This window comes from Burkholderia alba, assembly GCF_034721475.1.
GTDB classification, from domain to species: Bacteria; Pseudomonadota; Gammaproteobacteria; order Burkholderiales; family Burkholderiaceae; genus Burkholderia; species Burkholderia alba.
Genome location: NZ_JAWJWL010000001.1, coordinates 1 through 42,098 on the forward strand (window position 1 = coordinate 1; position 42,098 = coordinate 42,098).

General features: G+C 67.0%; 39 protein-coding genes and 1 pseudogene. 25 read left to right on the plus strand and 15 right to left on the minus strand.

The annotated features are described in order from the left end of the window. Nucleotides 1–21 precede the first annotated feature (21 nt). The 12 genes from RZR99_RS00005 to RZR99_RS00060 form a co-directional block, all read right to left on the minus strand. The gene (locus tag RZR99_RS00005; protein ID WP_323117683.1) at nucleotides 22–1,215 is read right to left on the minus strand and encodes a hypothetical protein; all 1,194 of its coding nucleotides are present in this window, start codon (nucleotides 1,213–1,215) and stop codon (nucleotides 22–24) included. 1,508 nt (nucleotides 1,216–2,723) lie between these two features. Beyond that, nucleotides 2,724–2,873 (minus strand): hypothetical protein, encoded by a 150-nt coding sequence (locus RZR99_RS00010; RefSeq protein WP_323117684.1) that lies wholly within the window; start codon nucleotides 2,871–2,873, stop codon nucleotides 2,724–2,726. An 881-nt stretch (nucleotides 2,874–3,754) separates the two neighbouring features. Then, a complete protein-coding gene (locus RZR99_RS00020) occupies nucleotides 3,755–3,940 on the minus strand; it encodes a hypothetical protein (protein ID WP_323117685.1) in 186 nt (61 codons plus the stop codon). A 1,027-nt stretch (nucleotides 3,941–4,967) separates the two neighbouring features. Beyond that, nucleotides 4,968–5,456, minus strand: a complete 489-nt coding sequence (locus RZR99_RS00025) for a hypothetical protein (protein WP_323117686.1) — start codon at nucleotides 5,454–5,456, stop codon at nucleotides 4,968–4,970. Further along, complete coding sequence (locus tag RZR99_RS00030; protein ID WP_323118004.1) at nucleotides 5,420–6,244, minus strand: winged helix-turn-helix domain-containing protein; 825 nt, start codon at nucleotides 6,242–6,244, stop codon at nucleotides 5,420–5,422. The genes RZR99_RS00025 and RZR99_RS00030 overlap by 37 nt, the downstream gene beginning before the upstream one ends. A 624-nt stretch (nucleotides 6,245–6,868) precedes the next feature. Continuing rightward, complete coding sequence (locus RZR99_RS33255) at nucleotides 6,869–7,072, minus strand: hypothetical protein (RefSeq protein WP_407655377.1); 204 nt, start codon at nucleotides 7,070–7,072, stop codon at nucleotides 6,869–6,871. Then, nucleotides 7,032–7,793: a type III secretion system stator protein SctL gene (gene sctL / locus RZR99_RS00035; RefSeq protein WP_323117687.1), complete on the minus strand. Its 762-nt coding sequence runs from the start codon at nucleotides 7,791–7,793 to the stop codon at nucleotides 7,032–7,034. The genes RZR99_RS33255 and sctL overlap by 41 nt, the downstream gene beginning before the upstream one ends. Further along, on the minus strand, nucleotides 7,762–8,346 hold the full coding sequence (locus RZR99_RS00040) for a type III secretion apparatus protein OrgA/MxiK (protein ID WP_323117688.1): 585 nt from the start codon (nucleotides 8,344–8,346) through the stop codon (nucleotides 7,762–7,764). Before RZR99_RS00040 ends, sctL begins: the two co-directional genes overlap by 32 nt. Then, nucleotides 8,343–9,206, minus strand: a complete 864-nt coding sequence (gene sctJ, locus RZR99_RS00045; RefSeq protein WP_323117689.1) for a type III secretion system inner membrane ring lipoprotein SctJ — start codon at nucleotides 9,204–9,206, stop codon at nucleotides 8,343–8,345. The genes RZR99_RS00040 and sctJ overlap by 4 nt, the downstream gene beginning before the upstream one ends. 4 nt (nucleotides 9,207–9,210) lie before the next feature. Then, entirely contained in the window at nucleotides 9,211–9,513 is a 303-nt protein-coding gene (sctI, locus tag RZR99_RS00050; RefSeq protein WP_323117690.1) for a type III secretion system inner rod subunit SctI, read from the minus strand. A 59-nt stretch (nucleotides 9,514–9,572) separates the two neighbouring features. Further along, nucleotides 9,573–9,842 carry a type III secretion system needle filament protein BsaL gene (bsaL, locus tag RZR99_RS00055; RefSeq protein ID WP_323117691.1) on the minus strand — a complete coding sequence of 90 codons (270 nt, stop codon included), beginning with the start codon at nucleotides 9,840–9,842 and terminating at the stop codon, nucleotides 9,573–9,575. Beyond that, nucleotides 9,839–11,128: a PrgH/EprH family type III secretion apparatus protein gene (locus RZR99_RS00060; protein ID WP_323117692.1), complete on the minus strand. Its 1,290-nt coding sequence runs from the start codon at nucleotides 11,126–11,128 to the stop codon at nucleotides 9,839–9,841. Before RZR99_RS00060 ends, bsaL begins: the two co-directional genes overlap by 4 nt. 388 nt (nucleotides 11,129–11,516) lie before the next feature. Here RZR99_RS00060 and RZR99_RS00065 point away from each other — a divergent pair, with 388 nt between their 5' ends. From RZR99_RS00065 to RZR99_RS00165, 21 genes are all read left to right on the plus strand, one after another. Further along, nucleotides 11,517–12,293, plus strand: a complete 777-nt coding sequence (locus RZR99_RS00065; protein WP_323118005.1) for a helix-turn-helix domain-containing protein — start codon at nucleotides 11,517–11,519, stop codon at nucleotides 12,291–12,293. Continuing rightward, entirely contained in the window at nucleotides 12,290–14,116 is a 1,827-nt protein-coding gene (sctC, locus tag RZR99_RS00070; protein WP_323117693.1) for a type III secretion system outer membrane ring subunit SctC, read from the plus strand. The genes RZR99_RS00065 and sctC overlap by 4 nt, the downstream gene beginning before the upstream one ends. Further along, nucleotides 14,113–15,240: a type III secretion system gatekeeper subunit SctW gene (gene sctW, locus RZR99_RS00075; RefSeq protein WP_323117694.1), complete on the plus strand. Its 1,128-nt coding sequence runs from the start codon at nucleotides 14,113–14,115 to the stop codon at nucleotides 15,238–15,240. The genes sctC and sctW overlap by 4 nt, the downstream gene beginning before the upstream one ends. Nucleotides 15,241–15,276: 36 nt before the next feature. Next, complete coding sequence (locus RZR99_RS00080) at nucleotides 15,277–17,334, plus strand: EscV/YscV/HrcV family type III secretion system export apparatus protein (RefSeq protein WP_323117695.1); 2,058 nt, start codon at nucleotides 15,277–15,279, stop codon at nucleotides 17,332–17,334. Between the two features lie 12 nt (nucleotides 17,335–17,346). Next, nucleotides 17,347–17,754, plus strand: coding sequence for an InvB/SpaK family type III secretion system chaperone (locus tag RZR99_RS00085; protein ID WP_323117696.1), 408 nt, complete (start codon nucleotides 17,347–17,349; stop codon nucleotides 17,752–17,754). Further along, nucleotides 17,751–19,061, plus strand: a complete 1,311-nt coding sequence (sctN, locus tag RZR99_RS00090) for a type III secretion system ATPase SctN (protein ID WP_323117697.1) — start codon at nucleotides 17,751–17,753, stop codon at nucleotides 19,059–19,061. Before RZR99_RS00085 ends, sctN begins: the two co-directional genes overlap by 4 nt. Then, nucleotides 19,058–19,522, plus strand: coding sequence for a BsaT protein (locus RZR99_RS00095; RefSeq protein WP_323117698.1), 465 nt, complete (start codon nucleotides 19,058–19,060; stop codon nucleotides 19,520–19,522). Before sctN ends, RZR99_RS00095 begins: the two co-directional genes overlap by 4 nt. After that, nucleotides 19,500–20,684, plus strand: coding sequence for a SpaN/EivJ family type III secretion system needle length determinant (locus RZR99_RS00100; RefSeq protein ID WP_323117699.1), 1,185 nt, complete (start codon nucleotides 19,500–19,502; stop codon nucleotides 20,682–20,684). Before RZR99_RS00095 ends, RZR99_RS00100 begins: the two co-directional genes overlap by 23 nt. After that, the gene (gene sctQ, locus RZR99_RS00105) at nucleotides 20,681–21,640 is read left to right on the plus strand and encodes a type III secretion system cytoplasmic ring protein SctQ (protein ID WP_323117700.1); all 960 of its coding nucleotides are present in this window, start codon (nucleotides 20,681–20,683) and stop codon (nucleotides 21,638–21,640) included. The genes RZR99_RS00100 and sctQ overlap by 4 nt, the downstream gene beginning before the upstream one ends. Then, a complete protein-coding gene (locus tag RZR99_RS00110) occupies nucleotides 21,630–22,310 on the plus strand; it encodes an EscR/YscR/HrcR family type III secretion system export apparatus protein (protein ID WP_323117701.1) in 681 nt (226 codons plus the stop codon). Before sctQ ends, RZR99_RS00110 begins: the two co-directional genes overlap by 11 nt. Before the next feature lie 31 nt (nucleotides 22,311–22,341). Beyond that, nucleotides 22,342–22,596 carry a SctS family type III secretion system export apparatus subunit BsaX gene (gene bsaX / locus RZR99_RS00115; RefSeq protein WP_323117702.1) on the plus strand — a complete coding sequence of 85 codons (255 nt, stop codon included), beginning with the start codon at nucleotides 22,342–22,344 and terminating at the stop codon, nucleotides 22,594–22,596. Nucleotides 22,597–22,626: 30 nt separating this feature from the next. Beyond that, entirely contained in the window at nucleotides 22,627–23,382 is a 756-nt protein-coding gene (gene sctT, locus RZR99_RS00120) for a type III secretion system export apparatus subunit SctT (RefSeq protein WP_323117703.1), read from the plus strand. Between the two features lie 3 nt (nucleotides 23,383–23,385). Beyond that, on the plus strand, nucleotides 23,386–24,522 hold the full coding sequence (locus RZR99_RS00125) for an EscU/YscU/HrcU family type III secretion system export apparatus switch protein (RefSeq protein WP_323117704.1): 1,137 nt from the start codon (nucleotides 23,386–23,388) through the stop codon (nucleotides 24,520–24,522). Nucleotides 24,523–24,648: 126 nt separating this feature from the next. Then, nucleotides 24,649–25,170, plus strand: a complete 522-nt coding sequence (gene sicA, locus RZR99_RS00130) for a type III secretion system translocator chaperone SicA (protein ID WP_323117705.1) — start codon at nucleotides 24,649–24,651, stop codon at nucleotides 25,168–25,170. A gap of 18 nt (nucleotides 25,171–25,188) precedes the next feature. After that, nucleotides 25,189–27,069, plus strand: coding sequence for a type III secretion system translocon subunit SctE (sctE, locus tag RZR99_RS00135; protein ID WP_323117706.1), 1,881 nt, complete (start codon nucleotides 25,189–25,191; stop codon nucleotides 27,067–27,069). Between the two features lie 41 nt (nucleotides 27,070–27,110). Next, on the plus strand, nucleotides 27,111–28,370 hold the full coding sequence (locus RZR99_RS00140) for an IpaC/SipC family type III secretion system effector (RefSeq protein WP_323117707.1): 1,260 nt from the start codon (nucleotides 27,111–27,113) through the stop codon (nucleotides 28,368–28,370). A 78-nt stretch (nucleotides 28,371–28,448) separates the two neighbouring features. Next, the gene (locus tag RZR99_RS00145; protein WP_323117708.1) at nucleotides 28,449–28,739 is read left to right on the plus strand and encodes an H-NS histone family protein; all 291 of its coding nucleotides are present in this window, start codon (nucleotides 28,449–28,451) and stop codon (nucleotides 28,737–28,739) included. A 59-nt stretch (nucleotides 28,740–28,798) separates the two neighbouring features. Beyond that, entirely contained in the window at nucleotides 28,799–29,740 is a 942-nt protein-coding gene (gene sctA / locus RZR99_RS00150; RefSeq protein WP_323118006.1) for a type III secretion system needle tip protein SctA, read from the plus strand. Between the two features lie 83 nt (nucleotides 29,741–29,823). Continuing rightward, nucleotides 29,824–31,887, plus strand: a complete 2,064-nt coding sequence (locus tag RZR99_RS00155; RefSeq protein ID WP_323117709.1) for a hypothetical protein — start codon at nucleotides 29,824–29,826, stop codon at nucleotides 31,885–31,887. Beyond that, on the plus strand, nucleotides 31,884–32,165 hold the full coding sequence (locus RZR99_RS00160) for an acyl carrier protein (RefSeq protein ID WP_323117710.1): 282 nt from the start codon (nucleotides 31,884–31,886) through the stop codon (nucleotides 32,163–32,165). Before RZR99_RS00155 ends, RZR99_RS00160 begins: the two co-directional genes overlap by 4 nt. Continuing rightward, nucleotides 32,162–32,695, plus strand: a complete 534-nt coding sequence (locus tag RZR99_RS00165; protein ID WP_407655378.1) for a lytic transglycosylase domain-containing protein — start codon at nucleotides 32,162–32,164, stop codon at nucleotides 32,693–32,695. Before RZR99_RS00160 ends, RZR99_RS00165 begins: the two co-directional genes overlap by 4 nt. 163 nt (nucleotides 32,696–32,858) lie before the next feature. Here RZR99_RS00165 and RZR99_RS00170 read toward each other — a convergent pair whose 3' ends face one another. Further along, nucleotides 32,859–33,632: a type III secretion protein BopE gene (locus tag RZR99_RS00170; RefSeq protein ID WP_323117711.1), complete on the minus strand. Its 774-nt coding sequence runs from the start codon at nucleotides 33,630–33,632 to the stop codon at nucleotides 32,859–32,861. A 364-nt stretch (nucleotides 33,633–33,996) separates the two neighbouring features. Here RZR99_RS00170 and RZR99_RS00175 point away from each other — a divergent pair, with 364 nt between their 5' ends. From RZR99_RS00175 to RZR99_RS00190, 4 genes are all read left to right on the plus strand, one after another. Next, entirely contained in the window at nucleotides 33,997–35,529 is a 1,533-nt protein-coding gene (locus RZR99_RS00175; RefSeq protein WP_323117712.1) for a type III secretion system effector BopA family protein, read from the plus strand. A gap of 47 nt (nucleotides 35,530–35,576) precedes the next feature. After that, nucleotides 35,577–36,041 (plus strand): chaperone SicP, encoded by a 465-nt coding sequence (sicP, locus tag RZR99_RS00180; protein WP_323117713.1) that lies wholly within the window; start codon nucleotides 35,577–35,579, stop codon nucleotides 36,039–36,041. A 256-nt stretch (nucleotides 36,042–36,297) separates the two neighbouring features. Beyond that, on the plus strand, nucleotides 36,298–36,942 hold the full coding sequence (locus RZR99_RS00185; RefSeq protein WP_323118008.1) for a response regulator transcription factor: 645 nt from the start codon (nucleotides 36,298–36,300) through the stop codon (nucleotides 36,940–36,942). Between the two features lie 43 nt (nucleotides 36,943–36,985). Next, nucleotides 36,986–38,026, plus strand: a complete 1,041-nt coding sequence (locus tag RZR99_RS00190) for an AraC family transcriptional regulator (protein WP_323117714.1) — start codon at nucleotides 36,986–36,988, stop codon at nucleotides 38,024–38,026. 206 nt (nucleotides 38,027–38,232) lie between these two features. Here the strand turns inward: RZR99_RS00190 and RZR99_RS00195 are convergent, their stop codons facing one another. Both RZR99_RS00195 and RZR99_RS00200 read right to left on the minus strand, forming a co-directional pair. Further along, the gene (locus tag RZR99_RS00195) at nucleotides 38,233–39,435 is read right to left on the minus strand and encodes a cytochrome P450 (protein ID WP_323118009.1); all 1,203 of its coding nucleotides are present in this window, start codon (nucleotides 39,433–39,435) and stop codon (nucleotides 38,233–38,235) included. Nucleotides 39,436–39,814: 379 nt separating this feature from the next. Beyond that, nucleotides 39,815–42,098: pseudogene (locus RZR99_RS00200) on the minus strand (type VI secretion system protein ImpL); the annotation flags it as partial.

Below are 42,098 nucleotides of genomic sequence, written 5' to 3' on the forward strand. Positions count from 1 at the left end.
AGTCAATCGCGTTGACACAGATCAATCCGATTCAGTGAACTGGATCGAGGGTGACGTCGTGCTCGTTCCAGCGGATGCGGTGCATGTCTTCGAGAGCGTCAGATTGTTGGATTCGCCGGTCGCGCCGTTCGCTGCGGTGATGGAGGGGCCGCCGCATTTCGGCGCAGCCGTACTTCCATCATTCACGGCGATCTTCAGCGTGATGGAAACCCCTTTATTAAAGGTTGCGACCGAGCCGCCGCCGTTACCAACCAGATTGAATTCCGCAGAATTCCACCATGCGCCAAGATCGGTCGTGTTGCCGGGCTGGCTGGCGGAATAAGCTTCCGTGCCATCCGTGAAGGTGACCGTATCGTTGCCGTTGACGGAGGCGGATCCCGACAACTTCAGGCTGGCCAACTGGCTCGCCGCGACAGCGGGGACGGTAGTCGCCGAGCTGTTGGTATAGCAAGCTGCCCCATTACTGTCAGTGGCGTCCCCCCATCCCGACGGGCAGCCCAAATTGCTGTAGTCATTCGCGGACGGATAGACCCAGTTCTGAATGAAAACCTGGGGTTCGGCGGGGGAACCACTGGCATTGGGGGCCGACGGATCATAGTTGTTGTTGGTCGAGTAGACAAATTGCTCCCATACCGTGCAGCTTGCGTATCCGAAATTCGAGCAGGCTGCCGCCGAGGTGCTTTGATTGCTGTTCAACTGCAACGTATATTGATTGCTCCCGGTGATGCCGACATCCGGCGCGTATTCGGGGTTATTGACGCCCTTCTCCGAGGTAATCCCGGTCGCTGACGGGAAACTTCCCACCGCCGAAATGATCGCGGAGGTTGTTTTGATGATGTAGTCGTTGCCGTTGCCCGCCGTATCAGGAATCGACGCCGAAAGCCCGTCTTCCGCGCGCACGATCTTCCTGCGCGGCGCGGGTCGCGCGGATCGATTGGTCGGCTCCGGGCCGCAGACGACTCTCGCCCAGGTCATGCTGGGGTAGGAGGCATGAAAACAGCCCGTCGTGGGGGGCGCGACTTGCTTGATGTTCTCGCGCCAGGTTGCCTGCGCTCCGGCCTGCGCCTGAGCCTGGGTTTGAGCCTGACCGCCAAAGCTGTTGGCAAGCTGTCCCGCATGCGCGGACAACGGGATCGCGCTCGTCAGGAGCCCCGCCCCCGCGATAGCGGCAGCAGAGGTGAGTTGACATGTCGCCAGCCATAGTTTCAATCGCATCGCTTTCTCCAGTGGGCATAACGTCGTATGGCCTTCGTCCCCGGACTATCCAGGGCCCCGACCGCCGTACAGCAAACCGTCGCAAATTCGTATGGGGTACCGCGAATCTCAATATTTGGAATTGTGTGGCAATCCTAAATGTCATGTGGCCGGAAAAGCCGCTATTGCTTAACCGGTATGGTCATCTGGATTGCAAAACGGGTGATTCCTGGAACAACTGCTTCGAGCCGATGATGCCGTCATGCTTCGCGCCGGTACGAACAATGCGACTGGCGGTTCCGCTTGGCCTTCGCCGCATGCGTTGCTGCGCCGGCTTCACGCGGGTCAAGCCCGTTCAGGCTATGCGACGATCCGCGTGCACCGCTGATGTGCGTCCATGACGGCACTGTTCGATTTGACGAACTCGGACCGACAAGACTGCCCGACAACCCTGATCCGGACGCATCTTCAGACAACGCGAGCGCGCGGCTTGAACATGCATCGACAATCTCTCGATCCGTTTTGCTTCTGGTGTGCTGCCGACGGGGCCTGCTGAATCCCTCGGGACGCTCGCGTATCTTGTCCCGGGATGGCATCCACCCGCCGTTGAGCGGATCGACGTCTCATGACACCGGGAATGAATCGCAAGCGAAAAGGATAGGGAAAATTCGACCTCGGAGACACCCTCTGGATGTAAGTATTATTAAATAATAATGTTAGCAATTTGTTTGAATTTATTAAGCCATACTAACTGCTATTGCCATTTGCATGAAAGAATGCAACGACAAATCCTGTTCGTCAAACTTTTTTTGATGAACACAGTGCACACATCACGCATCGTTCGCTAGGCCGCCCCCAACGTCGCAAGCGGCAACGCCCGCCCGCCGCTCGCGCAGCGCCACTTTCTCTACGACGTGGCGCAAGTCCGCGCCAACCTGNGCAAATCGCATTCGTCAAACTTTTTTTGATGAGCGTCGAGACGGGAGTGGGCGAGCGTAGGACGGGCCACCGGGCGCCAATGTCTCAGCGGGACGAAATAGGGCCGGACGCGGCCCTATCGCAAGGGCAGTCCGATCAGCAGGGGGAGAAAGCGGAAGGAATTTGAGCGAAGCGCTCCCGAACCAGAACGAGCCCCGGTCGGACATGGAGATTTCTTGGGTCAGGGCGCTGACCCGGCTGCATCCGGGCGTATGGCTTCTTCCATCGATGGAGGGTCCGTTCCGACATGCCGACTTGCCGGATCAGCGCGGCCCCGGTATTCCCGGCGCTGCTTGCTTCAGCATTGCCACAATCTGTTGAGTCGAGAAGCGCTCCCGTTTCTTGGCAAACTTCCTCCTGGTCCAGGATCAAGTTTGCCAAAAAGCTCGCTCTCGGATCGGTCCTGTCATCCTAAAGCGGATCACGAGGCCGTTCTCCCAGATTGAAATGACCCGAAGAAATCGGGCAGGTCAAAGCGGCGTCGGTCGCACACCGTCCCGCGCGCCGCACTGGAGCCCGGCGGGTGGACGGTGTCAACCAGATGCCGGCCGTCAAAGATCCATGTTGGCCGTACAGCAGGTTTGATTGAGATTGTCCCAACCGTTTTGGTTGGAGACATTGGTTGTCGGATCGCCACCAGGTACATCATCAACGATGCCACCGGCGACCTGATCGATTTCGCTTTGCTCTAGCACCTTCATCTTTCTCTCTCCTTGACGTGAAAAACAGGGAGCTCCTGCCAGCATCAACCATCATGAACGTAAGTTCGTCTAACGATCGATTCCATTTTTATCGCTTTCGAAAAGAGTAGGGCAACCGTCACGAGACGGGGTAACTGTGCGTCCATTTTTGATCGCGGTCGTTCACGCGTGGATCGCTGCTCGATGGGCTTGTGTCCGACGTGCGGAGGAATGGACGACGGCGCGGGTTGTCGGGGTACTGTACGTCGGTCGCGAAAGCGATCTCTATCTTGGTGGCCGGCGCTACCGTTGCGCCGGAAAATTGCGCGTGCGTTGAAGCCGCGACCGATCTTGCAGCCTGAATACGTTGCGCGGTCACGTCGCGATGCGGATCTCGACGTCGCCGTCGAAGTGGGTGCATGGAGGCGCCGTCTGCTGAAATCCCGGCGACGGGGGCGTGTTCCCCTGAACAGGGCAGCCTGACGGAGAGGTGCACGGCAGCGAGTCGCTGTGCGGCACCGACGAGCATGCGAATCCAAATGGCGGTGTAGCTTCGGTTCGCTTAATTTTTCCCCCGCAATCACAGATTGCCGAGACTCGCCGCGAGCTTGAGCTGGGCGATGCGTCATATCGATACGGCCAGCACACGCTGCGTCTGCGCATCGGTCAGCGCCGTCCGGGCGTTCAGCCGTCCGATGAAGGTGCCGACTCCCGCCTTGTAGCGCCCGCGTGCGATCGAGCACGCGGGCGGCAGGTCGTCTGAGCCTGTCGCTGATCGTTCGGCGTTCCCGCTTCGGCGCAGTGTTTTGCGCTAGCCTCAGCGAGGCGCTTCTTCGCGATGTTTTCCGACTGCCGTGGCCAGGTGCGGAGAACTGGGCGCTTACGATCAACCCATACCCCCTTCAGTCGATGCACGGAATCGATTGCCCTGTCAGAACATAGTAAAAAGTGTACTGCGGCTCCGAACAGCCCCCGCCCGCAAGCGCCTCTCCATTGAGACCGGTTTCTCCCACAAACGGAACAATCAAGCCATTGGGGGTCGACGCCCCCGCCACTTTCTGAATCTCACTTGCACGCAGCTCAATCATCTTGGACTCCTTATTGAATTGACGGAATTCTCGCGAACATCGGCACGCCGCTACGCATATGTGCTCAATCATTGTGTAAGACGTCGATGCGTGTTGGGAACTTCCGTCCATATTTGAAGATTCGCTGAATCGAAACTTCAATTTCACGGTAGGTGGGGTTGCGCTGTCATGTCAATACATCGAAAGACGCGCGGCGCAGATTTGGATGGAGGGGCACGAAATTTGGACGGATTTACACCTTTGGGCTGGGCTGCCCAGAGCACATCAACACGCGTGGGCGCTATGTCTTCTCGCTGCCGTAGTCTGTCGCGGGTGGCGCGTTGCGCCCCTTGCTCAGGGGGAATAGGCAATGATACATAGTATCGTTTTGTGCGTTTGCCTAGCAGCAGACAGAATGAATTCGATCAGTTTTCCTATCCGTGAAAGAAGGAGAAGGTTCAATTTCATGCGTCACTTCTCAATGCCGTTCGCATCGATGCGTTTTTTCGATTCCACTGCTGCCTGTTTCTAGTCGGTAACCGGACGACGCGTGTTGTCGCGCTTTTTGGCGCCACGCTGCTCTCTGCCTGTCATAGCGGCATCGAGGACCACCGCCATACGACGTCGTCCACACCGATCGGCTGTTCGCAGCTCAATGGCATGTCGGTTCCGACGATAGCGGATCCTCGCGCGTCAACCAGGAAGGGCATCGCGTGTTCGCCGCAGGGTGCTGCCACGTACTCTCAGGCGTGTCCGTAGGTCTCCCTGTTCCGTTGCTCCCCCGATCCCTGAGACAGTGGAAATCGCTCGACCGGTCGGTCGAGCGAAAACCGGATCACCGATTCGGATCTGGCGGACAGGCGGTGGTTCGGAGCGGACTGCCCATCGTCCAACCTCGCGCGTTTCGGCGGATGCGGGGCGCGACTCGACGGCCTGTTCGACAAGCTGCGTATCGGCGGCGCGTCCGGTCGACGCATCGCCATGACGACCGAACCGTCGCCGGCCGTGCGCCGGGGCCGCGCCTACGGCCGGCGGCGACCCGGAGCGATCAGGGTTCCACCAGGCACATGCCGGCGCGATCGTCGCCCGTTTCGACGATCCACGCATTGGATGCGATCTTGCTGAAGCGCAGATCGATTTCGTCGCCGACATCGGGCAACGCGGACGGCAGCGGATGGGAGGCCGCGCTGTCGCGCGCGGTGTAGGCGACGTGGCTCACCCGGCACAGCAACGAGCCGTCGCCGCTGAACAGCGTCTGCAGCGAACCGCTGCGATCGATGGAAAGATTCTCCTTCTCATGCTGGAAGCAACCCGAGACATGGACCCGATGCACGTCGAGCCAGAACGACGTCGACAAGACCGCCTGACGCGTCACCTCACCCTTGCTCAATACGAAACGCGGCTGGCGAATCACGCATTTGCCGTGCGGCAAGTCGCGATACGCGCCCACGGTCACATACCAGACGGTCCATCCGACCAATACCGCCACGCACAGTGCGATCAGTTGCTCTTTTTTTCGATGAAATAGGATTGGCACAGTTCGGGCGTTTCGTAGATGGATTTGGGGCATACCGCCAGCCAGTCGTTCGATCCCAGTCCGATCTTGTAGACGAAGCTGCCCTTGAGCGGCGAGATGTCGATGGCCTTCAGCAAGTTGGGTTGATCCATGCGGCCGTCGGAGAAGTAATGAATGCCGTCGATGGTTTGCTGGAAGCGGAACCGGAACGTGTTGTCGCGGTGCCGGAAGGTTTGCCACGTCAGCACGCCTGCCCAGGCCGCGAGCGTCACGTAGATCGCGAAATACGCCGCGCGGCGGCGCGGCGAGCGCGCATTCGACGGACGCCCGGCGGCGCGCGCATCGACCGTCACGCCGGCGGCCAATAGGGCGGGTGCATCGAGCGGCGCGGGCGCCATCGCCACGCCCGGTGCGAGGGCCGCTTGCGCGCCGGGGAGCGCGATGACGGGCGCGGGCTCCGGCGTTTCGGGCACGACCGCCGCAACGGGCGCAGGATCGAGCGGCTCGACGAGCCCGACGAATCTCAAACCGAGCCTGGGCAACGTCTTCACGTCGGTGCGAGGAAGACCTTGCTCGTCGAGCTTCACGCGCAGCGCGCGCACGAGCTGGTGATAGCTGCCCTCGGTGACGAAGAGGCCCTTGCTCTCCCAGATCTGCTCGATCACGGCTTGCTTGCTGGCCGTGCCGAGCATCAGGATGGAAAGCAGCTCCGCCTCGTTGGCGGTGAGTGTGGTGGTGATGCCGCCGCGGGAAAGCGTCATCGCTTGACTATCGAATACGACACTGCCGTCGATCTGGTACTTACTCAAAATATGGCGCTTCCCACTGTTAAAAAAAACATTCCAAAGCGATATGAATCGCCGATATGGGTCTGCCCGAGCGCACGGCGCATCGAATGGCGCACACGCATGGTTGTCGAGCATTGACCGGATGGCGGCGCGCACAGGCGTCGCGCCATCGCGCGGTTGAGTGGGGATGCGTCGATTTGCCGCAGAAGTTCGGATGTCGGGAGCAGCCCGTGGCACGTCGACGGCGGCTCGTTCGGAGGCGTTCCTGATGACCCCGGCAGGACGCTGAGGTGACATTATCTTTTACGTTATTGTCGTAAGCAATTATTTAATAAATTGTTTACATGTGCGATGCGATGCCAATCGAGACGGCGGCAACGAACTTCGGTGTACGAATTATCAAATTTCAATCGAAATTCAAATTGAAATTGGCAATGGATCAAGCGAGAACGCGGGCGCGAAGAAGGCCGGCGCCGGTGGAATCGGCCGCGATGCGCTCGATCTCCTCGCGGCGAGCGAGGCGGTAGCGCCGCCGCATGCAAGTCTCGATGACGGTACTCGGGGCAGGGGGGGAGAGAAGTGGCGCGCGAGGCGAAGGGCCGCGCCTTGTCCGGCTCGCGTGAGCGCGAGCCGGCGTGGGGAGGCCTACCAGGTGCCGTTGCCGTCGAACGTCGGGCAGGCGGCCGGATCGTCCGGGTCAGGGAACATCACTGCTTGCTTGAAGTCGTTGATCAACCATTGCTTCATGATGTCGTCGAGCGACGGCGGCGGCTTCGACGCATCGTCGCCGGCCGGGCGTCGAACGGGCTCAGCGGCCGTGGGTGGGGTCGTGGCGGGCGATACGGGCATCGGGCAACTCCGGTTCGGTTGGGGCGGATGGGGCGACGGGCGATGCAGCATCGTCGACGTCGGGCGCGCCGCGCCGCGCATCGGTCGTCACGCCTCGCGCGGATGCATCGTCGTGTGCGCGCGCGACGGCGCGACAGGCGGCGCGCGCGGCGTCGCTGAGTTCGCGCGCGACGTCGCGGGGGTCGAACTCGAGGATGTCCTCGCCCGATTCGACGACGAACGTGCGCGTGTCGGCCACGACGACCTGCACCGACGGATAGGTTTCCTGCAAGCGGTCGCGTATCGCGTGCGCGGTTCGTCTCGCGCGCACCGGCACCGATACGCGCAACGGCCGGCCGGTCGCGCAGGCTTCCCGGCGGGCGAGCGTATCGGCGATGCGCAGCAGCAGATCGGGATCGTCGAGCAGGCCCTCGAGCGACTGTCGGATATCGTCGACGACGTGCTCCGCCAGCGTCGCGCGACGCTGATCCCATTGATCGACGCACGCGCCGATTTGCGCGATCGCGCGGGCGAATCCGGCTTCGTAGCCGTCCGTCGCCGCCGCGGCGCGGCACGCTTGCGCTTCGCGTTCGGCGTCCCGCACGAGCTGACGGGCGCGGCGCTTCGCATCGTCGAGCAAGCGTTCGGCGCGCGCCGCCTGCGACAGCGGCGCGCGCTTGATCAACACGCCGGCGAGTGCCGTCAGCGTGTCAGGAAACTGACGCGGGGTCCAGGAGCGCATGATTCATCGCGAAGGAGAACAACGTGGGAGGGCAGGCGTCGTGCGCGTCGCGGAAAGCATCGAGTCCGGCCGCCGGGCTTGGCGCGCACGCGCGCGGGAACAGCAGCGGCAGACGCTGGCGCAGCGCGCGAGGTGCATCGCGCAGCGCGCCGGCGAGGCTCGCGGCTCCGGCCGCGAGGATCGCGCGATCATCGGGCGCGCCGGTGCACGTCGCGTTCGGTACGGCGGGAATGGGCAGACACAGGAAGCGCCGGCCGGCCGGATCGAGCCACGCGTAGCGGCCATGCGCGACGAGCGTCGCGCGCAGTCGTTGCACGCCGATCAAGAAGGCGACGCGCGGCAGATGCGCCCAATGATCGACGCACGCCCGGACGAACGGCGCGTCGCGCCAATCGAAATCGAGCGCGGTGTCGAGTCGATGATGGTCGATGATCCACTGATTCGCGAGATCGGCGGGCAGGCGCGCGAGATCGATGTCGGCGATCGTCCGATGATCGGCGTGCGCGTAGCCGAGCGGACCGTACATGACCTGCATCAGCGCCTGCGTAGTCAACGGAGCGGCTCCCGCGCATCGTCGCGCGCCGTTCGCGTCGGACCGGCCGGGCGGGACGAATGGATCGCGTCGATCGACGCGGCGGTGCTCGGATCGATCGGCGTGTCGGACGTCGTCCGCGATGCGTCGCCGGGTGACGCGCCGCGCTCGGCGAGACGGCGCCGCCGCCAGGCGAACCAGGCCGCCGCGGCCGCCATGAGCGCGACCGCCGGCACGGCGAGCCAGTCGCGCCATGCGGTGCCCGCTTGCGGCGCGGCGGCCGTGGGCGCGCCGCGGAACAGCGACGGCGCGCGGTACAGGATCACCGAGATGTCGTCGTAGTCGATGTTCGTGAAGCTGTTTTTCACGAAACGCTTCACTTCGCTCACGAGGATGTCTTCGTTGACGTCGTTGCGATAAGTCAGCAGCGCCGCGACGTGCATCCGCGCGTCGGTCTTGCCGCTGTCGGACGGCTTCAGCGGATAACTGATCTGCACGCGCGCGCTGACGACGTTCTGCAGCGCCGCGAGATTCTGTTCGAGGCGCTGCTCGACGGCCGACAGCAGGCGGGCCTGTTCGGCCTGCGGCGACGCGACCAGCGCGTCCGACGGGAACGCCTGCGCGATCTGCACGCGCGCCTGGGACGGCAGGCCGTACTGTCGAAGCAGATCGACGGCGGTCGGAAAATCGGCTTGCTCGACGGTGACCGCGTAGCCGATCTTGCCGAGGTCTTCCTTGCGCACGGCGAGATCGTGAGCCTGTAGTACCGCGACGACGTCGTTCGCCTGTTGCTCGGTCAGGCTTTTCAGCAGCTCCTGCTGATTGCACGCGGCAAGCAGCAGGAGTGCCGGCAGCAGCGACAAGGAGACGATTCGCTTCATCGCGTCACTGCGCCTTGACGAGCGTCTCGACCGCCGACACGGCCTTGCGTGCGAGCGTGCTCGCGAGCGACATGGCGATGCCGTAGTCGGACAGCTCGGTTTGCAGCGCCACCAGTTTTTCCGGGTGCGCGAAGTCGACCGGATCGGCGAGTCGGGATTCGATGCTCGATTTCGCGACATTCGACTGGTCGTTCGCGCTCGCGACGACGTGCTTCAGGATCGTGTCGAGCGTGGCCGGATGATCGGACGATTCGATTTCACTGAGCGGCGACAGCGCGGATACGGCGTGCGGATTCGTGATGTTCATGATCGTTCGGGCCGGCGCGGCGCGGCATGCGCCGCGTCGTTCCGGGCTCGGTTGAGAGGTTAGCGGAAGTTCGAGACGATCGACGAATCGATGTCCTTCATCGATTTCACCGCGCTGCTTTGCGCGTTGCGATACAGGTTGTACTCGGACATGATCATCTGGTAGTTCGCGAGCGCCGAGGGATCGCTCGGATTCTTCGTGAGGTTCGCCTGCGCGTCTTGCAGCTGCTGGTTCAGGTCCTTCACGCCGGCGTCGAACGCGCGGCCGATGCCGGTCAGATAGCCTGACCATTCATAGTCGAGCAGCAACGGAGTCGGGGTATTGCTCATCGGGAATGTGCTCCTTCCAAAGGTTGCGGGAAATACCAGGACGCGTGATCGAGCAGCACGTAGCCGTCGCCGCCGTCCCGATAGGATTTGCCCTTCAGCCAGTCGGTGCGCAGCGCGATCTTGAAATCGACGCGGCGCATGCCCCATTTGTGGCCGAACGAGCGCATGAGCGCCTGCAGCGCGGCGAGCTCCTCGTCGCCGAACGACGTCGCCACTTCGAACGTCGCGCCGCCTTGCCGCGGGAGCAGGCGGTAGCGCGCGCCGATCCTGTCGAGCGCGTCGCGCGCGTCCTGCTCGATCGCGCCGAGCGCCGCGTCGACGACCCGAACGTCCTCCGCGTACGGCGCCGCGCGGCGGAGTTCGCGAACGGCCGCGTCGCGAGCGACGGAGGACAGGCCGTGGGTGACGACCAGCACGGGGTGCGCCGGTGCGTCGAGGCGCACGGTGACGAAGTCGACGCCGGCCTCGTCGAGCTGGCTTTCGATGCGGTGCCGCTCCGCGCCGATCACGACGACCTCGACTTTTTCCGGCAACGCGGCTTTCAGCAATGCCTCGCGATCCCATTCCGCTCCGTCCTGCGACGCGCTCAATACATAGATCGACCCGTCGGCGCCGGGCAGGATCGCGTTGCGCGCGGGCGAACCCGCCAGCAGCTCGGCGACGCTCGCGAGTTTCTGCGCGCCGACGTGGCGTTGCGCCTGCCAGTACGCGAGCGCCGCGAGCGCCGCCCCGGCGACGAGCAGGCCGGTCAGCTTGAGCGCGAAGCGGGACGCATGGACGCCGGACGCGCCGGCGACGTCGCCGGCGACGTCGCCGGCGTCCCGGCGCGCATCGATCGGCGCGGGGCGCGGCGTGTAGCGCACGACGCCGTCGCTCCACGTTTCGTGATGCCGCTTGACGGCGAACGCGACGTCGCCGGAACGGCACACGGTGTTGAACGTCGCGCCGCGCGTATCGCAACCGTCGGCGGAGAGAAAATCGATTTCGAAATCGTTCAGCGCGTCGCCGCCGGTTTCCGTGATCGCGCGCACGCATTCGCCCGATGCAAAGACGCGCAATCGGAAATTCGGCGCGTCGCTTTGATACGGGATATACAACGTGTCGATCGCGCGCTCCAGATAATGCGCAGTCGTATTCGCCGTGAGCGCGTCATGCGAATCGTCGATCAATGCGTCTCCGACGCGGAAAAATGTCTCGTTTCGCAGGATCGTGATATCCGATCCGAAAAGCGGACCGAACAGGATTCGGAGCTGCAATAATTCTCGTTCTGAATCTGTTTGACTCATGTCTGCCATTTCCCGTGGCGGCTCGATCGATCGACGCTTCGATCTCGAAGTGATTGCCCGATTCGCGGCGCGTATCCGGTGCGTGATCGGAAACCGGATGCCGGGAGAAAACGAGCCTGTCGTGCGATAGGTTCGTTGCCGAGCCGGATGCCGGCCGGATGGACCCAATATACGGCGGGGCGGGCCGCCCCGCTATGAATCGCTCTGAAAATTCCTGAATTCGGGCTTGAAGAAAGATTATCGATCGATGAATAAATATTAATTTATTGAGTTTTCATCAATCCGGAGTTTTTCGCTTGATCGAATGATTTCTCGTGATTAGTCTGCGCAACTGTGAGGACGCGGAATGCCGTATCGGCAGATCGATCCGGATATCGAGGAGCGCGCGATGGTCAGTAGATTCAGTAAGTTCGATTGCATGGTGGTGTCGCCTGGGAAATCGAAGTTATTTTCCGGGCCGGTAATCAAACTGCTCAAGCCGGTTACGGAATGCGTCAAATTGGACATTGCGCTCTCCGGGGTCTCTCGTGAAATCGAGATCGACGGAAATCGATCGGCGTTGATTGCCGGAGGCGACCGGATTCAGATCGTTTCGCGGGAAGGTGCGTGGCGTTTTCATGACGTCCCGTTATTCGAAGCGGCCAAACTACTCGCGTTCCTGGAAAGCCGCGCCGATCCGGACGGCGGTGATCGGGACCATCGGCCGATGACGTCGGACGGCGCGGTGGCGGGTGCCCCCGGCGATCTGAGTATCTGGAAATTCGATCGCTGGCTGATCGCTCGCGTGATGGACGCGTCGCCCGACGCCGTTCCGCTCCTCGCGTTCCTGCGCGCACAGGAGAGTTACGGACTCGTGCGCTTTCTGCTGAGCGAGCGCGCGAGTCCGCAGCCGGTCGCCGTGCTCGCCGCGCGGTATGGCGTGTCGGAGTCGCATTTTCGCCGGCTGTGCCGGCAGGCGCTCGGTCGCGGCCTGAAGCGCGAGCTGCGGCAATGGCGGGCGGCGCAGGCGGTGCTGGAGGTGGTCGAGGGCCGCGAGAGCATGACCGAGGTGGCGATGAGCAACGGCTTTGCATCGTCCTCCCACTTTTCCCGGGAGATCAAGGAACTGTTCGGCATCTCGCCGTGCCGGTTCCGCCGCAAGGCATCAGAGGATGCGAACCGATGACGAAAGCGGACAAGGCGGGGCGGTGGTCGATGGCGCTCGCGGTGTGGCTGTTGACGGCGGGCGCCGTGCTGGCCGCGCCGCCGCCCGATGCCGCGCCGGGGGACGATGCGAGCGCGGCGTTCTCGCCGCTCGATACCGCCGGCGACGCGGGCGCGGCGGCGCAGCCGGCGAGCGCGCAGGGCCGCGACGCGCGGCACTTCGTTGCCAACGACGCGAGCATCAGCGTGCTGCTCAACGCGCTGTCGGGCCGGTTGCGCAAACCGGTCGTCGCGAGCGAGAAGGTCCGCCGCAAGCACGTGACGGGCGAATTCGATCTGACCCGCCCCCGCGCGCTGCTCGGACAGCTCGCGGACACGATGTCGCTGCTCTGGTATGACGACGGCGCGTCGATCTATGTCTACGACAACGCCGAGATCAAGAACGCCGTCGTGTCGATGCAGCACGCGAACGTTCGCAACCTGCGCGATTTCATCCGCGAGACGCGGCTCTACGATCCGCGCTTTCCCGTGCGCGGCGATGATTTGAGCAGTACGTTCTATGTGACGGGCGCACCCGTCTATGTGAATCTCGTCGTGGCCGCGGCGCGCTATCTCGACGCGGTGCGCTCGAACGAGGCAAGCGACAAGCAGGTCGTCCGGGTCGTCCCGCTGCACAACAGCTTCGTCGTCGATCGTCAGTACACGCTGCGCGACAAGGAGATCGACATCCCGGGGATGGCGACCGTCCTCGGCCGGATCTTCGGGCCGGCGCGGCGCGGCCAGGCGGCCGCGCCGTCGCCCGCGGCCGCCGCGAGCGCGCCGCGCGGCGCGCCGTTTTCGCTCGCCGGCGCGCTGCCCGCGCCCGCCGACGGCGGGGCGTCGACGGCACCCGGCGCGGACGTGCCCACGCAGCCGGCGGCGGCGGGCGGCTTCGCGATTCCCGCGTCGGACGGCGTGCGCGCGGTGGCGTATCCGGACACGAACAGCGTGATTCTCGTGGGACGGCTCGACAAGGTGCAGGACATGGAGGCGCTGATCCGGTCGCTCGACGTGGAGAAGCGGCAGATCGAGTTGTCGCTCTGGATCATCGACATCCGGAAAAGCCGGCTCGATCAATTGGGCATCGACTGGCAGGGCGCGCTCAACGCGCCGGGGATCGGCGTGGGATTCAACACCGGCGGCCGCAACGGCAACGTGACGACGCTCGACGGCACGAAGTTCCTCGCATCCGTGACGGCGCTCAGCCAGACCGGCGATGCAACGGTGGTTTCGCGGCCGATCCTGCTCACCCAGGAGAACGTTCCGGCCACCTTCGACAGCAACCAGACCTTCTACGCGAAGCTGATCGGCGAGCGCGCGGTGCAGCTCGATCACGTGACCTACGGCACCCTCGTCAACGTGCTGCCGCGCTTGACGCGCGATGCATCGCAAGTCGAGATGATCGTCGACATCGAGGACGGCAACACCGACGGCGCGACGAGCGACGGCCAGATCGTGGTCGACAACAACACGATGCCGCTCGTCAACCGCACCGAGATCAACACGGTCGCGCGCGTGCCGCACGAGATGAGTCTGCTCATCGGCGGCAACACGCGAGACGACGTGACGCGGCGTGCGTTCCGCATTCCCGGGCTCGCGAGCATCCCGCTCATCGGCGGACTGTTTCGCGGGCATTCGGATCGCCACGAGCAGGTCGTGCGAGTGTTCCTGATTCAGCCGAAGCTGCTGCGCGCGGGCGCCGCTTGGCCGGACGGGCAGCCCTGGACGTCCGGGAATCCGGCCGACAACGCGACGCTGCGCGCGACGGTGCAAATGCTGAAGCCGTACAGGGAGGACGCGCAATGAGTTCGATCATCGGCGGTGGCGGCTCGGCGCCGCGTCGCGGTATCGTGCAGGACGGTCTCGGCACGGCGAACCGTCTCGACGCGGAGCCGCCGCTCGACGACGAATCGCAAGCGGTCGCGGCGGGCGCGGCCGACATGCAGGCGCGGCTCGCCGATGTCGACGAGGAGTCGGCGAGCGCGGCGCTGGCCGGCCGCTTCCGCCTGTCGGAGCGCAAGGGCCGTCGCAGCGACGATCTCGAGCGCATTCTCGATACCGACGCCGACGAGAAGCTTGACGCGCTCGACGCGTTGCTCGGCCGCGGCGGCGTCCGAGGCGACCGGGGCGGCCTCGCCGCGTGGCTGCGGGAGGCGCGCGAGCGCTTTCGCGATGCGAGCGACCTGCTGCTCGCGCTGCGCGAGCTGCGCAGGCGGCGGCGTCTCGACGGCGAACGCGTCGACGTCGTCGAGCAGGCCATCGAGGCGTTGCTCGCGGACGGCGACGACAAGCACGTCAAGGCGGGCATCAACGCGGCGCTGAAGGCGAAGCTGTTCGGCGCGCGGATGCAGCTCGATCCGCGCCGGTTGCGCGAACTGTACCGACAGTTCCTCGAATTCGACGGCTCGCCGCTCGTCGTCTACGAGGATTGGATCGAGCAGTTCGGCGCGAGCCGACGCAAGCGGATACTCGACTACGTGAGTGCGGCCTTGAGCTACGACATGCAGTCGCTCGATCCGAGCTGCCGTTGCCCGGCGGAATTCGGCCCGTTGCTCGGGATCCTCCATCACGCGCGCACGGTGTCGTCGGCGGACGACTTGTTTACCGGCCGGCTGCTCGGCGACGCGCTCGCGCGCGACTGCGGACTGACCGAGGATCGCGCGCTCGCGATGATGCTGGGCGGCTTGCAACGGCCGTTCTCGATGGCCGACGTATTGCTGCGCACCTGCGGCGATTTGCTCGAACCACTCGCGGCGGCGCGCCGCGCGCAGTTGCTGCAGCTCGCGCTGCGGGCGTTCTCGGGGGTGCCGATCGCGCTCTACGGCGACGCCGACGCGCGCCGCGCCGCGCTCGGCGCGATCGAGGATCTGATCGGCGCGATGCACGCGCGCGAACGGCGTCAGGCGCGTCCGCGCGCCGGGACGGACTGACCCGTGCGAGGCCGCCCTTTCCCTCCGCCGAATGCCATGCTGAAGAATCTGCTGATCAAGGCTCAAGCCCATCCCGAACTGATCGTCCTGTGCCTGATGGTGCTCGTGATCGCGATGCTGATCGTGCCGCTGCCGCCTTACGTGCTCGATTTCCTCATCGGCTTCAACATCGTGACGGCCTTGCTCGTGTTCATGGGGTCGTTTTACATCGTCAACATCCTCGAGTTCTCGACGTTCCCGTCGATCCTGCTGATCACGACCCTGTTCCGGCTCGCGTTGTCGATCAGCACGAGCCGGATGATCCTGCTCACGGCGGAAGGCGGCAAGATCATCACGACCTTCGGCCAATTCGTGATCGGAGACAACCTCGTCGTCGGCTTCGTCGTGTTCGTGATCGTCACGATCGTGCAGTTCATCGTCATCACCAAGGGCTCGGAGCGCGTCGCGGAAGTCGCGGCCCGCTTCTCGCTCGACGCGATGCCGGGCAAGCAGATGAGCATCGACGCGGACTTGCGCGCCGGCGTCATCGACAACGAAGGCGTGAAGGCCCGCCGCTCGGCGCTGGAGCGCGAGAGTCAGCTTTACGGGTCGTTCGACGGGGCGATGAAGTTCATCAAGGGCGATGCGATCGCCGGCATCGTCGTGATCTTCGTGAACCTGATCGGCGGCATCTCGGTCGGCGTCGCCCAACACGGCATGTCGGTGTCCGAGGCGCTGACCACCTATACGATCCTGTCGATCGGCGACGGCCTCGTCGCGCAGATTCCCGCGCTGCTGATCGCGATCGGCGCGGGTTTCGTCGTCACGCGCGTGGGCGGGTCGGAGAAGAACCTCGGCGCGAACATCGTCAGCGAGTTGTTCTCGCATCCGTTCGTGCTGGCCGTCACGGCCGTGCTGGCGCTCGCGATCGGTCTGTTGCCCGGCTTTCCGCTGCTCGTGTTCCTGCTGATCGCGCTGGCGCTTGGCGCGATGTACGCGCGGCGCGAGTGGCGCAAGCCGGGCGGCACCGCCCGCGACGGCAAGGCGGGGGGCGCGGCGGCGAGCGGTGGAGGGAACGCGGGTGCCCGCGCCGCGGACGACGTCGACGTCGAGACACTGATCCCGGAGACGGTGCCGTTGATGTTGATGGTGCCCGAGGCTGTGCAACCGCTGTTCGAGCGCGACGACGTGATCGGCGCGTTCAGGCGGCGCGCGTTCGTCGACATGGGGCTGCGGCTGCCGGACATTCGAGTGGCGTATTCGCCGCGGATCGACGCGCGCGAGGCGATCGTGCTCATCAACGAGATTCGCGCGGCGACTTTCGCGATTTGCTTCGACCGGCAGCGCGTGGTCGGCTCGACGCTTGCGCTCGAAGGGCTGTCCGTCGACGTCGTCCGGCTCCCGGACGGCGCGGGGGGCGACGCGTGCTGGGTGAGCGCGTCGCAAGCCGACGCGCTCGCGAAGCTGGACGTGCTCACGCGGCCGGCGATCGATGACCTGTACGGGCAGTTTCTCACGGTGATGCTGAGCAACGTGTCGGAATTCTTCGGCGTGCAGGAGGCGAAGCGCCTGCTCGACGACATGGACCGGAAGTACCCGGAGCTCATCAAGGAAAGCTATCGGCACATCTCGGTGCAGCGCATTGCCGAGGTGTTTCAGCGGCTGCTCGCCGAGAAGATCTCGATCCGCAACATGAAGTTGATTCTCGAATCGCTGGCGCAGTGGGGGCCGAGGGAGAAGGACGCGATCCTGCTCGTCGAGCACGTGCGCGCGGCGCTGGCCCGCTATATCTCGAATCGCTTCGCGGCCGGCGGCAAGCTGCGCGCGCTGGTGCTGTCGGCCGAATTCGAGGACACGGTCGGCAAGGGCGTGCGGCAGACCTCCGGCGGCGCGTATCTGAATCTCGAACCCGCGACGAGCGAGCAGCTGCTCGACCGGCTCGCGCTCGAACTCGCGCGCGCCGGGTTCTCGCAGCGCGACATGGTGCTGCTCGCATCGATGGAAGTCAGGCGTTTCGTCAAGCGGCTGATCGAAAGCCGCTTTCCGGAACTGGAAGTGCTGTCGTTCGGCGAAGTCGCCGACAGCGTTGCAATCGATGTATTGAAGACGATCTAAGGAGAGAAAGCGATGAACGTCGATGTCGTCATGCTCGTCAGGGAAAGCATGGAGAAAATGGGGTGCGGCGAGGCACTCGCCGATGAGTTCGACGCGCAAGCGCCGGTCTGCATCGCCTTCCATTCGATGCCGGAAATGTTCGTCGAACGCGACGACGAGCGCGTCACGATCTGGAGCCGGCTCGGTTACGCGGGCGAGAGCCAGCTCGCGCGCTGCGCGTTCGATCTGCTCGCGTATCAGATGCCGCGCGGCTCCGATGCATTCGCGTCGCGGCGGCCGCTGCTGTCGCTCGTCGACGACGCGCTGATTCTGCACGGCCGGGTCGAGCCTCCGTATCTCGCGGACGCCGATCGCTTCACCGAAGCGCTCGAAACGTTCTACGCGGATCTGTGCGCGGTCAACGAGATCCTCGAACGATGAACGCCGCCGGCGATCCGCTCGGGCTGTTGAAGCGGCGCGCGCACCCGCGCCGCATTCACGGACCGATCATCGAGGCGCCGTTGCCGGACGTGGCGATCGGCGAGCTGTGCACGATTCACGCGGCGGCGGGGCGTGACGACGTGATCGGCCGTGCCCAGGTGGTCGGCCTCGGGCGGGACGGGGCGATCCTGAGCGTGCTGGGCGACACGGCGGGATTGTCGCGCCACGTGTCGCTCGCGCCGACCGGCGAACCGGTGACGATCGAGGTGTCGCGCGCGCTGCTCGGCACCGTCGTCGACGCGACCGGCGCGGTCGTCGAGACCTTCGGTTCGGCCCGGCCGGCCCCGGTCGGGGCGGCGCGGCGAATGGCCATCGACGCGCCGCCGCCCGATTACGCGGTTCGGCGCGCGATCGAACGGAGGCTCTCGACCGGTATCCGCGCGTTCGACGGACTGCTGACCTGCGGCGTCGGTCAGCGTTTCGGCATCTTCGCGGCGGCGGGGTGCGGCAAGACCTCGCTGATGAACATGTTGATCGAGCATGCGGCCGCCGACGTCCATGTGGTCGCGCTGATCGGCGAGCGCGGGCGCGAGGTGTCGGCGTTCGTCGAACGCCTGCGGCGCTCGGGCAGCCGGGATCGCACCATCGTCGTGTACGCGACGTCGGATCGATCGTCGGTGGATCGCTGCAACGCGGCGCGGATCGCGACGACGATCGCCGAATTCTTTCGTGATCTCGGCTGCGACGTGATGCTGCTGCTCGATTCGATGACCCGCTATGCGCGCGCGCTGCGCGACCTCGCGCTCGCGACCGGCGAGGCGCCCGCCCGGCGGGGCTATCCCGCGTCGGTCTTCGAGCATCTGCCGCGTTTGCTCGAGCGGCCGGGGAGAACGGCCGAGGGCAGCATCACCGCGTTCTACACGGTGTTGCTCGAAAGCGAAGAGGAGTCGGATCCCATCGGCGACGAGATTCGCTCGATCGTCGACGGCCACGTGTATCTGAGCCGAACGCTCGGCGCGCGAGGACATTTTCCGGCGATCGATGTGCTGAAGAGCGCGAGCCGGTTGTTCGACGAGATCGCCGACGGGCCGCATCGCGCGCTGGCGAGACGCTTCAGGCAGCACCTCGCGCGGATCGACGACATGCAGGTGTTCCTCGATCTCGGCGAATACCGGCGCGGCGAGAATCCGGACAACGACGACGCGCTCGACCGGCGTCCGGCGCTCGACGCCTTTCTGCAGCAGGCGGTCGACGAGGCGTCGGATTTCGATGCGGCGATCGCGCAGATGCGCGAGGCCGTGTCATGAGCCGACTGGACAGTGCGCGTCGCCTGCTCGCGGTGCTCGACCGGCGCGGCGAGGCCTTGCGCCGTCAAGTAGAGCGCGGGCGGCGCGCGCTGTCGGAGTTCGATGCGCGGATCGCCGAGCGGCGCGCGTCGATCGCGCGACTGGGCGAGCGACTCGCGGCGGGCGTGCCGCCCACCACGTATGCGCACTGCGAATTGATGCGCGTGCGCGGCAAGCAGGCGACGCTCCGCTTCGATATCACCTGCCAGCAAGTCGAAATCGACACGTTGATCGAGCAGAGACAGACGGCCGATCAGGCGTTGCGCGCGGATCTCGGCGCGGCGCGGGCGCTCGAGCGGCGTCGCGGCAAGCATCGCGATTGGCTCGCGGCGCGCGAGAAGGCGCGCGAGCGGCGGCGCGATGCGATCGACGAGGCGGACGTCATGGAAGGAGGGAGTCATGGCAGCAATCACCCACACTAACGCGCCGCACGGCGCCGGGGGCGATCCGGCGGCGGGCGCCGAATCGGGCGGTAGTGAACGGATGTCCGATCTGCAGGCGGCGTATCGCGAGCAATGCCGCGCGGCGCTCGACGAGTCCGGCGACCGACGGGATCGCGACGACGCGGACACGTGCCGCGGACCGTCCGGTAAGCGGCGGCGACACGAAGGCGAACCGTTCGCCGCCGCAGGGTGGCCGTTCGCGCCGCGCCAGGCGCGCGAGCGCGCGGCCGTTTGGCGGTTCGTCGTCGGACCGGGCGACGGGCAGGGGGGCGGCGCCGATGTCGACGCGGGAGGAACCGGCTCGGCGGGAACCGGCGTCATGCGGCCGGGCGCGGCCCGGGCACCCGGTGAGGCGGTGCATGCCGAAGCGGCGCCGCGGGCGGGGATGCGCGATGCAACGGGCGAGCCCGCGGCGGCTGCGGCGGCTCATCCTCGGATTTCTCGTCCGGCCGTCGGGCAGACCATCCCATTCGGGCCGGTGGCCCGGGCGACGCGGGAGCCGCCGGGCGGACAAGTCGGGGCGGCTGCGCCGTCCGTTCCGGCGCCGCCGGCCGCCCCGCTTGCGGTGGCGGCGGCCGGCGGCGCGGCGTCGCCGTCGTCCTCCGCGGCTGCCGTGCGCGGCGACGCGATGTCGCGTGGGGCGGAGCGGCCGGCGTTGCCGACGCCTCGCGCCGCGCGAACGGCGGGCGCGCGGCCGGGACGTGACGCGCGCGACGACGCCGGCGCGGCGGGCGACGGCGCGGCCGGCGTTTTCGCGCGGGCCGCGCCGGATATGCCGCTTCGGCCGCGCACGGACCACGCGAGCGGACATCACGCATCACGGCCGGCGCCTCGCGAGTCGCTCCCCGATCCGGCGCGGGCGGACGCGCGCGACGTCGGCGAAGCGCCGGGCACGCGAGTGCGTTACCGCTTCAATTCATGGGCCGGTCGGCCGGCCGTCGAGCTGCGTTTCGATCTGCACGACACGTCCCGCGTCGTCACGGCGCAGCCCGGCCACGAACGGGTGCGGCAGGCCATGGCGCACAGCGCCGATCGATTGACGCCGGGCTGGACCGTCGAATTCGACCGCCGGCCCGACGACGGCGACCGTCGCGCGCCTTGGCGTCGCGCGCATCAGGAACCGGAGCCGGACGAACGATGAACCCGCGCTACCCCTCATTGCGCGCCGTCGCGCCCGCCGATTTGGCGTTGTACCGGAGCGCTCGCGCGCTGCGCGCGGCGGGCCAGCGCGTCGCGCTGCGCCGGACCTCGCCGCCGCGCGGCTACGCGGTGGTGCGGGCGGTTTGGCGCGACGTCGAGTACGACGGCTGGGTCGACGTCGACGATCTGATGCGGCTGTGTCATCCGTCGCTCGGCGCGCTCGCCTGGCGCGCGTTCGACAGGCGCTACGTATCGGATTGGCTGAGCGGACCGGCGGCCGCCGCCGCGTTGCCGGCGCCGCCCGACGGCTGGACCCGGGCGCGGCTCGCCGAGTTCGTCGAGGCGCCGCCGCGCCCGGCGCCGCTGCTGTGCTTCGACGCGCCCGATCGCGCCCGCGCGTTGTTCCGCGCGTTTCCGCACGAGGCGCTCGCGCCGCGCGTCGTCGCCGACGTCGGCGCGCTGCCGCTCGTCATGCGTTTCGTGATCGGCGAGACGCGTCTGCCGCTCGCGCTGCTGCCCGCCGTCGCGCCGGGCGACGCGCTGCTGGTCCGCGCGCCGCGCAACGTCGTCCGGATCGGTGCGCGGGCATTGTGTGAATTTCGTTGGGAAGGAGAGACCATCATGTTGAACGAACGGATTGACGACGAGGCGGACGACGAGTGGACGGCCGTGGACGAACCTGTCGACGCGGACCCCGGTGCGCCGCCGCTTTTCGACGTCGAAGCGTTGCCCGTCACGCTGGAATTCACGTTGCATCACGAGCGCGTGACGGTCGCGCGGCTCGCCGGCTGTCATGCGGGCATGGTGTTGCCGCTGGGCGGGACGCCGGGCGAGGTGACGATCCGCGCGAATGGGCAGCCGTTCGGCCGTGGGGAATTGATCCAGGTCGGCGAACGGCTCGCGGTCGAGGTGACGTCGCTGTGGCGAGCGAAACCGGTGGCGCGCGATGGCGAATAACGAAATCGCGCTGATCGTCCTGTTGTCCGCGGCGACGCTCGTGCCGTTCATCGTCGCGTCGGGCTCGTGCTTCATCAAGTTCTCGATCGTGCTGGTGCTCGTGCGCAATGCGCTGGGCATTCAGCAGGTGCCGTCGAATCTCGCGCTCAACAGCATCGCGCTGATCATGTCGCTGTTCGTGATGATGCCCGTCGCGCAGAGCGCCTATCGATACCTGGAACATCGCCCGCTGGACGTGATGAACGGCGCGTCGGTCAACGACTTCATCGACGGCGGCCTCGGCAGCTACAAGCGCTATCTCGCGCGCTACGCGGACCCGGCGCTCGTCGGCTTCTTCGAGCACGCGCAGGCCGCCCGCCTGAAAGGCGACGACGCGGACGACGCCGACGCGGACGATGCGCCGGACGGTTTCGACAACTCGCTGTTCGCGCTGTTGCCCGCCTATGCGCTGACCGAAATCAAGAGCGCCTTCAAGATCGGCTTCTATCTGTATTTGCCGTTCCTCGTCGTCGACCTGCTCGTGTCGAGCGTGCTGCTCGCGCTCGGCATGATGATGATGAGCCCCGTGACGATCTCGGTGCCGATCAAGCTGATCCTGTTCGTCGCGATGGACGGCTGGACCCTGATCTGCAAGGGCTTGATCGAGCAATACCTGAATCTGATGCAGTGACCGCGACGCGGTTTTTCGAGGAGCCCGAACCATGGCCGAACTGACTTACGCAGGCGACAAGGCGATTCTGCTCGTGATTTTGCTGTCCGCGGCTCCCGTCGCGGTCGCGACCATCGTGGGCCTCGCGATCGGCTTGTTCCAGACGGTGACCCAACTGCAGGAACAGACCTTGCCGTTCGGCCTGAAGATGCTGGCGGTGTTCGGCTGTCTGATGATGCTGTCCGGCTGGATCGGCGGCAAGCTGCTCGCGTTCGCGGCCGAGATGCTGGCGATCGGCCTGCGCTGAGCCGTCGCGCGCCGTCCCCGACCTCAGACGATGGATGCCACGATGGAAGCGTTCTACCGGCATGCGGGCGCGATCGCGCTTGCCTACGCGAGGATCGCGCCGGTGTTCTATCTGTTGCCGTTCCTGAACGATCGGACGATCGTCAACGGTTTCGTGAAGAACACGATCGTGTTCGCCGTCATCCTCGGCATGTGGCCGAGCATCGGTCATCCCCATCCGCCGGGCCGCGGGCTGCTCGGCATGGCGATGACCGAGGCGGGCGCGGGCCTCGTGCTCGGCGTCGCGTTGTCGCTGCCGTTCTGGGTGGCGGCGACGATCGGCGAATTGATCGACAACCAGCGCGGCGCGACGATCAGCGACTCGATCGATCCGGCGACGGGCGTCGAGGCGTCGGTGCTCGCGCCGTTCGTGAGTCTGTTCTACGCGGCCGCGTTCCTGCAGCAAGGCGGCATGTTGACGATCGTCGAGGCGCTCGAGGCGAGCTACGCGACGGTGCCGGCGGGGGCGCTGTTCCATGTCGATCTGGTGCGCGTCGGCGCGCTGCTCGACGATCTCGTCGCCCACGGGCTCGCGCTCGCCGCGCCGGTGTTGATCGTGATGTTCCTGACCGATGCGCTGCTCGGTTTGTTCTCGCGGTTCTGTCCGCAAGTCAATGCGTTCTCGTTGTCGTTGACGGTCAAGAGTCTTGTCGCCTTCGCGGTGTTCCATCTCTACTTCGTCTACGCGGCGCCGCATGAATTGACTGCGTTGTTGCGCGTTCATCCTTTCGACGCGTTGGCGAGGTGAGCGATGGCGGAGAAAACCGAACAACCCACCGCGAAGAAACTGCGCGACGCCGCGAAGAAAGGCCAGACCTTCAAGTCCCGCGACCTGGTCGCGCTGGCGGTCGTCGCCGTGGGGACCGTGTCGGCTTCCGTCCTGGTCGACCTGACGCGCGTGATGGCCGAATTCGTCCGCATGGCGACGACGGCCGCCTATCCCGATCCGAGCGCCTACGCGTTGGCCTGGGCGAAGCGGTTCCTCGGGATCGCCGGGCCGTTCGTCCTGATCTGCGCGGTCGCGGGCGTGCTGCCGTCGCTGCTGCAAAGCCGCTTCACGTTGGCCGTCGACGCGATTCGCTTCGATTTCGAGGCGCTCGATCCGATCAAGGGCATGAAGCGTCTGTTCAGTTGGCGATCGGTCAAGGACGTCGCGAAAGCGCTGCTCTACGTCGCCGTGCTGGCGGTCACCGTGCGGGTGTTCGCCGATCTCTACCATCGCGACGTCTTCGGGCTGTTTCGCGCGCGCCCCGCGTTGCTCGGCCATATGTGGCTGGTGCTGACGATCCGGCTCGTGCTGCTGTTCCTGGCTTGCGCGCTGCCGGTGCTGACGCTCGACGCGGCGTTCGAATACTTCCTGCATCGGCGCGAGTTGAAGATGGACAAGCACGAGGTGAAGCAGGAGTACAAGGAGAGCGAGGGCAGCCACGAGATCAAGAGCAAGCGCCGGGAGATTCACCAGGAACTGCTGTCGGAGGAGATCAAGGCGAACGTGGAGCAGTCCGACTTCATCGTGGCGAATCCGACGCACATCGCGATCGGCATCTACGTGAATCCCGACGTGGTGCCGATCCCTTTCGTCTCCGTACGCGAAACCAATGCGCGCGCGCTCGCGGTCATCCGGCATGCCGAGGCGAGCGGCGTGCCGGTCGTTCGCAACGTCGCGCTCGCGCGCGCCGTCTACCGCAATTCGCCGCGCCGCTACAGCTTCGTGAGCCCCGACGACATCGACGGCGTGATGCGCGTGCTGATCTGGCTCCGGGAAGTCGAAGCCGTGAATCGCGGCGGGCCGATGCCGCCATCGGAGGCGGGGCTCGCGGCGCCGGATGACGAGACGTTGTCCGGTCGAGCGGATGACGGGGCCGAGACCGATGATCGCGGCACTTGACAACCCGGGAAAACTGCTTTGTGAAATTTTCCCGATCGAACGGCGCGTAACGTGGCAACTGTCATTCGACGGTACCGAATCGCGCGCCGCAATCTGTGTGAATGGTGAACTCAACGAGGTGACGGCATGACGCAAACCGATCCGAATATCGACGACATGGAAGCCGAGGACATGGCCGCGGCGCTGCTGGAGGCGGTCCAGAACGGCGCGACGCTGAAGGATCTGCACGGGTTGTCGCAGAACCTGATGGACGGTATCTATGCGTTCGCGTACCGCTTCTATGAGCAGGGGCGGCTCGACGACGCGGAGGTGTTCTTCCGCTTCCTGTGCATCTACGACTTCTACAACGCCGAGTACGCGATGGGACTGGCGGCGATCTGCCAGTTGAAGAAGGAGTACGCGAAGGCGATCGATCTGTATGCGCTCGCCTATTCGCTGTCGAAGGACGATTACCGTCCGATGTTTCATACCGGTCAATGCCATTTGCAGATGGGGCAGGCGGCGCTCGCGCGCCGGTGCTTCGGCGTCGTGGCCGAACAGGCGCGCGACGACCGTCTCAGGCAAAAGGCCGAGTCCTATCTCGCGGGCCTCGATGAAGTGAGCGCCCCGCCGGACGCCGCGCCGGCGTCGGCCGGGGTCGACAACTAGCCAACAGGAGCTGAACGTATGCCTACCGGAGTGCAGGGCGGAGCGTCCGCCAACGCCAACGCCAACGCGTATCAAACTCATCCGCTGCGCGACGCGGCGTCCGGCCTCGGCGCGTTGTCGCCTCAGGCATACGTCGACGTGGTCTCCGCCGCGCAGCAGGATTTCATCGCGCGGATGTCCCGGCTGGCGTCGTCGCAATACGACGCGGACCCGGCCCCGGCCGGCGCGCGGCTCGACGGCGCGCCCGAGTTGCGCGAACCCGGCGAACCCGGAGCGCCGCCGCCCGATGCGGCGCCGGGCGACGCGCCCCGGGATAACGGCGGCATGACCGGGGCGGCGAAGCTGACGGCATTGCTCGGCGCGCTGATGAGCGTCATCAGCGCGAGCAGCCTGCAGGAATTGAAGCAGCGCTCCGACATCTGGAATCAGATGTCGAAGGCCGCGCAGGACGGCTTGACGCACCTTTCGGACGCGTTTCGACGCGCGACGGACGACGCGAAGACCGCCGCCGACGCGGCGGAGCGCGCGGCGTCGGCGGCGCGGCAGGCCGGCGCCGACGCACGGGCCGCCGACGCCGCGGCGGAAGCCGCGCGGCAGCGCTATCACGATGCAGTCAAGCAAGGTTTGCCAGACGATCAACTGAAGGCGCTGAAAGCGGCGCTCGATGCGGCGCGCCGGGAGGCCGGCGAATGGCACGGCCGGGCGGATGCGCTGCAGTCCGACGCGAATGCGCGGCTCGACGCGTCCATCGCGCTCGCGGAGCAGGCGCGGGCTTCCGAGCAGCGCGTCGACGACGCGGTGAATCGGGCGGTGGCGCAATACGGCGCGGGGGCGCCGTTGCGCGCCGCGCCGCCGGCGCTGAGCGGCGCGGCCGAACTGACGGCCGTGCTCGGCAAGTTGCAGGCGCTGATTTCGTCGGGGAACGTCGAGGAACTCGAATCGAAGCAGAAGCTGTTCACCGAGATGCAGGCGAAACGCGAAGCCGAACTGCAAAAGAAATCCGACGACTATCAGGCGCAGGTGAAGAAAGCCGAGGACATGCAGAAGACGATGGGCTGCATCGGCAAGATCATCGGCTGGGTCATCACGGCGGTGAGTGTCGCGGCGGCCGCGTTCACGGGCGGCGCGAGCCTCGCGCTGGCGGCGGTGGGTCTCGCGCTCGCGGTCGGCGACGAGATCGGCCGCGCGGCGACCGGGGTGTCGTTCATGGACAAGCTGATGCAGCCGGTGATGGACGCGATCCTGAAGCCGTTGATGAACGTTATCTCGTCGTTGATCACGAAGGCGCTCGTCGCATGCGGCGTCGATCAGCAAAAGGCCGAACTGGCCGGCGCCATCCTCGGTGCCGTCGTGACGGGCGTCGCGCTCGTCGCCGCGGCCTTCGTCGGCGCGTCGGCCGTGAAGGCCGTGGCGTCGAAGGTGATCGACGCCGTCGCGGGCCAGTTGACGAAGCTGATGGACTCGGCGATCGGCAAGATGCTCGTGCAGATGATCGAGCGATTTTCCGAGGAATCGGGGCTTCAGGCGCTGGGCTCGCGCACCGCGACGGCGATGACGCGGATGCGGCGCGCGCTCGGCGTCGAGACGCAGGAAGAGGGCATGCTGCTCGGCACCCGACTCGACAAGGCGAGCACCGTGCTGGGCGTCGGCAACCAGGTGTCGCAGGCGGGGGGCGGCATCGCCGTCGGGATCGAACGCGCGAAAGCGATGAATCTGCTCGCCGATGTCAAGGAGGCGATCTACGACATCAAGTTGATCGGCGATCTGCTGAAGCAGGCGGTCGAGACGTTTGCCGAGCACAACCGCGTGCTGGCGCAACTGATGCAGGACATGTCGGACGCCGGCGAGATGGAAACGGCGACGGGCAAGCTGGTTCTGCGCAATGTCCGTGCGGTGTAGCGCGGGCGATTCCGCTCATTAGCAAAATCGAGGAGGTATCTATGTCATTCACGGTGCAGGGCAGCGGCGTCAACGTCAATGCCGCTGAATCCACCCGGCGCGCCGACGCGGAAGCGTCGATCGCAACCGGCAACGCGGCCGGCCGCGACGGCAACCGATTGGTGCGCACGGATGCGGCGCTCGCCGCCGTCGTCGGCGTCGGCGCATCGCCGGCGGGCGACGCCGGCGCGACCGGGCCGCGGATCGAACTGACTCGGCCGAAGCCGTCCGCGCATCCGCGCGAGACGGATCGCTCGACGGTCGCCGGCATGGAGCGCGAGCACAAACGGTTCGCCGCGAGCCAGACGCCGGTCGTGACGGGCGTGCACGACGCGCTGGTCCAGCGTCACGTATCGCGCGTCCAAGCTGGGCGGGGCGATGCGGCCCGGGCGATCGAGCCGGGCGTCGACGGGCATGCGAGTCGCGCGCCGGCCGAACGGCCGCCGGGTTTCTCGTTCGCGGACGATGCGGCATTCAGCGCGATGCTCGCGTTCGGGTCGGCGTTGCAGAAGAACGTGCAGTCGGATCTCGTGATGCAAGGCAAGCTCACGACGCTCGCGCATGACGCGATGATGAGCGCGGCTCAGCAGGATCGCAGCATCGGGAACGCGCAGATGACGGCCGCGATCTCGGGCGGCGCATTGCAGGCGACGACGTCGCTCGGCGGCGCCTTTCAGCAGATGAAAGGCTTGAACACGAAATCGATGTCGATCGAGAACGAACTGAAGCCGCAAGCGGAACTCAAGCAGTTCCACGCGTCGCAGTCGCTCGAATTGCGCGGCATGAGCGAACCGGTGCTGCCGAAGGCCGAGGCGTCGCCCGTCAAGATCAAGCGCGATACCGGCGAGACGGTGCGCCACGATATCGACGCGGGCGAAGCGTCGTTGCGCGGCGCGCACGAGGACGTGCTGTCGCTGGAGGCGCCCGCCCGTCAGAACCGGATCGACATGCATGGCTTGCGGCACGAGCAGAGCCTGGTCAAGGCGGGCCGTCAGCAGATGAAGGGCGAGTTGATCCAGTCGGGCGGCCTGGTCGGCAAGAATCAGATCGACGGCGCATCGGCGCAGCAGCAGGGCGCGGAGCGGGCCGAACAGAAAGAGGACGAGAGCGCGCAGCAAACGGCGATGGCGGCGGCGAGCGCGCGCGACGAGGCGGCGCACCGTGGCCGCGAGGCCGCGCAGAAGGCGCTCGACGCCGCGAAGAGTCAGGTGGCGAACGACAACGCGGTGGCCGCGCAGGTGGCGAACGGCCTGCGCGCCTGAACGTCGCGGCCGGTGGTGTTTTTATGCAAGCGGGCCGCGATGCCGATCTCTAAGATCGGCATTCCAGGGATCGAGGGTATGGGGACATACAAGGAATTGAAGGCGCGCGCCGAAGCGTTGAGCGCGCAAGCGGAAGACGCGCGGCGCGCCGAATTGCAGGCCGTGATCGACGACGTGCGAGCGAAGGTGCGCGAATACGGTCTCACGGCGTACGAGATATTCGGGTATCGGAAGACGTCGGCTCAACCCAAACGCGGGCCGGTCAAGCCGAAATACCGCGATCCCGAGACCGGCGCGACGTGGACAGGGCGCGGCGTTGCGCCGAAATGGATTCGCGGCCGAAACCGCGATGAATTCTTGATCGAATGACGGTGGGCGCGCCGTGTCGCCCGCCGTCGATGAAACCGCTGACAGGAAGGTGACACATGATGCAGATCAACGTTGACATGGGACGCGCGCTGGCGGCGCGGGATTGGCAGGCGCTGGCGGCGCTCGCGCCGGCGGCGTCCGTCGAGGCGGATCGCGCGCCGACGGTGCCGGACGACGATGCCGGCGCGGTGAGTCACGCCCGGGACGGGGTGGAACGCAAGCTGGGCGCGATGCTCGACGCGTTCGAGGGGAGCAGGCTGCCGGAGCTGGCCGACGGCCGGTTGACGGCGGGGCGCGGCGCGGACCCGTCCGTGTTCGATTCCGCGCGCCTCGCGGTGCGCGGCCTCGCGCTCGCGCAGCGGAATCTGCTCGAGCGCTGGGAAGCGAACCATCTCGGCCATCCGCTCGAGGCGGGCGGCGGGAGCCTCGGCGGCGTTCAGCCGGACCCGATCCTGCAGGGGCTCGTGGACGTGATCGGACAGGGCAAATCCGATATCGACGCCTACGCGCGCATCGTCGAGGGGCTGACGAAATATTTCGAGCGCGTCGCCGACGTGATGAGCAAGCTGCAGGACTACATCTCGGCGAAAGACGACAAGAACATGAAGATCGACGGTCATGCGATCCGGCAACTGTTGGATGACGTCATCAAGCAGTTGCCGACCATGCAATTGCCGAAGGGAGCGGATATCGCCCGCTGGCGCAAGGAACTGGGGGACGCCGTCACGATCAGCGACACGGGTGTCGTCACGATCAATCCGGACAAGCTGGAGAAGATGCGCGATTCGCTGCCCGACAGCAGCGACGTGGTCTGGGACACCGCGCGCTATCAGGCCTGGAACACCGCGTTCTCCGGTCAGAAGGACAACATCCAGAACGACGTCCAGACGCTCGTCGAAAAGTATTCCCATCAGAACTCGAATTTCGACAATCTCGTCAAGGTATTGAGCGGCGCGATCTCGACGCTGATGGATACCGCGAAAAGCTATTTGCAGATCTGAGCGCGGCCGCGCCGCCGTTGGCCAATTTCCGGGCGGCCGATTGCCGCCCCCCTTTCCACGAATCGAATTGAGGATGCCTTTCCATGCCGCCGCCCATTGATCCCGCTTCACGCACTCACGGCGCGCCGCCCGCCATTCGCGGCGGTGCGCGCCGCGCGTCCGATTCCGGCGGCGTCCTCGCGGCGGACGTGGCGCGCGTGACGAGCGCGCGTCGCCACAGCATGCCGAACCTCGGCGGGGCGGGCGACGCGCAAGCCGGCCGCGCCGGACGCGCGCCGGCGCAATCGTTCCGGCAGCGGCTCGCGGCCGTATCGTCGCGCAATCCGCGCGAGTCGCCGGCGTCGGCTGAGCGGGACGCCGCGCCGCACGGCGCGACGTCGCTCGAACAGGCACGCGCGCATTTGAATGCGCTGGCGGCCGATCATGGCGGCGCGCTGAGCGCGTTCGTCGCGCAATTGAACGATCACGATCGCCGCGCGCTCGATCATCTCGCGCTGACCGTCCATGCGTTGCACCTGACGGTGGACGATGCGCGCGCGCCCGATGCGTTCGCGTCGATCGGCAAGGCGCTCGCTTCGTTTCTGACGGCGGCCGCGCGGCCCGGCGTCAGGCTCCGGGATCTGTGCGTCGAGGGAAACAAGTCCTATCGAACGCTTTGCGAGTGCGTCGCCGCATTGCTGCGGGACGACGGCGTCGCGGACGCGATGTTCGGCCATGCGCGCGAACGCGGCGACGCGGCGGCGGCGGACCTCGTATCCGCGCGGCTCGGCGGTCGGATGGACGGCGAGGTTCGGGTCAACGGCATGGTGAACCGGCATGGCGGCGACGCGCAGCTCAGAATGGCGGCCGTCGCGCAGCGCTTCGCGCTCGGCGCGCGTCATGCGACGAATCTCGTCGACATGGCGGGCACCACGCTCGATCTGCTCGGACGCACCGACCAACTGCTCAACGGCGTCGCGCGGAGAATGGCCCCGCCCGAGCCGGGCTGCCCGCGTCCACCGGGCGGCGAGCCGGCGTCGCCGAACGCGACGGGGCCTGTTTCGCCCGTGGTCGTCAACAACTACAACACCGTCAATGTGAATCTCGACGGGCTCGAGCGTCTGGTCGGGGATCTCGGGCGGATGATGGATGCGCTGCTGACTCGGATGGAGTCGAGTCGCGCGCCCGAGGCCGCGCGGCCCGCCGAGGGAGCCGGGCCGGGCGTGGCCGGATCGTCCGGCGCGACGCGCGCGCATTCGACGCATCGGAGGTTCGGTGACGCGCCGACCTCGTCGTTCGCCGAGACTCGGGCGGATGGGCGAATCGAGGCGCCCGCCGATCCGCGTGTCACGTCGCGCGCCGATCCGCCGGCGTCGTCGACGCGCCACGTGGCGGGGGGCGTATCGACGTCTCGGCTGCCGGCCGGCGGAAACGGCATCGGCGTCGATGGCGCGCGGAACGGGGCGTGGCGACCTGCCGTCGACGGCGGGTGGCGAATGGGACAACACGATCCGATCGTCAGGACCACCGAAGGCGCGACGCGATTGGACCCGTTCAGTCGGGTCGGCCCGCGCGTGGCGGGCGCGTCGCGCGCCGACGCCGTGGGGCGAGGCGGCGCGGAAGCACCGAACACGCCGAATACGCCGAATGCATCCTCGGGCAGCGCCGGAGCCGTCGAACCGCGTCCCGGCTCGCATGCGCGGGCGAACGGGCCGACGGTCATCGGTGGGTGGTTGCGCGACTCGCTGCGCGGCGGGTGGGTCAAGGCGAGCGGCGATGCGTCATCGGGCGCGACGGCGCGGCCCGGCTCGGGCGATTCGCTTGCCGTTCCAGGGCGCGACACACCCGCCGCGGCATCCGTGCCGGGGAGTGCGGCGGATCGGTTGGTTGAACCCGGCCGACCGGTTGGCGACGCGCACGCGGCGCCGCCGGCATCCGCGCCGCGCGCCGTCGAGCCACGTCGAATGAACCGGGCGCAACTGGAGCGGGCGGGGCGCTATCCGCTCGTCGACGATGATGCGCCGCCGACCGGCGCACCCGAAACGATGAACGTCCGGGCGCCGGCGAAGGTGTTTCCGACCGTGCGGCCCGCCGACCGGATCGTGACGACCGAAGGGCCGACGCGCGTCGGCTGGGCGGATTCGATCGACGGCGGGACGGCGCGATGACGGCGGAATCGCATCGGAACGACGTGGCCGCGCTCGCCGAGGTGACCGGCATGCTGTCCGGCATGCTTTGCGTGCCGGCGGCGCGCATTTCGCCCGATCAGCGGCTGATCGAGGATCTCGCGATGGATTCGCTGGAACTGATCGAACTGGCGATGGAACTCGACGCGCGGTGGAACATCCAGTTGGATCGCGCGCGCCTGGCCGACGTCGCGACGGTCGCCGACGTCGCGGCGTGGCTCGACGCGGCGACGCCGCCGAACGAAAGGGCCGCGCCGTGACGGCGCGCGGCCGCGCGCGGGTGATGCGCATCGCGGCGGCGTTCGCGATCGGCATGACGTCGGGGATCGGCGTCGCGCATGCGGATTGCGTCGCGGATGCCGCGCGGCGGTATCGCGTCAACGCCGATGTGCTGCGCTCGATCGCGTACTACGAATCGGGATTGAATCCCCGCGCGCTGCATCGCAATCGGAACGGGTCGGTCGACGTGGGCCTGATGCAGATCAATTCGGTGCATTTCCCCGCGTTGCGCGATGCGGGCATCGACCGGCGCGGCCTGGACGACGCGTCGGTCAACGCGCGCGTCGGCGCGGCGCTGCTGCGCCGGCAGATCGATCTGTATGGCGCGACATGGCGCGCGGTCGGCGCGTATCACTCGACCACGCCTGAATTGCGAGATCGGTACGCGCGCGCGATTTACGACATCTATCTGGCGCGCCCCTGGGAGAACCGGACCGCGATGCGACAAACGACGCCCGCGAAGGGCGGGCACGCGCCCGCCCTCGTGGTCGAGGCGGTGTCGCTGGAGTGAGGCGCGCGCGTCGCGGCGGATCGCCGTGCCGACGGAATCGGGCGGGACGCGCCGATGCGGCGCGACCTCGGCCGCTTCATCCACCGTCTCGCGGCCCGACTCGTCGGGGCGATCGCCGCCAACGGGCGCGCCCCCGATCGTGATCCGGGGCGCGCCCGTTTCGTCATGCCGCGTCCGGTGCGCCTGATGCGCGCGATGCGTCGCCTGCCGCCGGACGGTGTGCGTCGTCGAGTTCCCGTACCGCCTGCTGGAAGCGGACGAGCGCGTCGGCGCGGTCGGCCGGCGCGGCGGCCGCGATGATGTCGACCGCCTGTTGGCGCGCGTACCCTTGCAGCGCACGGCAATCCGGGCTTGCCGCCAGTTCGGCGCCCATCAGCGCGTACGCCTCGATCCAGAGTTCCGTGCAGACGGGATTCGTTCCCGCGCCGCTCGGCGTGAAGACGCCTTGCCGATCGCTGCCCGGCAAGCCGATCGTGCGCGCCGCGTCGCCGAGCGCGGCGACATAGGCGGACCGCGCGTCGCCCGCACGTGTGGCCGGGTCCATGCAGAACCGGTCTTTCGCCTCGCTGTAGATCGCGCAGAGCGTCGCCTCGCAGACCTGCCGGCCGAATTCCGGATCGCGCTGGATGTCGTTTTTCATTTTGTCGGCGACCTGCCTGGCCGACGCATCGAGAAAATGCCGGATCTCCTGCTTGCGATCGCCGTCCGGGCGGACGCTGCCCACGTAGCGAACGTCCTTCAGCTTGACCCGACCGGATGAGTCGGACGACGCGCCGCAGCGGAACAAACGGCCGAGCGCTTCGCCGATCCTGCTGAAGATGCGCTTGACCTGCTGTGCGAACGATGTGCGCGGCTGCGCGTCGCAACGCTTGACGTGAACACCGAACGAAGTCTTGCTGGTGTGCGTGAATCCGCCGATTCTCGGGTTGTAGGTCATGTCGTGCTCTCGATTGAATGGGAAGGAATCCGGGACGTTCACGACCGCGCGCGATCGGGACGCATCCACGCGAGACGCGAACGAATGACCGGATCGTGAGAATTCTATGAAACGGATCACAGGGACCGATTCCATAAATTGATCATCCGAATCGCCGCGCCGCGCGTGTCATCGCCTGATCGGAATCTGCAAGCCACCGCGGATGAATCTATTCAGCATCGACCTCCATGTCGACAGGCTTGGATGAGGGGTTCGCCGGAGCCGCCGGAAGGCCCGCATCCGATCCCCGGCTCGACACGAAGAGGCCGCCGCTCAGGCGGCCGCCGCGCGCCAGCGGAATTTTCTTGGCGGAACGGAGGCAGTGATGATCAACGTAGAGGCATTCGTCGCGTGCACGCGGTCCGGAAATCGCGTCGTCGTCGCCGGCGGCGAGAGCGGTCCGGTGGCGGCGGTCGCGAAACTGGGCATGAAGGACCGATTGCTGGCCTTTCTCTCGCATGTTCCATTGTTGAAGCACTGCGGCGTCGTCCAGCGCTACGCGGAACAGGTTCGTTTGGAGAATCGCCGCACGCTCGAGGTTTTCGTGCTCGCGCTGTCGAAGCGGTTCGGCGCGGAAGGCGCGAAGGCGGCGTTCGAATACGGTGCGCGGCGTGGTGGCGCGCCGTTGGAACAGCGCACGGTGCGCCACATGGTGTCGATCGCGGAGCATTTTCATGGCGTCGGCGCGGCGAAGCCGTTGGCTCGCCACGTGGTGTTCCGGACCTGGGCGTGTCGTGGGTTCGACCATCCCGGGCATGCGTCGATCACGATCAAGAGCCAGGCGGGCGCCGACGCCGGCCCGAATGTCTACGAGCACGTCAGTTGGTGGCCGGGCCGTCCGGTGAGCGACAAACTCGCCGGGGCGAGCAAGGCGAAGTCGATAAAGGATTATCGGACCGAGAAGCGTTTGGAGATCTCGGACGAAACGGAGAGCAAGCTCCGCGCGGGTAAGGAGGCGCGTGAGCGGATTCTGACGGACGGCTATCGAAACGCGGGCAAGGCCGACCTTGCCCGCGCACGGTTCTTCCCGAGAGCGGGACAGAAGCCTTCCGGGCCCCAGCGCTGGGAACTCAGCGCCCGCAAGGTGTATTTCCCCGCCGTCGGGTTCAACCGGGACAAGGGCGCGCGGGATCAGCCGGGGCGGTTCATGCTGTTCGGCCTGGACGAGGCGGCGATCCTGCGTGACGCGCGCACCGTGAAGCAGGCGGCCGAGACGGGCGAGCTGGGTTATCAAATGGTCAGCACGCAAGAGAATTGCGCGTCGATCGCGCTGCGCGTGCTGCGCGCCGGCGGCGCGGAACGCTTCGTGCCGTACGCGTCGCCGTGGATCTACGAGGACCCGAATCACGCGCATACCTATGCGCAAGCCGTGCAAGCGCGGATCGACGGACTGAATCAGCAGCGCACCGACCTCGCGAGTCACTGCGAACGGCTGGCCGGCGATGCATCCGTCCGGCAAACCTGGCAAGCGTTCGTCGAGGCCGACCCGGCGCGGGAGGACGATGCGTGGATCGGCGGCGGCGACGTGCTTGGCGCCGCCCGCTGGGGTGCGTCGCGACAGGACCGGATCGACGACCACGTCAGACAGGTCGAGCGGATCGGCGCGTACTTCGCCGAGCTGTCCGGCAAACGGCCCGATCGCGCCGGCGCCGATCTCGCCGGCGTGATGACGCGCTGCGCGCCTGCCGCGGGCGACGACGTCGCGGTGCTGACACGCAAGGCACGTGTGTTCGTCGAGACTTTCGCAAGGCACCTGGACACGCCGCCGAAGGACGAACGCAGCGCGCTGCTCAGACTGGCGGCGCATGCGATGGTCGAGCAGATCGAGGCATTCATGTCGATCGCGATCACCGCGTGACCCCCGGCCGCGCCGGACCCGACAAACCCGATGGAGAACTTCAAGCGATGAATACCCCTGCCGAATGGTTGAATGCGCTGAGCGAGAAGGTCTGCCTTCCGCTCGATTTCGATGAGCATGGGCAATGTTTCCTGATGCTCGACGACCGGCTGATGATGTCGATTCGCCGTGTGGACGATGCGGTCGTCCTGTACGGCATGCTCGGCGAATTTCCCGCGCCCGTGCCCGCGTCCCTCTGCATGCGGGTGCTGGCCGAGAACCTCGCGTTGTCGGAGGCGGGCGGCGGCGGCATCGGGTATGACGACGACACGGGGGCGATGATGCTGATCGAGCGCGTCCGGGACGCGGGATTCGGCGCCGACGCATTCGTCGACGCGGTCGCGGCGTTCTCGTCCCGCCTCGAACGCCTGATCGAGGCGCTCGAGGCGGCGGATACCGGCGACGGCGACGCCGACGCCGGCGCCTGGCACCGCCCGCTCGATCCGCGCGCGATCCGCGCGATGCGCGGATGACGGAGCGGGCGTCGCGCGCCGCCGCGTGTCCGACGTGCGACCCGATGTCGCGCCCTGTGTGCGAAACAACGCGCACATGAAACCCATTCGAAACAATCCGGTGACATGTGCGCGTTATCTTCAACAATGGGGCGGGCGCGACGGCGGGCCCGCGTGCATCGCCGGCCGTTGGCGAGCGTGGTTGCGCCGACAGTCGAGAGGACGGTATTCAGGCAATGAAGAGTCGATGATGATCGTGTACAGAAAATGTGAGAAGGTGCTGGTCGTCGACCACCATCCGATCGTCCGCGACGGCATCGAGGTCGTGCTCGGTAAGGCGTATCGGGAGATCGACGTGCGCGGCGCGGCGGACATGGCGGAGGCGGCCGACCGGTGCCGCCTCGATCGTCCGGATCTCGTGCTGTTGGAGCTGATGTTGCCGGGCGACGATCCGCTGCCGGGGATGAGGACGATCCTGCGCGCGCATCCGGGCACGCGGTTCGTCGTCTTCACCGCGCTCCGGTCGGAGGCGCGCGCGGCGGAGGCGATTCGCGCCGGCGCGTCGGGCTATCTGATGAAATGGTGCAGCACGGACGAGATGGTGCGCGCGGTCAGGCGGGTGATGTCCGGCCACGTCCACCTCGATCCGGCGCTCGATGAGGGGAAGGTCGCGTCGGTGTTCGACGGTCGCGCGCCCCGGACGCCCGTCGACGCGCTGACGCCGCGCGAAAAGCAGGTGCTGAAACTCATCGCCGATGGCATGCGCAATCGCGAGATCGCGTTGTTGCTGAACATCAGCACGAAGACCGTCGATTGCCACCGGCACCGGCTGATGCAGAAGCTCGGCGCGAAAAACATCGCCAACGTCATCCACTGGGCGTATCGATACGGCTACGCGGATACCTGCGTGCCCAGGCTGTAGCGCGCGCCCCTTCTTTCAGTCACCTATTCCACGGTTATTCATCATGGCGAAGATGTGCGCGCCCGGCGGCGGAACGCTGCTGCAGTTCTTTTCCACCGACGGCATGCCGCTCGTGCGCGGCGCGGCGTTCTGGCGCGCCCAGGTGTTCCAGTGCGACGACGTGCGGGCCGCCAGCCCCCGGACGTTTCACGGACAGGGTTTCCTGTGCCGATGCGAGCGCGGCCGGTTCGTCCGCTTCCGCGGCGCATCGCTCGACGCCTGGACCCGCGAGGCGGAAACGGGCGCGGCTCCGCTCGACGGGTACGTGACGATCTGCGTGTTGCATGCGGGCACGTGCACGGTCGAGATGGCCGGCTGCCCGGATGCGCGATTTCGCGAGAACGAACTGTTCATGCTTGACGGCGGCCAGCCGATGCGTGTGCATTGGGAGGCACCGTGCTTCAGCGCGCTGCGGCTCGCGCGTTCGTCGGTCGCGCGGCTGCTCGGGTGCCCGGCGATGCATGCGCCGTCTCCCGCGATGTCGTTGCAGGCGACCGGGTTCGCGCCGTTCCTGAGCGCCGAACTGGCGGCGATCGGCGACCGGGGGCCGGCGTTGCCTTCGGAGGAACTCGATTACCTGTTGACGCGCGCGGCCGACCTCGGCCGCGCGCTGCTGCGGGCCGTGCTGTCCGCGCATGCGCATCGCGCCGCGCCGGCACGCGGCGACCGCTTGCGGGCGGCATACCGCTACATCGACCAGCATCTGCATCTACAGGGTTTGACGCCCGATCGGATCGCGCACGCGGTGCACTGTTCGCGCACGCAGCTCTATCGTCTGTTCCGCCGCGAATCGCAAACGGTGACCGCGGCATTGCGCGATGCGCGGTTGACCCGCAGTCTCGGCTACCTGGAACAACCGGGTCTCGCCATCAGCATCGGCGAGATCGCGCATGCGTGCGGTTTTCCTGATCAATCGACATTCGGCAAGCTGTTCCGCCGCCGCTTCGGCAAGACGCCGGGCGAGGTGCGGCGCGCGGTGCGGCGCGGCCCGGCCGACGCCGCGCCGTTCGAGACGGCGGGCGGGGCGGTGACGCCGGCTGCTTGACGGCCGAGCGCGGCCCCGGCGGCACGGCCGGTCGCGTCGTCGTTGCGATGACGCACCGCGTGTTCGCCTTCTTTGGCGCGACCACGCGGCCGCCGCTTGCCCGCCTGCTTCAGCGTCGGCCCCCGCTCGCCTGGCGAGTCGAGCAGGCGTCGCGCGCGGCCGCCGGCGATTGGCGGCCGTCTTGCCTCGCCGACGCGCTTCGTTCATCAAGCAACGCCGATCCGCAACGTCTGCAAGCCGCGCAGGTTGTTGCGCTGATGCCATTCGAGACGGTCGAGATCGATCGGGCGCAACGACGGAAAGCGTTGCAACAGCGATCCGATGGCGATTTCCAGCTCCATCTGCGCGAGCCGCGCGCCGAGGCAGTAGTGGATGCCGCCGCCGAAGGTCAGCGCGGCCTTCGCGTTCACGCGATGGATATCGAGCCGGTCCGGATCCGGAAACACGGCCGGATCGCGATTGGCCGCGCCCAGCAGCATGAAGATCAACGTGCCGCGCGGCAGCACATGGCCTTCCACCCGGATGTCCTCGAAAACGGTGCGCACCACCATCTGGACCGAACTGTCGTAGCGCATGCATTCGGCCACGCCCGAGGGCACGAGCGACGGCGCGGCGATCAATTCCGCGAGACGTTCCGGGTTGCGAAACAAGGCGACCATCGCATTGCTCATGGTGTTCGACGTGGTCTCGTGTCCGGCGACGAACAGCAACACCACGTTGGCGATCACTTCCTTCTTGTTGAACGTCTCGCCGTCGTCCTCCACGGTCAACAGGGACGAGATCAGATCGTCGCCGGGCCGCCGGCGCCGTCGCTCGATCACGTCTTCGAAATACGCTTCCAGTGCCAGCGCGCCGTCGTTGGCCTCCTGGAGCCGGGCGTCGTCGATCGGGGCCAGGTCGAGGGCCGAGGCGACGCGGCTTGCCGCTTGGCCGAGCCTCGCGCCGTCGTCGAACGGGATGCCGAGCAGCCGGCAGATGATGTTGAGCGGCAGCGGCAGCGCATAGTCGGCGACGAGGTCGAACTCCGCTTTTCCGGCGATCGCATCGAGCAGTTCGCGCGTCGACGCCTCGGTGATCGCGCGCAGGTTCTCGATCTGCCGCGCGTTGAACGCCTTCATCAACAATGTGCGCAGGCGGGTGTGCGCCGGCGGATTCATCATCAGGAACATCCGGCTCAGCACGTCGAACACGGGCATGCCCATCCTTGCCTCACCGTAGCGCACGCGCACGCTTTGCAGATAGGTCTTGCCGACCGAGCGTTCGCGCAGCAGCGCGTTGATCAGCGCGTAGTCGCCCGTCACGCGAATGTTCGGCGCGATCTCGAGCAGCGGACCCTTGGCGCGTAGTTGGGCGTAGAGCGGATAGGGATCGGCGAAGAAGGCCGGGGATGAGAACGTGGAGAAATTCATGAGATGTCCTCGAAGGGCTGGAGAGTGAGGCACGGCCAAATGGTAGCGGCAACCGGAGTCGAACGGAGGCGGCGCGCCATTGAAAGCGCGTGGGATTTCAGGCGACGCGCGGCGGTCTGTTTCAACATCCGAACCCATGCGCGGGCCGGGTGAGCGGAACGGCGCTCGATGGGCCGACGTCGCGGCGTCCACGGCCGATGCTCGCCGCACCGCGCGCATGCGTCATCTTGAAGCCGCGATCGGCGCGGTGAACGCGCCGCGCCGGAATGATCGAAGTGGTTCGGAGGCGTCGTGTCGTCCATCGTCGGCGTTCGGTCGGGAATCGGTGCCAGTGGCGCGGCGGCGGCGGCACGCACGCCGTCGCCGCCGCGCCGCGCGCTCATGGCCTATCGGCGTCGAGCAAGTCGGGCGGAGTCGCGTCGCCCCAGCACGCGCCGATGCGGCGCGGCAGCGCGTCGACGGGGGAGGACGACGCGCGCGCCGCCGCGTCGGACGGCCGCGGGGATGAGGACGCGGCGTCCCTGTCCGGCTCGCCGGGCGGGATCGACAGCCGCTTTTGACGCGCGACGTCGTCGCGCCGCGTCCGTTCGAGCGCGTCGATTCGATCGACGTGCGCGATCAACGCGTCCTGTCCGGAGAAGCTGTAACGCACGTCGATGTAACGGACGCCGAGGTTCGCGAGCCGCGCCTTCGACTGCGGGAAGTCGCGCGGCGTGAAGCGCCGCACGCCATAGCGGAAGTCCTGGACGAAGCGCGCGATGCCGAGCGGTCCCGCATAGCGGCGCACGAGCGTGACGCCGTCGAACGCGATGCGCAGCGTCGCATCGCCGCATTGATCGGGCCGCCAGTCGATCTGTTCCGATACCCGGAAGTTGTAGTTCGTCAGCGTCCGCGTCTGCGGCGTACATTGCAGCGTCAATACGGTCTCGAAGGGTTTCGCCTTGGCTTCCGGGTTGACGTCGGTCGGCTGCGCGACGATGCCGATGTGCGCGGTCTGCGCGTTGAGGGCGTCGAGTTGCCGGCCGAGCGCCGCGATGCGTCCGTCGAGTTCGGCGGCGGCCTGCTGCCGGGCCTGCCGCTCCGCGTCGCGCCGCGCTTGGGCGACGCGACGGGCGGCGGCGTCGTCGAGCATCGGCAGGAACGCGTCGGTGAACGGCAGGCGGTAGCCGAGGGTCTCGACCGCCGACGCGCGTACCGCGCCCAGCCGCACGAACGGCTTGGCCGGTCCGTCGACGAACGACCAGATCGCGCCTTGCGCGCCGTATAAGCGGTCGCTCGCGTCGTCCTGCGTCGCCGCGCGCTTGAGCGGCCACAGCACGTCGCGTTCCCAATCCTGCTGCAGCGCGCAGGATGCCTGCCGCTCGACGTACTGGATCACCGTATGCAGCGGCCCGCCGACGAGCCGCCAAGCGATGTCGCCGCCCACGCCGCGATCGCCGGCGAGTCGCTTGACGTCGCGCAACGCGTCGACCGAGGTGCGCAGCGCGGAAGCCTCGACCGCGGGATCGGCGCCGAAGCGGTGAAAATCGGCCGCGAGCCGGTAAGCCGTGCCGGGGCCCGACAGCGCATCGACCGCGAGTCCGGCGACGCGCTTGTCGTATTCCACCAGCGCGGCGCGCAGCGCGGCGTCGTGTTCCAGCGTGAGCAAGCCCAGCGCGGGCGCGCCGCCGAGCGTCTCGCGCAACGCCTGGCCGCCGCTGCGCGAAATCGAACCGAGCATCGCGCCGAGTCCGCCCGGCGCGGGCGTGTGCGCGGAGACGGCCATGCGCGTCGCGGTTCGGGCCAGGTCGAGCCACGGCGGCAACGCCTCGCTTCGTGTCGCGTCGAACTCCTGGTTGAGCCGCGCGAGCAGGGACGTGAACGGATCGCGGCGGCCCGCAATCCGGTCGATCACGGTTCGCCATTGGGCTTCCGTCGTCAGCAGTTGCTCGCCTCGCGGGAAGCGCGCGGTGAAATCGCGCCAGGCGTCGATGCGCTGCGCCCGGTACCACGCGTCGAACGCTTCGCGATGGAACGCGAACTTCGGCCGGTTCGCCACGGCGTGCGCCATGTCGTCGAGGAACGCGTCGAGCGTCGGTCGGTACGCGGCGGTCAGCGCGGCGGGCACGCGGATGGCGCGCAACGCGGGCGCGGGTTGGCGCGCGGCGGCGGCCGGCCAGAAATCGGCGAGCGTGACGTCGCGCGGCGGCGCGGCATCCGGGAGATCGAGCAGCCATGCGCCGTTCGGATCACGGTACGCGAGCTGTTCGAGCCGGGCCTGCGCGGCGCCGGCGCGCGAGGCCAGCGCACCGTCGTCCGGCGCGCTCCATGCGATATGGGAGACCGTCAGCGCATCGAGCAGCGGCGACAGGTCGTCGCCGGGCCGTTCCGTCCCGTTTCCGGCGACGCCGCCGGGACGCGAACCGACGACGGTCGGCGCGGGCATGCGCGCCAGCGTCGCGAGGGTCGCGCCGCGTTGGCGCGCCTGGATCAGGTTCACGTAGCGGACCAGGTTGCTGATGCGCGCGGCGACAGGGCGAACGTCGGGCGCGAGCTTCGCGGTGAAATCCTGCGTCGGACCATAGAACAGCCGATCGGCGAACGGCTCGATCGCTTGCCGGTAGTGCGCGACGTAGCGGCCCTTGAGTTCCGCCTCGAGTTTGCCGACGGGCGTGGGGCCGGCC

What these genes read in the sequence shown, in the direction of transcription:
- RZR99_RS00005 (WP_323117683.1), bottom strand. Translation starts at nt 1,215, where the DNA reads ATGCGATTGAAACTATGGCTGGCGACATGTCAACTCACCTCTGCTGCC.
- RZR99_RS00010 (WP_323117684.1), bottom strand. Translation starts at nt 2,873, where the DNA reads ATGAAGGTGCTAGAGCAAAGCGAAATCGATCAGGTCGCCGGTGGCATC.
- RZR99_RS00020 (WP_323117685.1), bottom strand. Translation starts at nt 3,940, where the DNA reads ATGATTGAGCTGCGTGCAAGTGAGATTCAGAAAGTGGCGGGGGCGTCG.
- RZR99_RS33255 (WP_407655377.1), bottom strand. Translation starts at nt 7,072, where the DNA reads ATGCCCGTATCGCCCGCCACGACCCCACCCACGGCCGCTGAGCCCGTT.
- sctL (WP_323117687.1), bottom strand. Translation starts at nt 7,793, where the DNA reads ATGCGCTCCTGGACCCCGCGTCAGTTTCCTGACACGCTGACGGCACTC.
- sctJ (WP_323117689.1), bottom strand. Translation starts at nt 9,206, where the DNA reads ATGAAGCGAATCGTCTCCTTGTCGCTGCTGCCGGCACTCCTGCTGCTT.
- sctI (WP_323117690.1), bottom strand. Translation starts at nt 9,513, where the DNA reads ATGAACATCACGAATCCGCACGCCGTATCCGCGCTGTCGCCGCTCAGT.
- bsaL (WP_323117691.1), bottom strand. Translation starts at nt 9,842, where the DNA reads ATGAGCAATACCCCGACTCCGTTGCTGCTCGACTATGAATGGTCAGGC.
- RZR99_RS00060 (WP_323117692.1), bottom strand. Translation starts at nt 11,128, where the DNA reads ATGAGTCAAACAGATTCAGAACGAGAATTATTGCAGCTCCGAATCCTG.
- RZR99_RS00065 (WP_323118005.1), top strand. Translation starts at nt 11,517, where the DNA reads ATGGTCAGTAGATTCAGTAAGTTCGATTGCATGGTGGTGTCGCCTGGG.
- sctC (WP_323117693.1), top strand. Translation starts at nt 12,290, where the DNA reads ATGACGAAAGCGGACAAGGCGGGGCGGTGGTCGATGGCGCTCGCGGTG.
- sctW (WP_323117694.1), top strand. Translation starts at nt 14,113, where the DNA reads ATGAGTTCGATCATCGGCGGTGGCGGCTCGGCGCCGCGTCGCGGTATC.
- RZR99_RS00080 (WP_323117695.1), top strand. Translation starts at nt 15,277, where the DNA reads ATGCTGAAGAATCTGCTGATCAAGGCTCAAGCCCATCCCGAACTGATC.
- RZR99_RS00085 (WP_323117696.1), top strand. Translation starts at nt 17,347, where the DNA reads ATGAACGTCGATGTCGTCATGCTCGTCAGGGAAAGCATGGAGAAAATG.
- sctN (WP_323117697.1), top strand. Translation starts at nt 17,751, where the DNA reads ATGAACGCCGCCGGCGATCCGCTCGGGCTGTTGAAGCGGCGCGCGCAC.
- RZR99_RS00095 (WP_323117698.1), top strand. Translation starts at nt 19,058, where the DNA reads ATGAGCCGACTGGACAGTGCGCGTCGCCTGCTCGCGGTGCTCGACCGG.
- RZR99_RS00100 (WP_323117699.1), top strand. Translation starts at nt 19,500, where the DNA reads ATGGCAGCAATCACCCACACTAACGCGCCGCACGGCGCCGGGGGCGAT.
- sctQ (WP_323117700.1), top strand. Translation starts at nt 20,681, where the DNA reads ATGAACCCGCGCTACCCCTCATTGCGCGCCGTCGCGCCCGCCGATTTG.
- RZR99_RS00110 (WP_323117701.1), top strand. Translation starts at nt 21,630, where the DNA reads ATGGCGAATAACGAAATCGCGCTGATCGTCCTGTTGTCCGCGGCGACG.
- bsaX (WP_323117702.1), top strand. Translation starts at nt 22,342, where the DNA reads ATGGCCGAACTGACTTACGCAGGCGACAAGGCGATTCTGCTCGTGATT.
- sctT (WP_323117703.1), top strand. Translation starts at nt 22,627, where the DNA reads ATGGATGCCACGATGGAAGCGTTCTACCGGCATGCGGGCGCGATCGCG.
- RZR99_RS00125 (WP_323117704.1), top strand. Translation starts at nt 23,386, where the DNA reads ATGGCGGAGAAAACCGAACAACCCACCGCGAAGAAACTGCGCGACGCC.
- sicA (WP_323117705.1), top strand. Translation starts at nt 24,649, where the DNA reads ATGACGCAAACCGATCCGAATATCGACGACATGGAAGCCGAGGACATG.
- sctE (WP_323117706.1), top strand. Translation starts at nt 25,189, where the DNA reads ATGCCTACCGGAGTGCAGGGCGGAGCGTCCGCCAACGCCAACGCCAAC.
- RZR99_RS00140 (WP_323117707.1), top strand. Translation starts at nt 27,111, where the DNA reads ATGTCATTCACGGTGCAGGGCAGCGGCGTCAACGTCAATGCCGCTGAA.
- RZR99_RS00145 (WP_323117708.1), top strand. Translation starts at nt 28,449, where the DNA reads ATGGGGACATACAAGGAATTGAAGGCGCGCGCCGAAGCGTTGAGCGCG.
- sctA (WP_323118006.1), top strand. Translation starts at nt 28,799, where the DNA reads ATGCAGATCAACGTTGACATGGGACGCGCGCTGGCGGCGCGGGATTGG.
- RZR99_RS00155 (WP_323117709.1), top strand. Translation starts at nt 29,824, where the DNA reads ATGCCGCCGCCCATTGATCCCGCTTCACGCACTCACGGCGCGCCGCCC.
- RZR99_RS00160 (WP_323117710.1), top strand. Translation starts at nt 31,884, where the DNA reads ATGACGGCGGAATCGCATCGGAACGACGTGGCCGCGCTCGCCGAGGTG.
- RZR99_RS00170 (WP_323117711.1), bottom strand. Translation starts at nt 33,632, where the DNA reads ATGACCTACAACCCGAGAATCGGCGGATTCACGCACACCAGCAAGACT.
- RZR99_RS00175 (WP_323117712.1), top strand. Translation starts at nt 33,997, where the DNA reads ATGATCAACGTAGAGGCATTCGTCGCGTGCACGCGGTCCGGAAATCGC.
- sicP (WP_323117713.1), top strand. Translation starts at nt 35,577, where the DNA reads ATGAATACCCCTGCCGAATGGTTGAATGCGCTGAGCGAGAAGGTCTGC.
- RZR99_RS00190 (WP_323117714.1), top strand. Translation starts at nt 36,986, where the DNA reads ATGGCGAAGATGTGCGCGCCCGGCGGCGGAACGCTGCTGCAGTTCTTT.
- RZR99_RS00195 (WP_323118009.1), bottom strand. Translation starts at nt 39,435, where the DNA reads ATGAATTTCTCCACGTTCTCATCCCCGGCCTTCTTCGCCGATCCCTAT.